General features: G+C 62.5%; 53 protein-coding genes and 4 tRNA genes (1 of these 57 cut by a window edge). 33 read left to right on the plus strand and 24 right to left on the minus strand.

Going from position 1 to position 55294, the window contains the following annotated elements; all coding sequences use genetic code 11:
• Positions 1-296: transposase (locus ACTJKL_RS26440; protein WP_440853088.1), on the plus strand; the 296-nt coding region annotated here is incomplete at its 5' end.
• Between the two features lie 366 nt (positions 297-662).
• Here ACTJKL_RS26440 and ACTJKL_RS26445 read toward each other — a convergent pair.
• Both ACTJKL_RS26445 and ACTJKL_RS26450 read right to left on the minus strand, forming a co-directional pair.
• On the minus strand, positions 663-1202 hold the full coding sequence (locus ACTJKL_RS26445; protein WP_100672160.1) for a GNAT family N-acetyltransferase: 540 nt from the start codon (positions 1200-1202) through the stop codon (positions 663-665).
• 40 nt (positions 1203-1242) lie between these two features.
• On the minus strand, positions 1243-1746 hold the full coding sequence (locus ACTJKL_RS26450) for a cupin domain-containing protein (protein WP_100672161.1): 504 nt from the start codon (positions 1744-1746) through the stop codon (positions 1243-1245).
• 250 nt (positions 1747-1996) lie between these two features.
• Here ACTJKL_RS26450 and ribH point away from each other — a divergent pair, with 250 nt between their 5' ends.
• From ribH to ACTJKL_RS26470, 4 genes are all read left to right on the plus strand, one after another.
• Positions 1997-2458, plus strand: a complete 462-nt coding sequence (gene ribH, locus ACTJKL_RS26455) for a 6,7-dimethyl-8-ribityllumazine synthase (RefSeq protein WP_018094729.1) — start codon at positions 1997-1999, stop codon at positions 2456-2458.
• Positions 2455-2937: a transcription antitermination factor NusB gene (gene nusB, locus ACTJKL_RS26460; RefSeq protein ID WP_003529296.1), complete on the plus strand. Its 483-nt coding sequence runs from the start codon at positions 2455-2457 to the stop codon at positions 2935-2937. Before ribH ends, nusB begins: the two co-directional genes overlap by 4 nt.
• A gap of 4 nt (positions 2938-2941) precedes the next feature.
• Positions 2942-4168 (plus strand): MFS transporter, encoded by a 1227-nt coding sequence (locus ACTJKL_RS26465; protein ID WP_440854203.1) that lies wholly within the window; start codon positions 2942-2944, stop codon positions 4166-4168.
• Between the two features lie 198 nt (positions 4169-4366).
• Complete coding sequence (locus ACTJKL_RS26470; RefSeq protein ID WP_018094731.1) at positions 4367-6502, plus strand: sodium-translocating pyrophosphatase; 2136 nt, start codon at positions 4367-4369, stop codon at positions 6500-6502.
• Positions 6503-6575: 73 nt separating this feature from the next.
• On the opposite strand, the gene ACTJKL_RS26475 is transcribed toward ACTJKL_RS26470, so the two are convergent.
• Positions 6576-7082 carry an outer membrane protein assembly factor BamE gene (locus ACTJKL_RS26475; RefSeq protein WP_018094732.1) on the minus strand — a complete coding sequence of 169 codons (507 nt, stop codon included), beginning with the start codon at positions 7080-7082 and terminating at the stop codon, positions 6576-6578.
• Between the two features lie 137 nt (positions 7083-7219).
• On the opposite strand from ACTJKL_RS26475, the gene ACTJKL_RS26480 reads away from it, so the two are divergent.
• The 6 genes from ACTJKL_RS26480 (at position 7220) to ACTJKL_RS26505 (ending at position 11916) form a co-directional block, all read left to right on the plus strand.
• A complete protein-coding gene (locus tag ACTJKL_RS26480; RefSeq protein WP_440854204.1) occupies positions 7220-7756 on the plus strand; it encodes a ubiquinol-cytochrome C chaperone family protein in 537 nt (178 codons plus the stop codon).
• Between the two features lie 83 nt (positions 7757-7839).
• On the plus strand, positions 7840-8391 hold the full coding sequence (locus tag ACTJKL_RS26485; RefSeq protein ID WP_440854205.1) for a YceD family protein: 552 nt from the start codon (positions 7840-7842) through the stop codon (positions 8389-8391).
• Between the two features lie 193 nt (positions 8392-8584).
• Positions 8585-9628, plus strand: a complete 1044-nt coding sequence (plsX, locus tag ACTJKL_RS26490; RefSeq protein ID WP_275596481.1) for a phosphate acyltransferase PlsX — start codon at positions 8585-8587, stop codon at positions 9626-9628.
• Between the two features lie 18 nt (positions 9629-9646).
• Positions 9647-10618 carry a beta-ketoacyl-ACP synthase III gene (locus ACTJKL_RS26495; protein ID WP_100672166.1) on the plus strand — a complete coding sequence of 324 codons (972 nt, stop codon included), beginning with the start codon at positions 9647-9649 and terminating at the stop codon, positions 10616-10618.
• Positions 10619-10711: 93 nt separating this feature from the next.
• Positions 10712-11050 carry an integration host factor subunit alpha gene (locus ACTJKL_RS26500; RefSeq protein WP_003529278.1) on the plus strand — a complete coding sequence of 113 codons (339 nt, stop codon included), beginning with the start codon at positions 10712-10714 and terminating at the stop codon, positions 11048-11050.
• Positions 11051-11385: 335 nt separating this feature from the next.
• Positions 11386-11916, plus strand: a complete 531-nt coding sequence (locus ACTJKL_RS26505; protein ID WP_324763211.1) for a MerR family transcriptional regulator — start codon at positions 11386-11388, stop codon at positions 11914-11916.
• Between the two features lie 63 nt (positions 11917-11979).
• Here ACTJKL_RS26505 and ACTJKL_RS26510 read toward each other — a convergent pair whose 3' ends face one another.
• Positions 11980-12195, minus strand: a complete 216-nt coding sequence (locus ACTJKL_RS26510) for a hypothetical protein (protein ID WP_100672168.1) — start codon at positions 12193-12195, stop codon at positions 11980-11982.
• 183 nt (positions 12196-12378) lie between these two features.
• Between ACTJKL_RS26510 and ACTJKL_RS26515 the strand changes: the two genes are divergently transcribed.
• Positions 12379-12455 (plus strand) — tRNA-Pro (locus ACTJKL_RS26515).
• Positions 12456-12808: 353 nt separating this feature from the next.
• On the opposite strand, the gene ACTJKL_RS26520 is transcribed toward ACTJKL_RS26515, so the two are convergent.
• The 8 genes from ACTJKL_RS26520 to ACTJKL_RS26555 form a co-directional block, all read right to left on the minus strand.
• Positions 12809-12994, minus strand: coding sequence for a hypothetical protein (locus ACTJKL_RS26520; RefSeq protein ID WP_100672169.1), 186 nt, complete (start codon positions 12992-12994; stop codon positions 12809-12811).
• 702 nt (positions 12995-13696) lie between these two features.
• The gene (locus tag ACTJKL_RS26525; protein ID WP_440854206.1) at positions 13697-14002 is read right to left on the minus strand and encodes a hypothetical protein; all 306 of its coding nucleotides are present in this window, start codon (positions 14000-14002) and stop codon (positions 13697-13699) included.
• Between the two features lie 193 nt (positions 14003-14195).
• On the minus strand, positions 14196-14405 hold the full coding sequence (locus ACTJKL_RS26530) for a hypothetical protein (RefSeq protein ID WP_324763213.1): 210 nt from the start codon (positions 14403-14405) through the stop codon (positions 14196-14198).
• 96 nt (positions 14406-14501) lie between these two features.
• Positions 14502-15677, minus strand: coding sequence for a glycosyltransferase family 4 protein (locus ACTJKL_RS26535; RefSeq protein WP_440854207.1), 1176 nt, complete (start codon positions 15675-15677; stop codon positions 14502-14504).
• Positions 15674-16918: an O-antigen ligase family protein gene (locus ACTJKL_RS26540; RefSeq protein WP_100672171.1), complete on the minus strand. Its 1245-nt coding sequence runs from the start codon at positions 16916-16918 to the stop codon at positions 15674-15676. Before ACTJKL_RS26540 ends, ACTJKL_RS26535 begins: the two co-directional genes overlap by 4 nt.
• Entirely contained in the window at positions 16915-18477 is a 1563-nt protein-coding gene (locus ACTJKL_RS26545) for an undecaprenyl-phosphate glucose phosphotransferase (protein WP_440854208.1), read from the minus strand. The genes ACTJKL_RS26540 and ACTJKL_RS26545 overlap by 4 nt, the downstream gene beginning before the upstream one ends.
• A 58-nt stretch (positions 18478-18535) precedes the next feature.
• Positions 18536-19705: a glycosyltransferase family 4 protein gene (locus ACTJKL_RS26550; RefSeq protein WP_440854209.1), complete on the minus strand. Its 1170-nt coding sequence runs from the start codon at positions 19703-19705 to the stop codon at positions 18536-18538.
• A 5-nt stretch (positions 19706-19710) separates the two neighbouring features.
• Positions 19711-20286, minus strand: coding sequence for a polysaccharide biosynthesis/export family protein (locus ACTJKL_RS26555; RefSeq protein ID WP_018094818.1), 576 nt, complete (start codon positions 20284-20286; stop codon positions 19711-19713).
• 208 nt (positions 20287-20494) lie between these two features.
• Here ACTJKL_RS26555 and ACTJKL_RS26560 point away from each other — a divergent pair, with 208 nt between their 5' ends.
• A complete protein-coding gene (locus ACTJKL_RS26560) occupies positions 20495-22633 on the plus strand; it encodes a GumC family protein (RefSeq protein WP_440854210.1) in 2139 nt (712 codons plus the stop codon).
• Between the two features lie 2 nt (positions 22634-22635).
• On the opposite strand, the gene ACTJKL_RS26565 is transcribed toward ACTJKL_RS26560, so the two are convergent.
• The 3 genes from ACTJKL_RS26565 to ACTJKL_RS26575 form a co-directional block, all read right to left on the minus strand.
• Positions 22636-23883, minus strand: coding sequence for a GNAT family N-acetyltransferase (locus ACTJKL_RS26565; protein ID WP_440854211.1), 1248 nt, complete (start codon positions 23881-23883; stop codon positions 22636-22638).
• 157 nt (positions 23884-24040) lie between these two features.
• A complete protein-coding gene (locus ACTJKL_RS26570) occupies positions 24041-24781 on the minus strand; it encodes a metallophosphoesterase family protein (protein ID WP_440854212.1) in 741 nt (246 codons plus the stop codon).
• An 11-nt stretch (positions 24782-24792) separates the two neighbouring features.
• Entirely contained in the window at positions 24793-25005 is a 213-nt protein-coding gene (locus ACTJKL_RS26575; protein WP_003529239.1) for a DUF2842 domain-containing protein, read from the minus strand.
• Positions 25006-25179: 174 nt separating this feature from the next.
• On the opposite strand from ACTJKL_RS26575, the gene ACTJKL_RS26580 reads away from it, so the two are divergent.
• Entirely contained in the window at positions 25180-26283 is a 1104-nt protein-coding gene (locus ACTJKL_RS26580; protein WP_440854213.1) for a COX15/CtaA family protein, read from the plus strand.
• 68 nt (positions 26284-26351) lie between these two features.
• Here the strand turns inward: ACTJKL_RS26580 and argC are convergent, their stop codons facing one another.
• From argC to ACTJKL_RS26605, 5 genes are all read right to left on the minus strand, one after another.
• Positions 26352-27284 carry an N-acetyl-gamma-glutamyl-phosphate reductase gene (gene argC / locus ACTJKL_RS26585; protein ID WP_440854214.1) on the minus strand — a complete coding sequence of 311 codons (933 nt, stop codon included), beginning with the start codon at positions 27282-27284 and terminating at the stop codon, positions 26352-26354.
• Positions 27285-27377: 93 nt separating this feature from the next.
• Entirely contained in the window at positions 27378-28334 is a 957-nt protein-coding gene (gene speB, locus ACTJKL_RS26590) for an agmatinase (RefSeq protein ID WP_440854215.1), read from the minus strand.
• 150 nt (positions 28335-28484) lie between these two features.
• On the minus strand, positions 28485-28952 hold the full coding sequence (rpsI, locus tag ACTJKL_RS26595; RefSeq protein WP_003529231.1) for a 30S ribosomal protein S9: 468 nt from the start codon (positions 28950-28952) through the stop codon (positions 28485-28487).
• 2 nt (positions 28953-28954) lie between these two features.
• On the minus strand, positions 28955-29419 hold the full coding sequence (gene rplM, locus ACTJKL_RS26600; protein ID WP_018094825.1) for a 50S ribosomal protein L13: 465 nt from the start codon (positions 29417-29419) through the stop codon (positions 28955-28957).
• A gap of 220 nt (positions 29420-29639) precedes the next feature.
• Positions 29640-30071: a PaaI family thioesterase gene (locus ACTJKL_RS26605; protein ID WP_018094826.1), complete on the minus strand. Its 432-nt coding sequence runs from the start codon at positions 30069-30071 to the stop codon at positions 29640-29642.
• A gap of 170 nt (positions 30072-30241) precedes the next feature.
• Between ACTJKL_RS26605 and ACTJKL_RS26610 the strand changes: the two genes are divergently transcribed.
• Positions 30242-31063, plus strand: a complete 822-nt coding sequence (locus ACTJKL_RS26610) for an enoyl-CoA hydratase (protein WP_275596468.1) — start codon at positions 30242-30244, stop codon at positions 31061-31063.
• An 80-nt stretch (positions 31064-31143) separates the two neighbouring features.
• Here ACTJKL_RS26610 and ACTJKL_RS26615 read toward each other — a convergent pair whose 3' ends face one another.
• On the minus strand, positions 31144-31980 hold the full coding sequence (locus ACTJKL_RS26615; protein WP_018094828.1) for an EamA family transporter: 837 nt from the start codon (positions 31978-31980) through the stop codon (positions 31144-31146).
• A gap of 190 nt (positions 31981-32170) precedes the next feature.
• Between ACTJKL_RS26615 and ACTJKL_RS26620 the strand changes: the two genes are divergently transcribed.
• The 3 genes from ACTJKL_RS26620 to ACTJKL_RS26630 are packed head-to-tail and all read left to right on the plus strand — an operon-like array spanning position 32171 to position 34277.
• Entirely contained in the window at positions 32171-32599 is a 429-nt protein-coding gene (locus ACTJKL_RS26620) for a CoA-binding protein (protein ID WP_100672182.1), read from the plus strand.
• Between the two features lie 27 nt (positions 32600-32626).
• Positions 32627-33907 carry an O-acetylhomoserine aminocarboxypropyltransferase gene (locus ACTJKL_RS26625; protein ID WP_411923107.1) on the plus strand — a complete coding sequence of 427 codons (1281 nt, stop codon included), beginning with the start codon at positions 32627-32629 and terminating at the stop codon, positions 33905-33907.
• Positions 33908-33935: 28 nt separating this feature from the next.
• Complete coding sequence (locus tag ACTJKL_RS26630) at positions 33936-34277, plus strand: cupin domain-containing protein (RefSeq protein ID WP_440854216.1); 342 nt, start codon at positions 33936-33938, stop codon at positions 34275-34277.
• Positions 34278-34283: 6 nt separating this feature from the next.
• Here ACTJKL_RS26630 and ACTJKL_RS26635 read toward each other — a convergent pair whose 3' ends face one another.
• On the minus strand, positions 34284-35531 hold the full coding sequence (locus tag ACTJKL_RS26635; RefSeq protein WP_440854217.1) for a cytochrome P450: 1248 nt from the start codon (positions 35529-35531) through the stop codon (positions 34284-34286).
• 172 nt (positions 35532-35703) lie between these two features.
• Here ACTJKL_RS26635 and ACTJKL_RS26640 point away from each other — a divergent pair, with 172 nt between their 5' ends.
• The 7 genes from ACTJKL_RS26640 to ACTJKL_RS26670 all read left to right on the plus strand — a co-directional run bounded on the left by ACTJKL_RS26640 (position 35704) and on the right by ACTJKL_RS26670 (position 46513).
• Positions 35704-36561 carry an endonuclease/exonuclease/phosphatase family protein gene (locus ACTJKL_RS26640; RefSeq protein WP_440854218.1) on the plus strand — a complete coding sequence of 286 codons (858 nt, stop codon included), beginning with the start codon at positions 35704-35706 and terminating at the stop codon, positions 36559-36561.
• Between the two features lie 111 nt (positions 36562-36672).
• Positions 36673-38229: a phospholipase D family protein gene (locus ACTJKL_RS26645; RefSeq protein ID WP_440854219.1), complete on the plus strand. Its 1557-nt coding sequence runs from the start codon at positions 36673-36675 to the stop codon at positions 38227-38229.
• A 276-nt stretch (positions 38230-38505) separates the two neighbouring features.
• Positions 38506-39132: an ATP-dependent Clp endopeptidase proteolytic subunit ClpP gene (clpP, locus tag ACTJKL_RS26650; RefSeq protein ID WP_003531805.1), complete on the plus strand. Its 627-nt coding sequence runs from the start codon at positions 38506-38508 to the stop codon at positions 39130-39132.
• 294 nt (positions 39133-39426) lie between these two features.
• The gene (gene clpX, locus ACTJKL_RS26655; RefSeq protein ID WP_003531807.1) at positions 39427-40704 is read left to right on the plus strand and encodes an ATP-dependent Clp protease ATP-binding subunit ClpX; all 1278 of its coding nucleotides are present in this window, start codon (positions 39427-39429) and stop codon (positions 40702-40704) included.
• Positions 40705-41174: 470 nt separating this feature from the next.
• Entirely contained in the window at positions 41175-43595 is a 2421-nt protein-coding gene (gene lon / locus ACTJKL_RS26660) for an endopeptidase La (protein WP_018094835.1), read from the plus strand.
• Positions 43596-43816: 221 nt separating this feature from the next.
• Positions 43817-44089 (plus strand): DNA-binding protein HupB, encoded by a 273-nt coding sequence (gene hupB, locus ACTJKL_RS26665; RefSeq protein WP_003531811.1) that lies wholly within the window; start codon positions 43817-43819, stop codon positions 44087-44089.
• A 231-nt stretch (positions 44090-44320) separates the two neighbouring features.
• Positions 44321-46513, plus strand: coding sequence for an esterase-like activity of phytase family protein (locus ACTJKL_RS26670; protein WP_440854220.1), 2193 nt, complete (start codon positions 44321-44323; stop codon positions 46511-46513).
• Between the two features lie 70 nt (positions 46514-46583).
• On the opposite strand, the gene ACTJKL_RS26675 is transcribed toward ACTJKL_RS26670, so the two are convergent.
• A complete protein-coding gene (locus ACTJKL_RS26675) occupies positions 46584-47057 on the minus strand; it encodes a MarR family winged helix-turn-helix transcriptional regulator (protein WP_440854221.1) in 474 nt (157 codons plus the stop codon).
• A 252-nt stretch (positions 47058-47309) separates the two neighbouring features.
• Between ACTJKL_RS26675 and ACTJKL_RS26680 the strand changes: the two genes are divergently transcribed.
• The 3 genes from ACTJKL_RS26680 (at position 47310) to ACTJKL_RS26690 (ending at position 52550) form a co-directional block, all read left to right on the plus strand.
• On the plus strand, positions 47310-48602 hold the full coding sequence (locus ACTJKL_RS26680) for a metallophosphoesterase family protein (protein WP_440854222.1): 1293 nt from the start codon (positions 47310-47312) through the stop codon (positions 48600-48602).
• Positions 48602-52063, plus strand: coding sequence for an ATP-binding protein (locus ACTJKL_RS26685; protein WP_440854223.1), 3462 nt, complete (start codon positions 48602-48604; stop codon positions 52061-52063). Before ACTJKL_RS26680 ends, ACTJKL_RS26685 begins: the two co-directional genes overlap by 1 nt.
• An 88-nt stretch (positions 52064-52151) precedes the next feature.
• Positions 52152-52550, plus strand: a complete 399-nt coding sequence (locus ACTJKL_RS26690; RefSeq protein WP_100672192.1) for a (R)-mandelonitrile lyase — start codon at positions 52152-52154, stop codon at positions 52548-52550.
• Positions 52551-52784: 234 nt separating this feature from the next.
• On the opposite strand, the gene ACTJKL_RS26695 is transcribed toward ACTJKL_RS26690, so the two are convergent.
• Positions 52785-52860: transfer RNA gene (locus ACTJKL_RS26695), tRNA-Val, on the minus strand.
• 442 nt (positions 52861-53302) lie between these two features.
• Between ACTJKL_RS26695 and ACTJKL_RS26700 the strand changes: the two genes are divergently transcribed.
• The 5 genes from ACTJKL_RS26700 to ACTJKL_RS26720 form a co-directional block, all read left to right on the plus strand.
• Positions 53303-53379 (plus strand) — tRNA-Asp (locus ACTJKL_RS26700).
• A gap of 69 nt (positions 53380-53448) precedes the next feature.
• Positions 53449-53525 (plus strand) — tRNA-Asp (locus ACTJKL_RS26705).
• Between the two features lie 302 nt (positions 53526-53827).
• Positions 53828-54193, plus strand: coding sequence for an NADH-quinone oxidoreductase subunit A (locus tag ACTJKL_RS26710; protein ID WP_440854224.1), 366 nt, complete (start codon positions 53828-53830; stop codon positions 54191-54193).
• Positions 54184-54762 carry a NuoB/complex I 20 kDa subunit family protein gene (locus tag ACTJKL_RS26715; RefSeq protein ID WP_440854225.1) on the plus strand — a complete coding sequence of 193 codons (579 nt, stop codon included), beginning with the start codon at positions 54184-54186 and terminating at the stop codon, positions 54760-54762. Before ACTJKL_RS26710 ends, ACTJKL_RS26715 begins: the two co-directional genes overlap by 10 nt.
• Before the next feature lie 17 nt (positions 54763-54779).
• A protein-coding gene (locus tag ACTJKL_RS26720) for an NADH-quinone oxidoreductase subunit C (protein WP_018094843.1) crosses the window boundary here: on the plus strand, positions 54780-55294 show its 5' portion. Its footprint extends 91 nt past the window's final position; only the first 515 of its 606 coding nucleotides appear in the window; the start codon lies at positions 54780-54782; its stop codon lies off the right edge, out of view.

The raw sequence follows: 55294 nt of genomic DNA on the forward strand, positions 1-55294 counted from the left end.
TGGGACTGACGCCCAAGGATCATTCGACCGCTGGCAAGACGAGGCTTGGGGTGATCACCCGTGCCGGCGACGAGATGCTGCGAAGCGTTCTGGTGGTTGGGGCGACCTCTCTTCTTCAACAGGTCAGAGCCGGCCGAAGCCGGCATGCCTCGCAATGGCTCACCGGACTGCTGCAACGCAAAAAGCCTAAGCTTGTTGCCGTGGCGCTCGCCAACAAGATCGCCCGGATCGCCTGGAAGCTGATGGTAAGCGGCCAAACCTATCGGAGGATGGAAGAGCAGCCGCAGGCCGCATAGAGATTGGCCGCCATGGGCGCGCAACACAAAGCCGCCCGTGTCCGGCTGATGCTGTGAACTTGCAAGAGAACAAGCAGATGGTGCGATCAATCGATTCCCAAGACGCTTGACACGCCGCTCATCCCAATGGCCTTCCAAGGCCGTTGCACTGTTTGGCACAGGCGTTGCGGAAACCATCTTGGCCAGTGGCCCTGTGCGGCCACACCGAAAGGCCGAACATATGGAAGCAAGCGATCCGATCAAAAAATCTGCAAAAAACACTTGCAAAGGGGAGCCGTCCACATAAGGGATGAGGAAGAGGAGAGGTTGCAGTCCTCCGAAAAGCTTCCTTCAGCGGGCGGAAAACCCCACATACTCTTTCCCGGTCTAAGCTTCCGATCCCTTCGGCCGCCTTTCGAACATGACCATCGGCCGGCCGTTATAGGTCGTGCGCCAGAATTCCTTGAAACCGTGTTTCAGGGCGACATTGATCGAAGCCTGGTTGCCCGGTTCGATGATGCAGGTCTTCCTCAGCACGGGAAACTGACGGTCGGCCCAGGCGAGGGCGGCGGTCACGGCTTCCGTCGCCAGTCCGCGGCCGTGGTTTTTCGGTGAAATCGCCCAGCCCGTCTCCATCGTTCCCTCCAGCGAGGGCGTGATCTGGCGATGCGCTTCGTGGAAGCCGGCCTCTCCGATAAAGGCGCCGCTTTGCTTGTCCTGGATCGCGAAGAAGCCGAAGCCGAAGTAGTGCCACATGCCGACCTGGCGCAGGAATCGCGTCCAGGACTGTTCGCGGGTGTAAGGCACGCCGCCGGTATAGCGGGTCACTTCCTCGTCGCCGAAGAGTGCGCAATAGGAAGGAAAGTCGTCGCGCCGGTAGGGGCGCAGGAATAGCCGCTCGGTCTCGATCGTGGGGACGCTGTGCATTGTCGCTCCGCTTGTTCTGACAGGGGAAGGAGTAGAGTTCTCAGAAGCCCGGTTCACCGTCCCAATAGTCGGCCGCCGAGGGCGCGCGGCCGATGAAGTCGAACGACGCCTGGCTTTCGCCCGGACGCCGGGTCCGGGCAAGGAACTTGCCGGAGTCCGGATATTCGCAGATTTCGGTCGCTGCGATGGTGGAAATGGACAGGTATTTGAGCGGGACGGTGCCGGTATTGATGAGGTGATGCGCGGTCTCCTGGCCGCCAGCGGGGGCTCCGAGTATGTCGCCTGGTCCGACCGCATGGCGTTCGCTGCCGAAACGATAGGTACCTTGCCCCTCGAGGATGATGAACAGCTCTTCTTCGACATGGTGGTTATGGAATGGACACCCGGATTTTCCGGGCGGAACCTCGCCGTAGCCTATGCCAATATCCTTGAGGCCGAGAAGCGACCCGAAAGAGACGTCGCTGGATTCGAAGAACGAGCCACGGCGCCAGTGGTCGAGCTTCAGGTTCTTCGGATTGACGATGGGCTTTTGCGCGTCCGTCATCGCAGTCGTCCTCCTGGTCGCGTCGCATGCCCGGCTCGACCTTGCGGAATCGGTCTGGGCGCGCTTAAGGATTAGAGACAGTTGGCGCCGTTACAAGCGGGTTTGCTGTTCGGCTCCACCAATATCGAAGATTGCGGTACGGCAAATGCCCTTCGGTTAACGGAATTTACTTGCCATTCCGTGCCGGGCATGGTTTGACCGCCGCCTGCACCGGCCAAGTCCGGTCCGAATTTTTCAAGACAGGTGATCCATGGCGAAGATCAAGCCCGTCCACATCCTGATTGTGGAAGCGCGTTTCTATGACGATATGGCCGACGCGCTCCTCGATGGAGCGAAACATGCGCTGGATGCGGCCGGCGCCACTTATGATATTGTGACGGTTCCGGGGGCGCTGGAAATTCCCGCGGCGATCGCCATGGCGCTCGACGGCGCCGACGAAGGCGGGGCGGAATATGACGGCTTCGTTGCGCTCGGCATGGTGATCCGCGGCGAAACCTACCATTTCGACATCGTCGCCAACGAGTCCGCGCGCGCGCTGATGGATCTCGCCGTCAGCGAGAGCCTGGCGCTCGGCAACGGCATTCTGACGGTCGAAAACGACGATCAGGCCTGGGCACGGGCCCGCCGTACGGAAGGCGACAAGGGCGGATTCGCCGCGCGCGCCGCCCTGACCATGATTGAACTGAAGCAAAGATTGGGCGCAGAGAAGTGACGAACACCCCTTCGGATCAGCCGCTGAAACAGGTCAACCAGCGTGGCGCCGCGCGCCTTGCAGCCGTTCAGGCGCTTTATCAGATGGATGTCGGCGGGACCGGCGTCCTGGAGATCGTCGCCGAATACGAGGAACATCGCCTCGGCAAGGAACTGGACGGTGACACCTATCTCAGGGCAGACGCGTCCTGGTTTCGCTCGATCGTTGCGGGCGTCGTGCGCGACCAGCGCAAGCTCGATCCGTTGATCGGCTCGGCGCTTCAGGATGATTGGGCGCTTTCCCGGCTCGATTCCACCGTTCGCGCAATCCTGCGCGCCGGCACCTTCGAGATACTGGAGCGAAAGGACGTGCCGGTTCCGGTGATCGTGACCGAATATGTCGAGATCGCCAAGGCCTTCTTCCAGGACGAAGAGCCGAAGCTCGTCAACGCCGTCCTCGACCGGATCGCCAAACAAGTTCGCGGCGACCAGAGAAAGTAAGCGGATGGCCACCGAGCCGGCAGAAATCCGAACGGTCCTCCGCGAGGCTCGTCGCAACGTGCAGTTGCTTACCGTGGCGCAGGCACTCCTCGGCGTTGTCGGGCCGATCAGTTTTGCCGTCGGCGGGGTTGCCGGCCACCAGTTGCTCGGCGAAGACAAGTCGCTCGCGACGGCGCCGCTCACCGCCTACAATCTCGGCATGGCGCTCGGCGTCGTGCTCGTTGCGGTGTTGTCGCGACTCCTTGGCCGGCGCTTCGCCTTCATCGCCGGTGCGTCGATCGCTGCGCTCGGCGGCGTGCTCGCCACGGCTGCACTGTTCCGGGAGAGTTTCTGGTTCTTCGCCTGCGGCCTCGCCGTGCTCGGCGCTTCCAACGGCTTTACGCAGAAGCTCCGCTTTGCCGCAGCCGACGCTTCGCCCTCCTTCTACAAGGCCAAGGCGATTTCCTGGATTCTGGGAGGCGGCATCGTCTCGGCGATCCTCGGACCGCAGATCGTCATCTTCGCGGGCGATTACTTTGCGCCCGTGTGGTTCGCGGGCGCTTTCGTCGCTCTCGTACCGGTCTGCCTCGTCGCGCTCTTCTTCTTCGTGCCGCTACGGCTGCCGGACCACACATCGGCATCGACCCATCATGAGCAGCCTCCCGCGCGTCCGCTGCCCGAGATTGCGGGCAGCCAGCGTTTCATGACGGGAATGATCTGTGGGATTTCCAGCTATGTCCTGATGACCTTCATGATGACGGGCGCGCCCGTCGCCATGGTTGTCGGCTGCGGCTTTTCGAGCGATCTCGCGACGCTCGGAATCCAATGGCACGTGCTTGCGATGTTCGCTCCGAGTTTCGTCACGGGTTGGCTGATCAGCCGCTTCGGCGCCGAACGCATCGTCGCATGCGGTCTCCTCCTGCTGATGGCCTGCGCTGCCGTGGCTCACCTCGGCGTCGCACTCTGGAATTTCTGGGGCGCGTTGTCGCTGCTCGGCCTCGGCTGGAATTTCGGTTTCATCGGCTCCACGGCGATCGTCGCGCAGAGTTACCGGCCGCATGAGGCAGACAAGGTCCAGGGCTTTCACGACATCGTTCTCTTCTCAGCCGTCGCTTGTTCTTCCTTCGCGTCCGGCAAGGTGCTTTCCGCCTATGGTTGGGACATGCTGAGCGCGGTTGTCTGGCCAGTGGCCGGTTTTTGCCTTCTTCTCCTTCTCCCGCTCCTGCGGGCGGGCAAGCAAGCCACCGCCTGAAAGCCGGTTTATCCGAACGCTTCCCGGACCCTGAAAAAGGCCGGCATGCGGGCAATTTCAGGGGCTTGACGATCCACATCGGCAACAGCACTCTGGCCGCGCCGCGAAAACGCGTCGCTTGAGGAGGCGGCGTGTGATTCGCGGAGAGGGGCCTGCGGCAGGGATGAGCCCGCAGGTTGTAACGGAGGAAAGTGCGAAATGACCATATTGTTGGGCGTTATCGCATGCGGGTTGCTTTCGGTGGTCTACGCCATCTGGGCGACAAGGTCGGTGCTTGCCGCCGACCAGGGGAATGCCCGCATGCAAGAAATCGCAGGTTTTATCAGAGAGGGGGCGCAGGCCTACCTCACGCGTCAGTACACAACCATCGCCATCGTCGGTGTCGTCGTTTTCATCGCCGCATGGGTCCTGTTGTCGGGTGCAGCAGCCATCGGCTTCCTTATCGGTGCGGTGCTCTCGGGTGCCGCAGGCTTCATCGGCATGCATGTTTCGGTCAGGGCCAACGTCCGTACGGCCCAGGCCGCCTCGGTCAGCCTCGCCTCCGGTCTCGACATCGCATTCAAATCCGGTGCAATCACCGGCATGCTGGTGGCCGGCCTCGCCCTCCTGGGCGTCTCGGTCTACTATCTCATACTCACCGCAGGCCTGGGGCATGAGCCGGCCGCGCGCGAGGTCATCGATGCGCTTGTCGCGCTCGGCTTCGGGGCGTCGCTGATTTCGATCTTCGCCCGTCTCGGCGGCGGCATCTTCACGAAAGGCGCCGATGTCGGCGGCGACCTCGTCGGCAAGGTAGAAGCGGGTATCCCCGAGGACGATCCGCGCAATCCGGCGACGATCGCCGACAACGTCGGCGACAATGTCGGAGACTGCGCCGGCATGGCCGCCGACCTGTTCGAGACCTATGCGGTTTCCGTCGTGGCGACGATGGTGCTTGCATCGATCTTCTTCGCCGGGACCCCGATGCTCGCAACCGTCATGACTTATCCGCTGGCGATCTGCGCGGCCTGCATCATCACCTCGATCATCGGCACCTTCTTCGTCAAGCTCGGCGCAAACGCCTCGATCATGGGTGCGCTTTATCGCGGGCTGATCGTTACGGGCGCTCTGTCGATCCTCGGCCTTGGCGCGGCGACATCGCTGACGATCGGATGGGGTTCGATCGGAACGGTCGCGGGCATGGACATCACCGGCTGGAATCTGTTTCTCTGCGGCATCATCGGCCTTATCGTCACCGCGCTGATCGTCGTGATCACCGAATATTATACGGGGACGAACAAGCGGCCTGTGAACTCGATCGCACAGGCCTCGGTCACCGGCCACGGCACCAACGTGATCCAGGGTCTCGCCGTGTCCCTCGAATCGACGGCCTTGCCGGCAATCGTCATCGTCGGCGGCATCATCGCGACCTACCAGTTCGCCGGCCTCTTCGGGACGGCCATCGCCGTGACCGCGATGCTCGGTCTTGCCGGCATGATCGTAGCGCTCGACGCCTTCGGTCCCGTGACCGACAATGCTGGCGGGATTGCCGAGATGTCGCATCTGCCGCCCGAGGTGCGCAAGTCGACCGACGCGTTAGACGCCGTCGGCAACACCACCAAGGCCGTGACGAAAGGTTATGCGATCGGTTCGGCGGGGCTTGGTGCCCTGGTACTCTTCGCGGCCTATTCCAACGACCTCGCCTATTTCGCCGCCAATGGCGACAAGCATCCCTATTTCGCCGACGTCGGGACGATCTCCTTCGATCTGTCCAATCCTTACGTCGTCGCCGGGCTGATCTTCGGCGGTCTCATCCCCTATCTCTTCGGCGGTATCGCAATGACCGCCGTCGGCCGTGCCGGGAGCGCCGTCGTCGAGGAGGTTCGTCGTCAGTTCAAGGAAAAGCCCGGCATCATGGAAGGCAAGGATCGGCCGGACTATGGCCGGGCCGTCGACATGCTGACGAAGGCGGCGATCCGCGAAATGATCATCCCGTCGCTGCTGCCGGTGCTGGCGCCGATCGTCGTTTATTTCGGCGTGCTGCTGATCTCCGGCTCGAAGGCGTCTGCCTTCGCGGCGCTCGGTGCCTCGCTCCTCGGCGTGATCGTCAACGGCCTTTTCGTGGCCATCTCGATGACGTCCGGCGGCGGTGCCTGGGACAATGCCAAGAAGAGCTTCGAAGACGGCTTCGTCGACCGCAACGGCACCCGCCACATGAAGGGATCCGAAGCGCACAAGGCCTCGGTGACGGGTGACACCGTCGGCGATCCCTACAAGGATACAGCCGGTCCGGCGGTCAACCCCGCGATCAAGATCACCAACATCGTGGCCCTTCTCCTGCTCGCCGTCCTGGCCTGACGCAGGCGTCTTGAAAAACAGAAGGCCCGCGGGACCTGGTCTCGCGGGCCTTTTTTGATCCGTTGCGGCTCGGTTACTTGCCGAAGTCCTTGAACAGGTTGCGCGCGGCGGCCTGTCCGGCGCCGGGGCCGCTCAGGAGCTGGCCGAGGAAGCTCGATTCCTTGCCGCCGGTCGGCGTCGTTCGCGACAGCATGTCGAAGACCTTCCCGTCCTTCAACGTGTAGTGCGCGAGCTGGCTGACGGTGCCTTCCTTGTCGAAATAGACGGCGAGGATGGACTGATCGATGATCTTCGGCTTCATGAAGGCGACCGGCCGTTTGCGGGTCTGGGAGATGTAGTAGAACACCTCATTGTCGAATGTCGCGGTGGTCGAAGGCGTGCCGAGCGAAAGCAGCACCTGCTCGCGGCTCGATCCGACCGGCACGAGTGCCAGCGTTTCCTGGTCGACGACATAGCCCTGATGCAGGACTTCACCCACATTCGCGGACATGCAGGCGGAAAGGGCGGTAGTACACAGGGAAGCCACGAGCACGGCACGGCCCAGGACTTTGAGGTTTGTCGTCAAATACCGCTTCGTCAAGGACTGCTCCCCTGGAGTAACGATTGGCAGATCGGCCATTGCAATTCGTGCCCGCTTCGGTAAACCAGCTTCGGCTATCATGCAACATGATCATGGGCGCTTGCCCCTGATTTCGAGAAAGCCAGCCGGCCTCTGTGATGATTTTTGGACTGTTCAAGAAAAAAAGCGGCAATATTGCGATTGTGAAGCGCCAATATGCGGCACTGACCGCGGCGGCGCGCCAACCGTTTCTCTATACCGACCTCGATGTGCCCGACACGGTCATGGGGCGCTTCGAGATGTTGTCGGCGATTCTGATCCTTTATTTCCGCCGCACGCGCAGCTCGGCGCGAGCCGGCCAGGAGATCGCGCAGGAGATTGTCGACGCCTTCTTCGAGGATGTCGATCATTCCATCCGCGAGCTCGGCGTCGGCGATATGAGCGTGCCGAAGAAGATGAAGAAACTTGCCGGCATGTTCTATGGCCGCCTCGAATCCTACGCGGCGGCCCTTGAAGGACGCGACGCCGGCGCACTGGCGGCCGCATTGCGGCGCAATTTCCACGCCGACGTAGAGGACGCGCCGTCCATGCAGGGCCTCGCCTCCTACCTCCTTGCGGTCGAGTCCGTACTCACGGATACCACGGAAGAGGCCGTCGAGACGGGTCAGTTGCGCATCCCCCCGGCCGGAACGTAAAAGCGCCGCGATCGTTCGTCGATCAAATGGCAGCGCGCCGACCGCCGCCCTGCAGCGGTGCCGGCGCGAGGAAGGATCTGAACATGAAGCAAGAGAGCAAACCGGCATTCTCCTACCCGGTGAAGGTGGGGCATATTTCGGCAAATCCTGTGACCGTGCATATGTCGGCGAACGATGCCGAACTGCGGGCTCTTGCCGAGCTTTGGCGCGTGGAAGGCGTCTCTTACCTTGCCGCCGACCTGCAGATTGCGCGCTGGAAAAAGGACGGTGTGAAGATCAAGGGCGAGGTTCGTGCGCATATCGTCCAGTCCTGCGTCGTGACGCTCGAGCCGGTCGAGTCTGATATCCGGGAACCGGTGGATGCGATCCTCGTACCCGAGGGATCACGTCTCGCGCGGCAGGCCGACGCCGACGGCGGCGAGATGATCGTCGATCCGGACGGACCCGACCTGCCAGATACCTTCACAGGCGATACGATCGATGCCGGCGTGGTCGTCAGCGAGCACGTCGCGCTCGCCATCGATCCCTATCCGCGCAAGCCGGGCGCCGCTTTCGGCGAACGCATCGAAAGCTCCGCCGCGGACGACGAACGGCCGAACCCGTTCGCGGTGCTGAAGGACTGGAAAAAGGATTGAAACGGCTGAGCCCCGGCTTACAATTCGGTTGTCACGCCGACGAAAAGCAGTATTTTGGCCCGACTCCAGCCAAGGGGGCCGCTACGCCGAGACATTGCATGCCGGCCCCACTTCAGAAGGAACATGGATCGCCGCCGCTTGATGCTTGAGGGGCGAAACATGTTGCGTGGCGGGAAAAAAGGATAAGACACGCGTGGTCAGAATTTCACTTGACGTGATGGGAGGCGACTATGGTCCTGAAGTCGTCATCCCGGGCGCAGCGAGAGCGCTCGAACGTCACCCGGACATAAAGTTCGTTCTTTTTGGCCAGGAAGCGCGGTGCGTGGAACTGCTTGCCAAGCACCCGAAGCTCAAGGCGAGCAGCACGTTCCATGATTGCGAGATTGCCGTCGGCATGGACGAAAAGCCGAGCCAGGCGCTTCGGCGCGGACGCGGCAAATCGAGCATGTGGAAGGCTATCGACGCGATCAACGCCGGCGAAGCGGATGTGGTCGTCTCGGCCGGAAACACCGGCGCCCTGATGGCGATGTCGGTGTTCTGTCTGAGGACGATGCAGGGCATTCAGCGGCCGGCGATCGCCGCCATCTGGCCGACGCTGAAGGGCGAAAGCATCGTTCTCGACGTCGGCGCTACGATCGGCGCGGACGCGCAGCAACTCATGGATTTCGCCCTGATGGGCGGCGCAATGGCCCGGGCGCTCTTCGAAGTTGAGCGTCCTTCCGTCGGCCTTCTAAATGTCGGCGTGGAGGAGATCAAGGGCCAGGAAGAGGTAAAGGAGGCCGGGCGCCTGATCCGTGAGGCCGACGTCGAGGGGATCGAATATTACGGCTTCGTCGAAGGCGACGATATCGGCCGCGGCACCGTCGATGTCGTGGTCACCGAGGGCTTTTCCGGTAATATCGCGCTGAAGGCAGCAGAGGGGACGGCGCGTCAGATCGCCGAATATCTGCGCGCCGCGATGTCGCGCACGCTTCTTGCAAGGGTCGGCTATGTCTTCGCCAAGGGAGCCTTCGACCGGCTCCGCGAGAAGATGGATCCGCGAAAGGTCAATGGCGGGGTTTTCCTCGGTCTCAACGGCATCGTTATCAAGAGCCATGGTGGCGCGGATGCCGAGGGCTTCGCCGCGGCCATCGACGTCGGATACGATATGGTGAAGAACGGCCTGAAGGCGAAGATCGAGACCGATCTGGCACGGTATCATGGCGCCCAGCCGTCCGAAGCCCTTCCGCGGGCATGAATGATGAGGTTTGAGTAGATGATCCGTTCTGTCGTGCGCGGCTTCGGGGCAGCACTGCCGAAGCGAGTGATGACCAATAAGGAAATCGAATCCAAGGTCGACACGTCCGACGAATGGATCGTGCAGCGGACCGGCATCCGCCAGCGCTATATCGCAGGCGAGGAGGAGACGAGCGCCTCTCTCGGCGAGGCGGCGGCGCGTGCGGCGCTCGCGAGAGCCGAGCTGACGCCCGACGACATCGACCTGATCATCGTCGCGACCTCCACTCCGGACAACACCTTTCCTGCAACCGCGGTGAACATCCAGAACCGTCTCGGCATGCGGCACGGTGCGGCGTTCGATATGCAGGCGGTCTGTTCCGGCTTCGTCTACGCGGTCGCGACGGCTGACGCCTATATTCGCGGCGGTCTCTCCAAACGCGCGCTGGTCATTGGCGCTGAGACCTTCTCGCGACTTCTGGACTGGACCGACCGGACGACCTGTGTGCTCTTCGGCGACGGGGCCGGTGCGATCGTTCTGGAGGCGCAGGAGGGGGCCGGCACGAAGGCTGATCGAGGCGTTCTGACGGCGCAATTGCGCTCTGACGGCGCCCACCGTGACAAGCTCTATGTCGACGGCGGGCCGTCCACGACGGGCACCGTCGGCCATCTCCGGATGGAAGGGCGCGAGGTCTTCAAGCATGCGGTCGGCATGATCACCGACGTGATCGAGGCGGCTTTCGAGGCAACCGGGACCACCGCCGACGACATCGATTGGCTGGTTCCGCACCAGGCCAACCGCCGCATTATCGACGGCTCGGCCAAGAAGCTCGGCATCCCTCTCGAAAAGGTTGTGGTTACCGTCGATCTGCATGGCAACACCTCCGCGGCGTCGATTCCGCTTGCCCTTGATGCCGCCGCCTCCGACGGCCGGATCAAGAAGGGTGATCTCGTAATGCTCGAAGCGATGGGCGGGGGCTTCACCTGGGGCTCCGTTCTTCTACGCTGGTAAGAAAATAATGAATTACGGCAGGTGCTTGACCGGAAAAGACAAGGGCAATAGTCTTCAATCGCTGATCGGCATGCCAGACATCGGTGGGGGAAGATGAGCGGAAAAACAGTAACGCGGGCAGACTTGGCTGAATCGGTTTTTCGCAAGGTGGGTCTGTCTCGCACGGAGTCCGCCGAACTCGTGGAAACTGTCATCGACGAGATCTGCAACGCAATCGTGCGTGGCGAGAGCGTGAAGCTGTCTTCTTTCGCAACGTTCCAGGTGCGCGACAAGAACGAGCGCATCGGCCGGAACCCGAAAACCGGCGAGGAAGTGCCGATTTCTCCGCGGCGGGTGATGACCTTCAAGGCTTCGAATGTCCTGAAGCAGCGGGTCCTGAAGGCGCATCTGAGCCGCAAGTCCAAGTTGAAACCGTCCAACCCGGCCGGCTGAAGCGCCGTCGACCACCACAAATGTGGTTGAAAACCCATCCATAAGCCATTGAAATAGGCATGATTCGTGTAATCATCGCCTGACGATCCGTGCGTCGCGTAGCCGATCTTGCGCGGCGAGCAAGCGCCACCCGAAGCATTGCCGGGAAAGTGCTTAGCGGTTTTCCGTACGGAAGTGCGGAGCTTCAAGGACTTAGAGGGTTTCAGTCTTTCCATGAAACACTGAAAGCGCTGGTCCTAGCGGCGATTTGGATGGCGGATACGCCGACAGAGGACGTAAAACACGTCGCAGGAATCGGTTCAGATCCCGACGCGCCTTATGGAGATGGGGACCACATGGAGAAAAGCCCGGATGCTTTCCGCACCATCAGCGAGGTTGCGGACGAACTCGATCTGCCCCAACACGTGCTTCGTTTCTGGGAAACCCGGTTCCAGCAGATCAAGCCGATGAAGCGCGGTGGCGGGCGCCGCTATTATCGCCCCGAGGATGTCGACCTGCTCAAGGGCATCCGCCACCTCCTCTACGATCACGGCTATACGATCAAGGGTGTGCAGAAGCTTTTGAAAGCCAACGGCAACAAATTCGTCGCCGCCATCGCGAGCGGGGATCTTGCGACCGTCGAGGCGCTTGCCGCTTCCAGCAACGAAGAGCCGGCGCCGCCCAAGGCGGGCGTGGCGGAGGAGGACCAGATCGTCGGCCGTCCGAAGGCACCGGCGAGCCGGCGTTTCTTCTCTTTCGGCACCGGAGGCGACGATGCCGAAATAACGGTCGGCAAGACGTCGGTCGGCAAGGAAGACAGGGCGCTGCTGCAGGAAGCGCTCTACGACCTCCTAGAATGCAAGCGTCTGCTCGATCAGGTTCGGTAATAGGGAAGGCACGGGAAGGGGGCCTCGAAAGCAGTGCCGAGGCCCAACTCGGTCGTGATCAACTTATTCGGCCGCTTCTTCCGTCGACTGCTGTGCATTCTTTTGTTTCAGGAGGAGATCGTCAGAGGTCGACTGCTCGGCCTTTGCCACGCTCGCGGTCGTGATCTCCTTGTCGACTTTGTCGATCGATGCCGTGGTATTGGAATGGCCCAGGCAATCGGCTGACGCTGCCGTCGCCGATAAAGCGAAGGCGGCTGCAAGTACGAGGATGCTCTTCATCGGGCTTCTCCTGTGGTTTGCAGGCGCAGTTTATCCAGCACGGGACATCGATCCAAATCACAAAACTGTTGTCGTGCCGCTTCCGATACAGTCGGCGGCCTCCTGTGATGGGCGAGCTCCATTTTCCCCCTTGCGCCGGGCGTGTGTTCCGACTAATGAGAGCGGGCTTGTAACCAAGCGGGTCGGAGCGTAGCGCAGCCCGGTAGCGCACTTGACTGGGGGTCAAGGGGTCGTGGGTTCGAATCCCGCCGCTCCGACCATTTCCGCTTTGGTTTCAACGCGATACGATGGGCGCCCTTGCGCAATCCTGGATCTTGGCTTTCGCCCTGATTCGTTTCCACTGCATCTTGAGCCCGCTATAGGTGATCGGATACCGGTTGCCCTTCTTCCTCCCCATCTCCTTCGAGACGGCGCTCGGTTGCGGCGTTGATCGAGCTGTGCCAGCGTGTGCTCAAAGTTGCCCGGAAGTGGCAGCATCCTCGGGGCGAGGGAGGAGATGAGGACGCTGCCGCTCCGTCCGGAGACGGGCTTTAACGGTCAGCCGCAAAGATGGTTCCGACTGGCGCTTTGTGTTTTTGCTTCGGGGAGAGTAAGCCCCCTTGTTCTCACTCTGTCATCGATGTGACAACCACCTTCTGCCGAGATACTCCAAGGCCTTCAGGCGACTGTGATCGGCTCCGCGGGTCACTCCAACTGACTTCCGCCGCTGTGCCATCGTTTTCTTTGGAGTGTCAGAATCCTTGTTCTCGTCGCGTGAGGCACTTTGCTCCGGCAACGCGTAGTCGTCTCTGTCTTGCATCAATCAATTCCTAATGCGCTGGGGAGTGGGAGCCTCAGAGCTGCGGAGAAGGGACAATCTTTACAGCTCTGAGGTCATCACTCACCCAAGCGGCTGGGGGCCGCTCGACGGTGACAACTCCAATTCGGTCTGAAAGGTTTCGCTCGGCCGCCTGGCTAAGACCTTTGCCATCGATACACCCGACCAAGGTCCGATATGCCGTCGGCGGGAAGCGCTGGCACGGCTATCGGAACATCGCCCTCGGGCGATGGGGCGAGTGCCATTCGCGGCCTTGAAAAGCGTGAGCCCCGGCGCTGGCAAGCGCTTTCCCTTGATTCCTGTTCCGCTGAGAGTACAATATGTCCAAGCGACGTTCGAAGCGGTTCCCTTGAATGGAACAGGGCAAATGCGCCCCAGCTAGAAGATGACACGTCGCGACCGGAGCTGCAGCAAGTCCCCCGCTGCAGCTCTATTTGTGTCAGGCCATCTTTCGGTTTGGAGGAGCGGGTTGCCGCCGTCGCCTCGATCATCGTCCGGCCACCAACCCTGCCGATCGTCACCGAGTGCCTCTTTCGCCCGCTGATCGCCGAGCCGTGTCAACAGCCGTTGCAGCAGCTGGTGCTCGGTGATGCCGCTTACGTGGCTGGTACTCGGCGATTGGACGACCCATGCAGATCTGGGGCCTTCGAACGCTGTAGCAGGTGACGAGAGCCACCGTGGCGTTCATCTTTTAATGCTGGAGGGCTGCACATTATTTGCCGGTTTGGCTTTCCCTTTTGCGTTGTTTCCGCCCTTGCCGCCCTTTATGCCATTGGCGCCCTTACCGCCCTTTGCACTATTCCCGCCTCCGCCGCCCTTTCCCAGGTTCGAGCTGCCGCTGCCGGATGCAGCGATGGCATCCGAGGTGAGGCTGGCAGAAAGCAACATGGTCACAGCAGGTGGCGTGACTGCCGCGAATCGGCCGCAAGCTTTTAGAAACTCGCGTCTGTCTTCGTCGCTCTGAGGCAGTTCGGCCCGAATTTTCTCCATCTCTGTGCCCTCCTGTTGGCGAGGGCTATTTTAAAGACATCTCTAATGTGTTGCGATATAGCGATCAATATAGGCTCGCCGCGTTTGAGAATTCATCGAAATCTGCTCCCGCGTCGGCAACGGCTGATTTGGCCCCGATCCATTTTTTATTGTCGAGCATGCACCGCAGGTGCTCCGGTGCGTCGTAGGACGCCTAAGTGCTCCTGTTCGCCACTGAAAGCTCGCATCGCCATGTTTTGACACTAAGAGCTGGATGCTGTCCCGACCAGTGGCTGACATACATTACGGAGCGGAACATGCACTGCATCAACGTTTCCTGGATCTCCAGGTGCAGGCGCTCCTCACGGCATTTTTCGGGCGCCGAGATAAGGCACACCGTTAGTACCAGTGTTACCGGTCCCATGATTGCCCCCATACAATATAAATAGAATTATAAATACCTAATAAAGTGTAATGGAATGTACTGAACGTCTGTGGCCAAATCTGGGCTGATTCGATCCTATGGCTGCTGTCGGCGCCGCTGCGCTGCCATTCGCCGATAAACCTCTTCCGTCTCGTCGAGCATGCGTTTCAGTGTAAAACGGTCCCGGCGTGCCGAAGCCGCGCTGGCAAGGCGTCGAAACATATCCGGGTCGGCCGCCGCTATCATCGCTTTTGCAAGCGGTGAGGCGTCCTCGCTGTTCGGAACGACGTAGCCGTTCTCTCCGTGATCGACGGCCGTTCTGGCTCCGCCGACGTCGGAAATGATGATCGGCCGGCCGGCGGCGGCGGCTTCGAGCATCACATAGGACATTGCCTCGTAGCGGCTCGGCATGACGAGGAGATCGAATGCGGGCACCGCCTGAGGGCCCGTAAAGGCCGAGGTCAGATGGATGCGGTTCTGCAAACCGCTTGCGGCGATCGCGGCGCGGACCTCTTCCTCCAATTCTCCCGATCCGACCAGCACAAGGTGACCGTTCCTGATCGCCGTCGCGGCCTTGCCGAAGGCGTTGATGAGACGCTCGGGGGCCTTTTGCGCCGAGAGCCGGCCGATGAAGCCGAAAACGAAGGCGTCAGGTGGAATGCCGAAGCTGGCGCGCACCGTCTGCGCCATGCCGGTCGAGGGGGTCTCGACGCCGTTGACGATGACGGACATGCCCTGTCTCGAAATGCCGATCGACAGCGCATGGGCGAGTTCGTCACCGGAGACAGTGACGAGGTGATCGGTGTAGAAACGGGCGAGAAGCGCCTCGATGGCTCCGTATATCACCCGGCCGCTGCGGCCGAGCGTCGGATCCATCGTCCTGAAGGCATGCGGCGTGTAGACGCGCGGCACGTGCCTTCCCGGCAGGCGCAGGCGCGTCAGGGCCCCGGCCTTGGAACTGTGCGCGTGAACGACGTCGAAGGGCCCGGCAGTGCGGATGATGCGATTTATGGCGCGAAAGCAGGACCAGTCGGAGGGGGCGGGCGCCCGGCACATGCCGACGGCGTGAATGGCGGGAAGGCCGAGTGCCTGGAGTTCGCGCACGAAACCGTCTTCGGCCCGAACAGGAGAATAGATCGCTTCGACATGATGACCGCGCGCATGCATGCCGCGGCAGAGATCGAGAAAGTGGCGTCCGGACCCGCCGCCGCTGGGTTCCAGTACCTCGAGCAGGCGCAGAGGGGCGTCGAGCGGCTCGCTACCCGTAGTCATGCGGTCGTTCCGGAACGGATCTGCCTTCTATGGCGATATTCCAGCGCGGCGCACCCCCAGAGAATGCCGAGAAGCAGGTAGAAATGGCGCCAGTGGTCGGTGTCGATCACGTTGCCGATGCCGACATGGCCGATAAGCGTGATCCAGGCGATCATCAGATATGGTTGCCACGGCCTCTCGAGCAGCAGAAAGCGGAAGCCGAGCGACAGCGTCCAGAGGATGAGCGTGACATAGGCGACGAAGCCGAGCCATCCATAGGATGTCAGGCTCTTCAGAAGCACGTTGTGCTCGTCTTCAGGGAACATGGTGCTGAACACCATGGGGCCGATGCCGAGCGGCTTTTCCATGGCCATCAAAAAGCCGATCCGGTGCCGGTCGAAACGCCCGAGATGTCCGCCGTCATAATCCTGAACGAGCTGCGTGCGGCTCGAGAAGAGAGAGGCAACCTGGTCAGATTGCAGGGCGACCACGAGTGCTGCCACCACGAACAGGGCGCCGGAGAGGGTCAGCACGAGAATCCGGAGGCGGAAGAGACCGCTGCGCTGCTTAAGCAGCATGACGAAGACGAAAGCGACGACGCAGAAGAGGTCGAGAGCCCAGGCCGCCCGCGAGAAGGAGAGGAACACGCCGAGCGTGAGCACCAGCAGCCCGGCGATCTTCAAGGGCGCCCGGCTGATCGGCTGCGTCAGCAGGCCGTGAAGGAGGTAGAGGGTGGGGGCTACGAGGAACGGTCCGAAGACATTCGGGTCCTGAAACGCTCCCTTTGCCCGATCATACAGCGTGAAGTTCGCCGCACCCGGTATCGCGCCGAAATAGCCGAGGATGCCGAGGAGGGCGGTGATGACTGCGGCTGCCACCCAGGCATTGAGGATGAGCGGCAGGCGCTGAGAGCTCTCTTCGATGATGGCCGCAAAAAACACCGCCGTAAGGCAGAGGAAGCCGGTAACGGCCATATACATCGGACCGGTCCCAAGGTCGGCCATCACCGTCAGCGACAGGATGCCGCCGATCATGAACAGGGCGAGAAGGACCGTGAGCGGAGCCGTGGCACGGGAGATCCTGAGGCCGAAAAGCGCCCAGAGGCCGATGAGCCCCGCCATGAAGATCTCGTAGGGCGCGGGCTCGGCGATGACGAACCCGGACAGGAAGACGCCGATCGTCACCAGGCAGGAGCCGACGAGCGAAATCGCGGCAAGCTGCGGGCGAAGGATAGCCGGCCGCGATGCGGTGACGGCGGTCAATAGGCGTTTTCCGTGTTCAGCAGCCGAAACGGCGTGAGGATGAGAATCTTCAGGTCGAGCAGCAGCGACCAGTTCTCGATATAGTAGAGGTCGAATGCCGTTCGGAACCGTATCTTTTCGTCGTTGTCGATCTCACCGCGCCAGCCGTTGATCTGTGCCCAGCCGGTCACTCCCGGCTTGACGCGATGGCGGGCAAAATAGCCTTCGACGACATCGGAATAGGTTCGGTCCTTCGTCTGCGCGAGCACGGCGTGGGGACGTGGCCCGACGAGCGAGAGCTCGCCTTTCAGCACGTTGAAGAACTGGGGCAATTCGTCGATCGAAGATTTGCGCAGGAAGCGTCCGACGGGGGTTACGCGAGGATCGTTCTTGGTTACGGCGTTGCGCGCGGTCGGGTCGCTCATATGCGTGTACATCGAGCGGAACTTGTAGACCTCTATGGTCTCGTTGTTGAAGCCGTGGCGGTGCTGCTTGAAGATGATCGGACCGGGCGAGGTGACCTTCACCGCGACGGCGGCAGCGAGCATGACGGGCCAGAGCAAAGCGAGCGCCACGAGACTGAAAAAGATATCGAAGCAGCGCTTGGCGACGGAATCCCAGTCGGCGATCGGCTTGTCGAAGATGTCGAGCATCGGGACCTGCCCGACATGCGAATAGCTGCGTGGGCGGAAACGGAGATTGTTGGCGTGCGCCGCGAGCCGGATGTCGACCGGAAGCACCCACAGTTTTCTGAGGAGTGCGAGGATGCGCTTTTCCGCAGTCAGCGGCAGCGAGATGATCAGCATGTCGATGCGGGCGAGACGGGCGAATTCGACCAGTTCGTCCACCGTCCCGAGTTTCGGATAGCCGGCAATCACATTCGGGGACCGGCGCTCGTCTCGATCGTCGAAGATCCCGCAGATGCGGATGTCGTTGTCCGGTTGATGCTCGATCTCCCGGATCAGGTCCTTCGCGGGCTGCCCGCCACCGACGATGACGGCTCGCCGTTCCATGGTGCCGTTTCTCGACCAGTGACGGATCGAATAGGCGATGAATGCGCGCTCCGCGACGAGGAAAAACCCGCCGGCGAGGAACCATGCGCCGATCCAGAACCGCGAATAGAGGTGGCCCGATTTGAGAAAGAAAAGGCCAAGCGCAATCACGCCGAACGCAGCCGTCCAGGCACCGAGGACGCGCGGCGTCATCCTCAGCCAGGCGCGCAGTGCCGGCACCTGGTAGGCGTCGGCGACCTGCATGGCGGCAACGGCGAGCGCCGGCCCCCCGGCGAGGATGAGGAGATAGACCGGCAGTTGTTCCAGCGCCGGCGCGACATATTGTGCATTGATGCCGTAGCCGATGGCAAAAAGTGCGCAGAAGTCGAGAAGCCGGATAAGTCCGGTGATCATCGCCGGTGTGTAGGTGTCTGCACGGAACTGAAGGGCGATCTGCCTCGCCAGCGGGTTGAGCCCCGCATTTCCCCCTGTCCCGTTCTTTTGTTCGGTGGTGGTCTTGCGGATCTCCGAGACCTTCTTGCGAAGCGCTTCGGGGTCGAAGGTCTCTGGCCTGTCAAACTGGTTCATGGTCGCTTTCCGGCGCTGAAGTCCTCCGCCCGGATAGCAGAAAGCCACTAAGAAACGCTTACGTTGTACGCAGCCGCCCCTGCGGTACAAGCGATTCCTCGGTGAGGTCTCGATAAAGCTGCATCACGTGTCTGGTCATCACCGATGCGGCGAAGCGGGATTTGAACCGGTCCGCGTCGGGCACCGTCCGGGCAGCCCAGCCGGCGTCCAGGATGGCGTCTGCCATGAGGCGGGCAAGCGCCCCCGCATCGCCGGGTTGGGCGAGCGCCTCGCTATCGGACCCGAGAACCTCCGGGATGCCGCCGACGCGGGTCGCGATTACGGGCTTTCCGGCGGCGAGCGCTTCCAGAAGGATATAGGGCATGGATTCCGCGCGGGAGGGAATGACGACCATGCGGGCCAGAGCGAAAGCCTCGCGCGCCCTCATTGCCGGCAGCAGCCGGATGCGATCGGCGAGACCCATGCGCAGGGTCATTTCTTCGTATTGCCGCTGCTGCGGGCCATCTCCGACCATCAAGGCGGAAAGCCTGCGGCCGGCGATCTCTTCGGCTGCGGCAAATCCTTCGATAAAAAGATCGGGACCCTTCAGGTCCCGCATCATGCCGATATAGAGGAAATCGACAGCGCCCGGTCCCGTCTCGACCGGTTCGAATTCCGCATCGTCGATGCCGTTATAGATCAGCTCGCTGCGCGCCAGTGGATGGCCGACCCTGGCGCCGTAGGTGCGGCGTTCGTATTCGCAGACGAAGACGAGGGCGTCGGTCAGGCGTTCCTGCAGGCGCTCGACGCGCAGAATCAGCGAACCTGCCAGGGACCGGCGCTCGAAGTGAAGGCTGCCCCCATGGGGCGAATAGAGGCGGGCTACGCGATACTTGTTGACCCGCAGGGCTGAACCGACGATGCGCGCCAGCACGCCGCCCTTGGCGCCGTGGCCGTGCAATACATCCGGTTGCAAACTTCTGATTTCCTTGTAGCCGCGCCAGAGCGCCGCGGCGTCCGATGCCCCGATCGAACGATGGATCGGAACACGGATGATGCCGAGCGCCAGATGCGGGCGAACCTCTTCGAAGAGCGCGTCCTCGTGGGCCCCGCCGGTGGTGCTGTCGCAAAGGATTCCGACCTGATGTCCGGCATTCGCATGCGCTTCGGCAAGATCGCGCACGTGCCGGAATATGCCGCCGACCGGGGATCTGAAGCAATGAAGAATGCGCAAGGGGCGTTCGCTCATGGCGATCAGAACAGTCGTTCGCGTATATAGACGGTGTCGCCGGCGAGAACCGGGTCGGTTACCGGAACGCGTCCGGTGATGATGCGGCCGTTGATCTTGCGGGTGATGTCGGCGGTCGCCTGGTTGGCGCGTGGCGTGAAGCCGCCTGCGACGGCGATCGCATTCTGTACCGTCATCCCCGGAACATAGGCGTACTGGCCGGCCTGTCCCACTTCGCCCATGATGAACACGGAGCGGTAGCGGTCGACCTCGATCGTGACGTCCGGATCCTTGAGGAAGCCCTGGCGGAGCTTCGCCGCGATCATCCCCTCCAGTTCCGGAAGCGTATGCCCGCGCGACGGAACGGCCCCGATCAGCGGGAAGGCGACATAGCCGGCCTGATCGACCGTGTAGCTGCCGCTGAGGCTTGCCTGTTCGAAGACGTTGATGCGCAGGCGATCGCCGCTGTCCAGCCGATAGGGCTGCACCGTGGCCTGGCTGAAGCCCTTGGGGGCGGGCTGGTAGTTCGTGCAACCGCCGACGAGCGCCGACAGGATCGCCACGGCGAAGACGCTTGTTCTCTTGTTGGCTGCGGTCGACATGCGGTCAGGGGCTCCGGAAACGATCACCGTTGGCCGATGTTATCGATCCGTTAGGGTTAATGGCCGGTAAATCCGCCACGAGAATTTCCCGCATCGAATGCCCTTCCCGTCATGGCGCATGCCACCCTCTGGTTGCAGCGGAAATTAACCCTTGGGTTACCATGTTCGTTTACCTTCCCGCCAAACGAGAAAGCTTTGGAGTGCAGGCATGTCGGGCATCGGCGGACAGCAGGATGTGGATATCGATCTCGGCGGGCTTTTTCGCGCCATCTGGCAACGCCGCGTGCGGGTGCTGCTCGCCACGGTCGGGGCCGCTGCCGTCGCCTTCGCGGCTGCCAAGATGGTCGATCCCGATTACGAGGGCGAAACGCGCGTTCTGATAGAGTCGCGTGAGCCCGAGTTCAGCGGCACCAATCAAGTTTCGCAGAATGGCTCCGACCGGATGTTCGACGAGTCGGGCATCCTCAGCCAGGTGCAGGTCCTGCGCTCGGCGGACCTTATCAAGCAGGTCGCGCGCAACATGAAGCTTCACGAACTCGACGAGTTCGATCCCTCGGCACGGCCTTCCGCCGCGTCCGATCTCCTGGTGATGCTGGGTCTGAAGAAGAATCCTCTCGATTTGCCGCCGGAAGAACGGGTGCTGAAGGAGTTCGAAGAGAAGCTGCAGGTCTATCAGGTCGAAAAATCGCGTGTGATCGCCATCGCCTTCACCTCGAAGGACGCGAAGCTCGCAGCCGCCATTCCGAACGAAATGGCCAATGTCTATCTTTCGTTGCAGAGCGGAGCCAAGCTCGACTCGAACTCCGAGGCGAGCCGCTGGCTTGAGCCGGAGATCGCCAACCTGCGCGAGAAGGTGCGCGAGGCGGAGGCGAAGGTCGCAGGTTACCGCGCCGAGTCGGGCCTGCTTCCGACCGGCGAGACGCAGAATTTTGCCACGCGCCAGCTTACCGACATCTCGACGGAGCTTGCACGGGTGCGGTCGGAGCGGGCGAACACGGCTGCACGCGCCGAGGGAATGCGGACGGCGCTCGCCGACGGCCGTCCGGCGGACACGCTTGCCGACATCGTCGGTTCGCCGATGATTCAGCGTCTCAAGGAGAACCGCGCCAACGTCCAGGCGCAGATCGCCGACCTGTCGACGACACTGCTCGACGGCCATCCGCGGTTGAAGGGGCTCAAATCCCAGCTCGAAGGGATCGAAGGGCAGATCCGGTCGGAGACGCGGAAGATTCTTGCGAGCCTCGAAAATGAGGCGAAGGTCGGGCAACTGCGCGAGCAGCAGCTCGTTCAGCAAATGAACACGCTCAAGGCGCAATCGGCGCAGGCGGGCGAGGAGGAGGTCGGGCTCCGCGCGCTCGAGCGCGAGGCGACGGCGCAGCGCCAACTGCTCGAAACCTATCTCGCCCGATACCGCGAGGCGACGTCGCGTACCGTTGCGAACGCAACTCCGGCCGATGCACGCGTGATTTCGCGCGCCGTGGTCCCGACCGCCCAGAGCTTTCCGAAGGTGCTGCCGATCACGATCGTCGCTGCCTTTGCAAGCCTCCTGGTCAGTTGCGTCGTCGTCATGCTTGGCGAACTTTTCAGCGGCCGGGCGCTAAGGCCGGTCTCGCTCCCCGAAGCACCGGCCGCGGGTCAGCCCGCAGAAATGCCTTCAGTCGCTGGCGTGATCGAAGAAATTCCCGCACCTGTCCTCGTCGCGGCGGAACCTGCGCCTGAGGAAAACGGCGGCGATGGAAATGCGGCATCGAAGCACGATTTTTCGATCGAGTCGGTGGCCGAACATCTTCGTGCCAATGGCGTGCGGATTGCGGTCTCGGTATCCCCGGGCGGCGACGAGGGATCGACGGCCACCGTGATGCTGGCGCGCGTTCTGGCCGAGGACGAGCAGAAAGTCGTGCTGATCGACCTTTCCGGTTCGGCCTGTCCGACGCGGCTCATGGCACAATCGCAGGACCTTGCCGGGGTTACGAATCTGCTCATGGGCGAAGTCGCCTTCTCCGAGTCGATTCACTCGGACAGGTTGTCCCAAGCACATATCATACCCCATGGCGACGCCGATCCTCATGCGGCGATGCGCGGCATCGACCGGCTGCAGATCATCATCGACGCGCTCGCCAACGCCTACGATCTCGTCCTGATCGAATGCGGGTCGGCCGATGCGGAGGCCGTCGCCAAGGTGGCACGGCACGAGGGCACCGAGATCATTCTGTCGGCACCGTCGATCAGCGACGACCAGATCGTCGAGATGCTGTTGAGTTTCGGGGAAGCCGGATATCGCGACGTCGTGCTGATGACCGGGAAGGGGCAGGACGGCCCCGATTTTCCCGACCGCCGCGCTGCATAACGTCACGGTTCTTCCGCGCTTGCAGCCGATGCCTGCCGCCGCTGCCGCTGCCGCTGAACGAAGGCATAAAGCGTTTCGTTGGCCTTGACCAACCGTTTCGCCCCGGCGATCGCCCGGAAACCGCCGGCGGCCAGCCGACCGCGGAACGTGAGGGGCAGAACGATGTCGCGCAACGGGGTTTCCACCGTGCACCACGACCGCTTGTAAGGCTGGTCGCCGATGCCGAAGTCGAAGAGGGCCACGCCTTCCGCACAAAGGCGCTCGATCATTCTGTAGAACAGCAACTCGCCCGGGCTGGCGTCCGCGGCGATTTCCTCGTTGATCGAACCGAACTGGCAGATGACGTGGTCGCCTTTGCGTGAGAGACCGGCGACCGCGAGAATTCGGCCGGCATATTCGCCTCTCAGTCTTATCGCATTCAGTTCGAGGAGGGGCTCGGGCGCCCCGGCATCGATCAGCGCATGGAAAAAGGCGCGCGTCTCGGCATCACGAAAGGCATCCGGCAGGCCGAGTGTCTCGAAGCGGGCGGCTTTCTGGCGGAAGAAAGTCTCGAGCAGGGCGTGGGCCTCCTGCGTATCGCGAGCGATAACATAATCATAGCCGCCAATCTCGGCGAGGCGCCTTTCGGATATGCGCATCTTCTTGCGCCGCCGCTTGGCATTGATCTGGGCGAGTGTGTGCTCGATGGTGCCGAGAAGCGGCAATTGGAAGGAGGCGTTCGGGTTCTCGATGCCGGCCAGAGCGGCGAGGGGGTGCGGCGCGCCGCGCCAGATCTGCGGCGTCCGGTCGAATACGATCACGTCCGCGAAACGGCGGAGCTGGCGACCGATGCCGCCGGTGAGCGCTGCCGTGAGCTCCGCAGCGGGCGCATTGTCGATGCCGGAGCCGAACAGGCCGGTGTTGAGATTGCTGTGCTCCGAGCCGATCAGGCGCGCCGCGCGGAAAAGCCGGCCGCGTTCGATCTCGAACGGGAGGAGAAAAAGCGGCTCCCTGCCAGCCGCACCACGAACGATCAGCAGTTCGCTGCCATGCGTCTTTGTCCACGCCGCACACCAGTCGAAGCTCTGGTGCAGCGAATTGCCGCTGCTTCCGTCAAGCGCGCGCCACTCCGCTTCGATCTCGTCCATGTCCGCGTGGACGGAGATGGTGATCCGGCCGGCAGCGCTGCCTTCACGGGCGACGCTCCCGGCCGAAAGATACCGCCCGGCGCTGGCTTCCGGCGAAAGGGTGAAATCGGAACTTGCCATCATTGTCGATCCGCATGCGTGATGCAGCCATTGAAACGGGAATTCTGATAGATCTGATTAATCCGGCAGGCACGCGCGTGCCCGGCAGACAACAGGGTTAGGAGAATATGAAGCCGGAACAGGCGGCCGCTGGAAATGCTGGCAAAGCGGCCGGTAGAATTCAGTCGAGGAACCCGGTCGCGAGCGCCGTTGCCCATTCGGCGCGGCCGCGTTCGGCCGCGAGGAGCGACGCCGCCATGTGATCGTAGCCGACACAGCGGAAGGTGACGTTCCAGTCGCCGGATGCCATCTCGACGATGGCGTAGCGGGCATCCGGCGAACCGGTTTCGACCTTGTGCGCGACTGGCCGGTCGTCGCCATAGGCCGGGCATCCGACACTGCCCGGATTGACCAGGAGCCGCCCGCCCGAAAGCCGCAGGGCACGTTGAACATGCGTGTGGCCGCAGAGGATTACGGGGTGCTCGATGTCGTCGGCAAAGCGCTCGATCTCCGCGCGCCGCGCCATGTGAACGATCCCGTCGCCCGTCAGCGTTTCCATCCAGTAGGCCTCGTCGCTAGCCGGCGTGCCATGGCAGAGAAAGAGAGCGTCCCGGTAGACAAGGGTCGCCGGCAGAGCGGCCAGCCAGTCGAGGTGGCGCTCATCGAGCTCTTCATGGGCGGAGCGGTCGGACAATCCCATGCGGGCAGGGTCGAGCGTGAGAAGATAGCGGTCGTGATTGCCGCGTATCGCAGCGGTACGGCGGCGGATCAGGATCTCCGCTGTCCGCGCGGCATTCAGCGGGCCGCTCAGATGATCGCCAAGATTGACGATCTCGTCGATGCCCTGTGCATCGATGTCGGCAAGCACGGCCTCGAGCGCGAGATCGTTGCCGTGAACATCGGAAATCACCGCGATTCTCATGCCCGGAAACCTCAGTGATCGGCGGCGGGTTTTTCCATCCATTTGATGATCAGCATGGCGGGAAGGACCCACAGCAGGCCGGTGAAGAAGAAATAAAGCAGATGCACCCACCAGGGAGACGCGCCGAGCAGCAGGGAAGCGAAGGTAACGGCCGCAAGTGCGTAGACGACGACGAGGATGATGAGCAGGACGGTACCGATCAGTTTTCGGAGGCGTACGGGCATTTTTCGATCTTTCGGTGGCGGCAGCGTTGGCACTCGGGCGGCCCGCGACGGCATGCCGCAAAGGGTTCGGCCTTGTTTTGCACGGCACTCTGGTGCAAATCAACGGCTTTGAGACCGTCCTGACCGGCAATGCCGGCATAGCGGTACCGTTTCCGCGACAGATGAGGAAGTGCCATGGCCCACGCCGAATTGGCAACAGAACAGATGCTGCTCAAAGAGATCGGCAGAACCGAGCGCAACCGCCGGCAGATCCGCGGCTGGCTTGCCGCCGTTCTCTTCGCTCTGTTTGCGCTGGTGCTCGTCGGAGGGGCTACGCGACTGACCGAATCCGGCTTGTCGATCACCGAGTGGAAACCCGTCCACGGCGTCATACCGCCGCTCTCCGCGGAGGAATGGGAGGAGGAATTCCGCCTCTACCAGCGCATTCCGCAATATGAGCAGATCAACAAAGGCATGACGGTCGACGAGTTCAAGACCATCTTCTGGTGGGAGTGGGCGCACCGGCTGCTCGCGCGCGGCATCGGCGTGATCTTCGCTCTGCCGCTCTTCTTCTTCTGGATCACGGGGCGGATAGAGCGGCGTCTGCGGCTGCCGCTTCTCGGAATCCTGGCGCTCGGCGGTTTTCAGGGATTCATCGGCTGGTGGATGGTATCCTCCGGTCTGGCGGAGCGGACCGCAGTCAGCCAGTACCGGCTTGCCACGCATCTGACCATCGCCTGTCTGATCTTTGCCGCCTGCATGTGGATTTACCGGGGGCTGTGTCCGCATTCCGACGACGCGCATCCGACGAAAAGGTCGCAAGGCATGGCGGCGGCCATCGCGATCATGAGCCTCTTCCAGATCTATCTGGGCGCGATCGTTGCGGGTCTCGATGCGGGTCTGAGCTACAACACCTGGCCGCTGATGGACGGGGCGATCGTGCCGGGCGGTCTGTTCGTGCAGCAGCCCGCCTGGATCAATCTCTTCGAAAATCCGAAGACGGTGCAGTTCGTCCACCGTCTCGGCGCCTATCTGCTGTTCGCATTGGCGCTTTGGCACATGATCGCGTCCCTCCGCGCCGCGCCGGAGACGACACATGCCCGGCGCTCGGTGCTCCTGTTCGCGTTGGTGACGGTGCAGGCGGCAATCGGCATCACGACGTTGCTACTGCAGGTACCGATCGGCTGGGGCGTGCTGCATCAGGGCGGCGCCCTCGTCGTGCTCGGCTTCGCGATCGCCCATTGGCGCGGTTTCGTCGGCACCTATCCGACAGACACGGCGATAGAAATGCGCGACTGATTTGTCTGCGATCGAACGAACGAAAACTCCGGCAGGAACGCTGCCGGGTTTCGTCTTGACGCGCCGTGTCAGGCGGACAGCATCAGGTCCATGTTCTGGACGGCGGCGCCTGAGGCGCCCTTGCCGAGATTGTCGAGCAGCGCGACCAGATTGACATGCGCTCCACCCTGGGTGCCGAAGACGAAAAGCTTCATGGCGTCGCTGCCGGCGAGCTCCGTCGCATCGATCCGGGCGAGCTTTGCGCTCTCCTCAAGCGGCACGACTTCGACGATCGACTGTCCCGCATAATGGTCGACGAGGGCCCGATGGATCGTTTCCAGCGTTGCACCGGCTGCCAGGTCCTCGAGATAAAGCGGCACCTGCACGATCATCCCCTGCGCGAACTTGCCGACGGAAGGGCTGAAGACCGGCGCGCGCTCGAGAAGCCCGTGCATCTTCATTTCCGGCACGTGCTTGTGCTTCAGCGTAAGCCCGTAGAGGAAATGCGGCGCGTCGATGTGGTCCGGATTCTTGTCGTCCTCCATCTGCGCGATCATCTGCTTGCCGCCGCCGGTATAGCCGGAAACCGCATTGACGGTGACGGGATAGCCGTCCGGCAGGATACCCGCCTGGCGCAGAGGGCGAATCAGGGCGATCGCTCCAGTCGGGTAGCAGCCGGGATTGGCGACATGGCGCGCGTCGCGGATCCGCTGGGGCTGCGCCTTGTCCATCTCGGCAAAGCCATAGGCCCAGTCGGGCGCGACGCGATGCGCCGTCGACGTATCAATGATGCGGACGCGATTGTTTCCGGCAACCATGGCAACGGCCTCCCGCGAGGCGTCGTCCGGCAGGCATAGGATGGCGATATCGGCGCTGTTCAGAAGATCCTCGCGCATCGCTGCATTGCGTCGCTCCGCTTCCGGAATGGACAGGAGTTCGAGATCCGTACGGCCGGCCATGCGCACACGGATCTGCAGGCCCGTCGTGCCGTGTTCGCCATCGATAAAGATCTTCGGTTTCATGATTTTCCTGCTCCTGCAGTCCGTTAGCGGCGTTTCCGGAATCAGTCTGGCATAGAATTGAATCAATTTCTTGGGCGCGCGCCGCCGCTTCGATCAGCCGCGCCTCTCCGCCAGCCACTCGGCACGCAGGCCCAGCATATACATGGCGATGGTCGAGCCAGCAATGGCGGTGAGGTCCGCGTGGTCGTAGGCAGGCGCCACCTCGACCACGTCGCTCCCGGCGATATGAAGCGCGCCGAGTTTGCGCAGGACCGACAGTATCTTTGCGCTTGACGGGCCGCCGGCCACGGGCGTGCCGGTGCCGGGCGCAAAGGCCGGGTCAAGGCAATCGATATCGAAGGTCAGATAGGCGGGGCGGCTGTCGACATGGCGGATAATGGTATCGGCGATCTCCTCGGCGCGCATCTCCTCGAGCTCGCCGCCGTAGACGATCCGAAGGCCGCAATCGTCCGGAGCATGCGTCCGGATGCCGATCTGGATCGAGCGTTCCACGTCGATCAGTCCCTCGCGTGCCGCGCGGCCGACGAAAGAGCCATGATCGATGCGGCCTTTCTCGTCCGGCCAGGTGTCCTGATGGGCGTCGAACTGGACGAGGGCGAGGGGCCCGTGCAGGGCTGCATGGGCCCTGAGGATCGGATAGGTGACGAAGTGGTCGCCGCCGAGCGTCAGCAGGTAGGCGCCGGACTTCAGGATTTTCGACGCCTCGCGCTCGATCGTCTGGGGAGTCTTCGAATGGTTGCCGTAGTCGAGCAGGCAATCGCCGTAATCGATCGTCGCCATGTCGGCAAATAGGTCGCGCTGGAACGGATATTGCGGATCGTTGTCGAAGATCGCCGATGCGCGTCGGATCGCCTGTGGCCCGAAGCGCGCGCCGGGGCGATTCGACGTCGCCGCATCGAACGGGATTCCCCAGACGACCGCCTCCACACCCTTGAGCTCTTTGGTGTATTTCCGCCGCATGAAGGAAAGGATGCCGGCATGCGTCGGATCGGAGGCCGCCGCCGTCAGTGATTTTGCAGTGATCGCGTGGTCGATCGACTTGTTGGCCATGCTGTTCTCCCGACAGATGGGCGGGACGTTGGCCAATCGGTCGGGGCAAGGCAAGAGCCCGGCGTCAAAAATCATGTGCACGGGGACGCTTGGATGCACATGAAAAAGGCCGGGACGAGCCCGGCCTTCGAAAGTGCAGTCTGCCAGCGATTAGCGCTTGGAGAACTGGAACGAACGACGTGCCTTGGCACGACCGTACTTCTTGCGCTCGACCACGCGGCTGTCGCGGGTGAGGAAGCCGCCGCGCTTCAGAACGGGGCGCAGGCCCGGTTCGAAATAGGTGAGGGCCTTGGAGATGCCGTGACGAACGGCACCGGCCTGGCCGGAAAGGCCGCCGCCGGCGACGGTCGCGTCGATGTCGAACTGGCCGTCACGGGCTGCTGCGACGACCGGCTGCTGCAGGATCATCTGCAGAACCGGACGGGCGAAGTAGTCCGAGAAAGGCTTGCCGTTGATGGTGATCTTGCCGGAACCGGCTTTGATCCAAACGCGGGCGACGGCGTCCTTGCGCTTGCCGGTCGCATAGGAGCGGCCCTGGGCGTCGACTTTCTTGACGTGAACCGGAGCAGCCGGTTCCGCGGTCGTGGCGATTTCCTTGAGAGCGGAAAGGTCAGCCATTATCAGGCGCTCCTTGTGTTCTTGCTGTTCAGCTTGGCGACGTCGAGGACGGCCGGCTGCTGTGCTTCATGCGGGTGGTTCGAGCCGGCGTAGACACGCAGGTTCTTCATCTGGCGACGGCCGAGCGGGCCGCGCGGAACCATGCGCTCGACGGCCTTCTCGATGACGCGCTCCGGGAAGCGACCTTCGATGATCTGGCGCGCGGTGCGCTCCTTGATGCCGCCGGGGTAACCGGTGTGCCAGTAGTACTTCTTGTCGGTGTACTTCTTGCCGGTGAGGACGGCCTTCTCTGCATTGATGACGATGACGTTGTCGCCGTCGTCGACATGCGGCGTGTAGGTGGCTTTATGCTTGCCGCGCAGGCGGTTTGCGATAAGGGAAGCGAGGCGACCGACAACGAGGCCTTCGGCGTCGATGATGATCCACTTCTTCTCCACCTCTGCAGGCTTCTGAACGAAGGTTGCCATATCTAAACTCTTTCGTTTGGACCCGGAAACGAAGCCGGGCGTTTCTTGTTGCTTGCTTTGACCTCGATGAGGGCAAAAAAGAAGGCGGCCCAGTCGGACCGCGATCTGGGGCAGCTTATAAGGAAGCTCGCCATCAAGGTCAAGGCCGACTTTCCGCACACCCTGAAAGAAGATGAAGCAAATTCAGATAGTTACAAGTGTGGTATTATTATACCACACTTCAACGGGGCGGAATCGAATAGGTCGCCGTCGCATGCGCGATCAAATCGGGACTTGCTACCGTCTTTATCGAGGCGTCGAGAACGGCCAGCCGTTTGCCGAGTTTGAGAATCCGGCAGGTACATTCGAGTGGTTCCGGTTCCGGCTTGCGCAGGAAGTTGATGTTGAGGCTGGTGGTGACGGCAAGCGCGACCGGACCGATATGTGCGATGAGCGCGATATAGGCCGACACGTCCGCCAGCGCGAAGAGCGTCGGGCCTGAGACAGTACCGCCCGGACGGATGTGGCGCTCGTTCGGGTCGAGCCGCATCGTGGCGAAGCCCGGTCCGGTCTCGGTCACCGCGAAGACCTTTCCGTCGGTGTGGACCTGCGGAAAATCGGTGTCGAGAAAGCGGTTGAGCTCCTCGACGGTCATGACCGGCTGCAGGGTCATCGCGTTCTCTCCCGTGTTACTTGCCTCGGTTGCACCCGTTACAAAACGTCCTGGAGCGCCGTGCAAGCGGGAAATTGGTCTTAGGCAGTCATAGGTCAGTCGGGAGCGCGGGGTTGAAAGAGCGGCGACGGCGGCGTACCACGACACGAACTTCGATATGGGAGAGAGCCATGGCGGACGTCGTTTCATTCAGGAAAGAAGAGTCGAACGGACCCTTGCTGCGCGAGTTCGATGGCCCGGTCCTTCGGCTTACCCTCAACAATCCCCCGGCAAATGTGCTTTCGATCGCCCTGATGGAAGCACTGCTGGCGGCGCTCGAAGAAGCGGCCGTCTCGAAGGAGATCAAGGTCGTCGTGATCGCGGCGACCGGGAAGCTCTTCTCCGCCGGCCACGATCTCAAGGAAATGACCTCGCACAGGGCCGACGCCGACGGTGGCCGGGCGTTCTTCGAGCGAACGATTCGCCTCGCAGCCGAAGTCATGCTGACGATCACCAGGCTGCCGCAGGCGGTCATCGCCGAAGTCGACGGCCTTGCGACCGCCGCCGGGTGCCAGTTGGTCGCCAGTTGCGACCTCGCGATCTGCACCGACACGTCGACCTTCTGCACCCCCGGCGTGAATATCGGTCTTTTCTGTTCTACACCGATGGTCGCCCTGACGCGCGCCGCCCATCGCAAACAGGCGATGGAGATGCTTTTGACCGGTGAGACGATCGATGCCGGGACAGCGAAGGAGTTCGGTCTCGTCAACCGCATCGTCCCACAACAATATCTGCGCCAGGTCATCGACAAATATGCGTCGATCATTGCCTCGAAGTCGCCGCAGGCGCTGAAGATCGGCAAGGAGGCTTTCTACCGTCAGACGGAAATGCCGCTTGCCGACGCCTACGACTTCGCTGTCGGCGTGATGGTCGAGAACATGCTCGCCCGCGATGCCGAGGAAGGTATCGGTGCCTTTCTCGGCAAGCGCATGCCGGAATGGAAAGAGGAATAGTGCATGTCGCCCAAAAGTGTGCAGCGGTTCTGGGATAACGACATGCAGTAGCGAGCGCGACGCGCTTTAGGTCCTGGGCCTCAGGCGAGCCTGAGGAGCAAGGCACCGAGCGCGATGATGCAGGCGGCGATGATGCGCCAGGCGCTGACGCGCTCTCCGAGGAACACGACGGAGATGACGACGGCGAACAGGATCGCCGTTTCGCGGAGGGCGGCGACGGTGGCGACCGGGGCTTTCGTCATCGCCCAGAGCGCAAGGCCATAGGAGCCGATCGATCCGGCGCCGCCGACAAGCCCGCGCCACCAGTGACGGCTCACATGCCGCGCGACCGGCTTGACGCCGCGCCGGGCGAAGGCCCAGCCGAAGAGCAGGACCGGCGGCAGCAATGCCATCCAGAGCGTGTAGGATATGGCATTGCCGGAAATGCGGGCGCCTATCCCGTCGACATAGGTATAGCTCGCGATCACGCAGGCATTGAGCAGTGCCAGAACGATGGCGTGCCTGCCGCCCTTGCGGGATTCGAAGGCGAGCGTGAGCACGCCCGCGGAGATCGTCATGATGCCGGCCATCGCGCCGCCGCTCAGTTTCTCGCCGATGACGAGGCTGCTCGTCGCCGCGACGAGAAGAGGAGCGACGCCGCGCATCAAGGGATAGACCAGCCCGATGTCGCCTGCGCGGTAAGCGGCTGCGACCAGCTGGAAATAGGCGAACTGGAAAAGTGCCGAAACCAGAATGTAGGGCACGGCCTCGGAACCGGGCATCGGGAGGAAGGGCAGGAAGGGGAGCGCCACGACCGCGCCGCCAAGCGACACCATGGCGGCGTCGAGCGATTTTTCCGTGCCGGCCTTGACGAGCGCGTTCCAGGTCGCGTGCAGCAGCGCTCCGAGAAGTACGAGCGCAATGACGTCCGGCGGCAAGATGAACCTCGGCGGGGTGATTGGGCGGGAAAGCCGGTTGTGGGCTCGCATTTGCCGAAATGCAACCGGAATTACAGATCGATCGCAACGAAACGGTGCAAATGCATGGCCGGGGAAGGTGCCTTGGTTGACTCGCGGCCGCTCCACGCCAACTATCGCTCCGCATGATAAACATGCGCGGACAACAAGCATGCACCACGATGCCTACCCGGATTATTATCTTGCCGACATCCTGCGCGAGACGAAGACCATCGCGCTCGTCGGCGCTTCGCCGAAGCCGGAGCGGCCGAGCTATCGCGTCATGGCCTTTCTTCTGCGCAAGGGATACCGCGTCATTCCGGTCAATCCCGGCCATGCGGGCGGTGCGATTCTCGACCAGCCGGTTGTAGCGCGCCTCGCGGATATAGGGGAGGCGATCGACATGGTCGACGTCTTCCGTGCGGCTTCGGCCTTGCCTGCGCTCGTCGACGAGATCCTGTCGCTGCCGGCCCTGCCCAAGGTTATCTGGGGACAACTGTCCGTCCGCGACGATGCAGCTGCGGCCAAGGCCGAGGCCGCAGGCATCAAGGTCGTCATGGACCGCTGCCCGGCAATCGAATATCCGCGACTGATCGGTTGATCGTTAATAAATGAGGGAGGAACGACGATGAAATCCGGACCCGGGTTCAGCACGCTTGCAATCCACGCCGGGGCCCAGCCGGACCCGACGACCGGCGCGCGGGCGACGCCGATCTACCAGACGACCAGCTTCGTCTTCAACGACACCGATCATGCGGCGGCACTTTTCGGCCTTCAGCAATTCGGCAATATCTATACCCGCATCATGAACCCGACCCAGGCGGTACTGGAGGAGCGGATCGCGGCGCTCGAAGGCGGGACCGCCGGCCTGGCCGTTTCCTCGGGGCATGCGGCCCAGCTGCTGGTTTTCCATACGATCATGAGGCCGGGTGACAATTTCGTTTCCGCCAGACAGCTTTACGGCGGGTCGGCAAATCAGTTCGGCCATGCCTTCAAGGCCTTCGACTGGCAGGTCCGTTGGGCCGATTCGGCGGAGCCCGAAAGCTTCGATGCGCAGATCGACGAACGCACCAAGGCGATCTTCATCGAAAGCCTCGCCAATCCGGGCGGCACCTTCGTCGATATAGCCGCGATCGCAGACGTCGCGCGGCGGCATGGACTGCCGCTCATTGTCGACAATACGATGGCGACGCCCTATCTGATGCGGCCGCTCGAACACGGCGCCGACATCGTCGTCCATTCGCTCACCAAGTTCATCGGCGGTCATGGCAATTCGATGGGCGGGATCATCGTCGACGGCGGTACGTTCGACTGGTCGAAATCCGGCAAGTATCCGCTGCTGTCGGAGCCCAGGCCGGAATATGGCGGCATCGTCCTGCACCAGGTCTTCGGCAACTTCGCCTTCGCCATCGCCGCGCGGGTACTGGGTCTGAGGGATTTCGGTCCGGCGATTTCGCCCTTCAACGCCTTCCTTATTCAGACTGGCGTCGAGACGCTGCCGCTGAGGATGCAGCGCCATTGCGACAACGCGCTGGAGGTCGCCAAATGGCTGAAGGGGCATGAGAAGGTGTCCTGGGTCCGCTATTCCGGGCTCGAAGGCGATCCGAACCACGCGCTGCAGCAGCGCTACTCGCCGAAGGGGGCGGGAGCCGTTTTCACGTTCGGGCTCGCGGGCGGATACGAGGCGGGAAAGCGCTTTGTCGAGGCACTGGAAATGTTCTCCCATCTTGCCAATATCGGCGACACGCGTTCGCTCGTGATCCACCCCGCCTCGACCACGCACCGGCAGCTCACGCCGGAGCAGCAGGTCGCCGCAGGCGCCGGACCCGACGTCATCCGGTTGTCGGTCGGCATCGAGGACGTGGCCGACATCATTGCCGATCTGGAACAGGCGCTGGGGAAGGCCTGAGAGGCACGGCAGGACGTGGAGGCTTCTTATGAGCCATATGCTGAAATTCGATCCGTCTTGCGTCGAGGCTGAGATCGGGGCGCCGGCGCCCGACAGGCTGATTTCTGGAAATCCGGAATTTCGCACCTGGAATTTCGAGGAGGCCGGCGGGCTCTATGCGGGCATATGGGAAGCCACGCCCGGCAAATGGCGGATCGTCTATGACGAGTGGGAATATTTCCACATCCTCTCCGGTCATTCGATCGTGACCGAAGAGGGCGGGGAGCCGCTTCATCTCGAAGCCGGCGACAGCCTGGTGTTGAGACCCGGCTTTAAGGGAACCTGGGAAGTCCTTGAAACGACTCGCAAGGACTACGTGATCCGCGTCTGACGCCGCTCACCAGACCACATCGAGCCGCTCCAGACCATGAAAGTGGAACGCGTCCTTGACCGGCGGCTCGTTCCTGAGCCGCATTCCGGGAAGCCGCCGGAACAGGATCGGCAGGGAAATCTGCAGCTCCAGCCGTGCCAGCGGTGCGCCGATGCAGAAATGCAGGCCGGCGCCGAACGAGACGTTGGCGCCTTCGTTGCGATCCGGCCTGAACGTATCGGGAGAGGAGAATTTGCGCGGATCGACGTTCGCCGCCCCCAGCATCAGGCCGATCTTGTCCCCCTTCCTGAGGGCGATGCCGTCCTCCAGCTCGATATCCATGAGCGCGTAGCGCTGAAAGATATGCAAGGGCGCGGCGAAGCGCAGACACTCTTCCACCGTGCGCTCCGTCGTCTTCTCGTCCGAAAAAAGCTCGGTGGGCGAGAGGCCGGACTGCAGGATCGTGTGCACGGCATTGCCGATCTGATGAACCGTCGCCTCGTGGCCCGCATTCAGAAGGAGGACCGTGGTCGAAATCAGCTCCGCATCCGACAGGCGCTCGCCGTCTTTTTCCGAGGTGATCATATGCGTGAGCAGGTCGGCGGCGGGGTTCGCCCGCTTCTCCGCTATGATTCCTTTCAGGTAGTCGGCGAACTCCGCCGATGCTTGGTTGGCGTCGAACTCCGTTTCCAGGCTGGGATTGAACACGTACATCTTCACCATGCGGTGCGACCAGTCGAGCAGACGCGGCGCCGCTTCGACCGGGATGCCGAGCATCCGCGCGATGATGGTGACCGGGATCGTCTCGGCATAGGTCTTCAACAGCTCGGTCTGACCATCCTTCTCGAAGCCGTCGATCACCGCATGCGAGAGCGTCTCGATTTCCGGCCTGAGCTGTTCGATCTGACGGGAGACGAAGGCGCGATTGACGAGCGTGCGCAGCCGCGTATGGGCCGGCGGCTCCAGTTCGAGCAGCGAGTGTTCCTCCAGCGCATCGAAAGCCTTCAGATGCGGTTTCGGTTCCGGCATGCCGAGTTCTTCCCGGGTGGCGACATGCAGGATCTGCCGGCCGAAGCGGCGGTCGCGCAATAGACTGTTCACCTGCTCGTAGCCCGCAAAGAACCACTGCTGTGGTTCCTCCCAGAAAAAGGCCGGACATTGCGCATGGAGTGCCGCGTAGGCCGGCAGCGGATTGCGGAAGAAGCGGGGGTTGCGGACGTCCAGGGAGACGCGCCGGGCGGGGCCGTCGATGGTGATACCGGGGGCGATGGACATGATATCGACTCTTCGAATGCTGCGATCGGATGGCGATCCGCATCTCTATTGCGCCATGAGGGCTGACTGCAAGTGCCTTCGGCACCGGAAGGAACAACATCGCCGCTAGCTACTTTTCCGGTAGCACCGCCCGACCTATTTGAGCATGATGCGGCAGCAAGCAGGGAGCGGCATGGCAAAGACGCAAGGCAATCTATCCGCGGGCATCATGGCAGCGATACGAAAGCGGCGGCCGACGGTCGTCAACCGTGATGCCGCCGTGAACCGCGGCGACATCGTGATCGCTTCCTATAATATCCACAAATGCGTGGGCACCGACGGGCGCTTCGACCCGTCGCGAATTGCGCAGGTCATCGCCGAGATCGGTGCGGATATCGTCGCGCTTCAGGAGGCCGACCAGAGATTCGGTGAGCGCGCGGGGCTCCTCGATCTCGAGCACCTGCGCCGTGAGGCGCATCTTGTCTCCGTTCCGATTTCGCCTTTCAGCGAGAAGGGCCACGGATGGCATGGCAACGTCCTGCTTATCCGTGAGGGTGCGGTTTCCGACGTAAGGCAGCTGAAATTGCCGGGCGTCGAGCCGCGCGGTGCCCTCGTCGTCGATCTCGACCTGAAGGCGGGTCCGTTGCGGGTGATCGCCGCCCACCTTGGCCTGCTGCGTCATTCCCGGGCGCGCCAGGCGGAATCGCTTTTGAAGGCGACGGCGGACGGCGCCGGCCGTCCGACGCTGCTGATCGGCGACCTCAACGAATGGCGCATGGGCAAACGCTCCTCGCTCAGCTTCCTCAGTCCTATATTCGACCCGTCGCATTCAGCCGTTGCCAGCTTCCCCTCGCGTTTTCCGCTGCTGCCGCTCGACCGGGTGCTCGGCAATCCGCATCATCTTGTCACCTCGGTGGCCGTGCACGACACGCCCCTGGCGCGAGTGGCTTCGGACCATCTGCCCGTCAAGGCCTCGATCGATCTCAAGGTCGTCCAGAAGGACGGCCCCGAGGGTGAGGAAGCCCGATTGGCCGATGCGGGGCAGGGATAGCGGTGTCGCACGCGCTCCACGGTGGGGGCGCGCTGGTCGCCGTCGTATATTGGTTTCCGCATGTTTCATCCTTGATCGGCTCCGGTGAAACTTGCGGCAGGGCAGCGTCTGATGTTGTCGTGGATTGCACTTTTTCTCGTAGCGCTCTGCGGGCTCTTCCTGGTCGCGGTCCTCTACGTTTACGGCTGGTTTGGTCGCAGGCCGCGGATCGAACCATCATTCGCGCTCCCCATCGGCGGAGACGAGACGGGCATCGATCGGCATCTCGGCCCGCTGCTGGGTGCCGCCCAACCCGGCGAGAGCGTGGTCGCGCTCATTTCCGATAACATCGAAGCCTTCGTTGCGCGGGCGCTTTCGGCCCGCCGGGCGGGGCGCAGCCTGGACCTGCAATACTACTACTGGAAGGACGACCTGACCGGGTTTCTGCTGACGCGCGAGATTATCCGGGCGGCCGACCGCGGCGTTCGCGTCCGCCTGCTGCTCGATGATATCAATGCGGGCATCCATGATCGTCTCTGCATTTCGCTCGACGCACATCCGAATGTCGACGTGCGGCTCTTCAATCCAAGCCGGGCACGAACGGACCGCTTCCGCCGCGGGTTCGAAATGGCGATACGGGCCTTCAGTGCGACGCGCCGGATGCACAACAAGCTGTGGGTTGCCGATGGCCGGCTGGCGATATCCGGTGGGCGCAATATCGGCGATGCCTATTTCGACGCGGCGGAACTGTCGAACTTCCGTGACCTCGACGTCTGGATGGCGGGGCCGGTCGTCGACCAGGCGACGGCCATGTTCGATCTCTACTGGAACAGCACGTCGGTGCTGCCGATCGCCGCGCTCAGGACGCCGCGCAAGCAGTACCTTCCGGCGCTGAGAGAGGCGCTGGACGCGCTGGCGTGCACGGCGGCCGCGCGCTTCTACCTCGAAAGGGTCGCAGACGCGGGTCCCGGCCCCTATTGGGGGAGCCGGACCCTCCATCGCAGCGCGGATATGCGCATGGCGTTCGACCCGCCGGAAAAGGCGCTGATGCAGAAGCGGCAGAACTGGCTGTTGCGCGAACTGTTCCCGCTGATCAAGGGCGCCAGGCGTGATCTGCGGATCATCTCGCCTTACTTCGTCCCCGGCGCAGCGGGGACGCGCGTGCTGGCGCTGCTCGCGGGAAAGGGCGCGAGGGTGGCGGTGCTGACGAATTCGCTCGCGGCAACCGACGTCGCGGCGGTGCATGGCGGCTACGTGAAGTATCGCAAAGGCCTGCTTGACGGCGGTGTCGAGCTTTACGAGCTCAAGGAGCGCGGCGATTTCTTCGATCGTCACCGTATGTCGCTGTTCGGAGCGCGAAACGCGAGCCTCCACACCAAGGCCTTCGTCGTCGATGGCCTCTGCGGTTATGTTGGCTCCATGAATTTCGATCCGCGTTCCGCGTCGCTCAACACCGAGATGGGCATCGTCTTCTCCGACGAGGCGCTCGCCGCCGAGCTTCAGTCCATATTCGAGGAGGAAACGGCGCCGGAGCGAAGCTATCGTCTGATGCTTAAGGACGGCCGGCCCGTGTGGCGGGACCGGACGAACGGCTCCCTGCGGCTGCTGCGGCGCGAGCCGGACGCAAGCATTCTCCGCCGGCTGATCGCCGGCGTGATCCGCTTTCTGCCGTTGGAGTCCCAGCTTTGAAAGGCGTCGGAATTTACCAGTCGTTTACCGCGCTCCTGCGAATGCCTGTGAGGAAGGCGCCCGGGGGCATGCGCGACGGCATCAAGAATTGGAAAATTGTTCTACCGCCAATCCGCCACGCCGATAAAAAGCTCTGGACCCCGGGCCCGCGACTATTCAGTTTATCGAATGTTCGCGTCTTGAAGTGAAGGGCATTGACACTCTATGTAAGGTCTGAGGCTTATCCGATGATTCCGGTCCGCGAAGGGATGCGGTCCCGATTGATGAAGGTTCGATATGAGAAATCCAGTTGATACGGCCATGGCGCTGGTGCCGATGGTTGTTGAGCAGACCAATCGCGGCGAGCGATCCTACGATATCTATTCGCGACTGCTCAAGGAGCGCATCATCTTCCTGACGGGGCCTGTCGAAGACCACATGGCGACGCTGGTCTGCGCACAGTTGCTGTTCCTCGAGGCGGAAAACCCGAAGAAGGAAGTCGCTCTCTACATCAACTCTCCGGGCGGTGTCGTGACAGCGGGCATGGCGATCTACGACACCATGCAGTTCATCAAGCCGGCGGTCTCGACGCTCTGCATCGGTCAGGCGGCGTCGATGGGCTCGCTGCTGCTTGCCGCCGGTCACAAGGACATGCGCTTCGCAACGCCCAATTCGCGGATAATGGTCCACCAGCCCTCCGGTGGGTTCCAGGGTCAGGCGTCCGACATCGAACGGCATGCACGCGACATTCTCAAGATGAAGCGCCGGTTGAACGAGGTTTACGTCAAGCATTGCGGCCGCACCTACGAAGAAGTCGAGCAGACGCTCGACCGCGATCATTTCATGAGTGCGGACGAGGCGCTCGACTGGGGTTTGATCGACAAGGTGATCACGTCGCGCGATGCGGTCGAGGGCATGGAATAGGTTCGAACACGGGCTTTTGTGTCGCCACAGATGTAATTGTGACACATTTGTAATGGCGAAGGGGCTTTATCCAAGGGGCAAAGCCGTTAATATGAATCCTTAATGCTATGTTGGAACAAGGAGCATAGCATTCGGATTTGATGGGGAGAGTCGTTGCAACCGGTGATCGGGCCTCCGCCCGGGACGGTGAGTACTCCCAAGAGCCTTGGGCGGCGCCTGGAGCCGACGTGCAAGGCGAACTGAGTGTCCGTGATATCTTTCCGAAGGTGTCCGGCGTGCTGGAAGGAAGTGGAAATGAGCAAGGTCAGCGGTAGCAACGGCGGTGACTCGAAGAATACTCTCTATTGTTCGTTTTGCGGCAAGAGCCAGCATGAAGTCCGCAAGCTGATTGCCGGACCGACCGTGTTCATCTGCGATGAATGCGTCGAACTCTGCATGGACATCATCCGCGAAGAGAACAAGACCTCGATGGTCAAGTCCCGCGACGGCGTTCCGACGCCGCAGGAGATCATCAAGGTCCTCGACGAATACGTCATCGGCCAGCAGCAGGCCAAGCGTATCCTGTCGGTCGCCGTGCATAACCACTACAAGCGCCTTGCCCATGCGGCAAAGAGCAGCGACGTGGAGCTGGCGAAGTCGAACATCATGCTGGTCGGGCCGACCGGCTGCGGCAAGACCTATCTGGCGCAGACGCTCGCTCGCATCATCGACGTTCCCTTCACGATGGCGGACGCGACGACGCTGACCGAGGCCGGCTATGTCGGTGAGGACGTCGAGAACATCATCCTCAAGCTCCTGCAGGCGGCCGATTACAACGTCGAGCGCGCCCAGCGCGGCATCGTCTACATCGATGAGGTCGACAAGATTTCCCGTAAGTCCGACAACCCGTCGATCACTCGCGACGTTTCGGGCGAGGGCGTGCAGCAGGCGCTTCTGAAGATCATGGAAGGTACCGTCGCATCGGTCCCGCCCCAGGGCGGCCGCAAGCATCCGCAGCAGGAGTTCCTGCAGGTGGATACGACGAATATCCTCTTCATCTGCGGCGGCGCTTTTGCGGGCCTCGACAAGATCATCTCCGCCCGCGGCGAGAAGACGTCGATCGGCTTCGGCGCGACGGTGCGCGCTCCGGAAGACCGGCGCGTCGGCGAGGTGCTGCGCGAGCTCGAACCGGAAGATCTGGTGAAGTTCGGCCTGATCCCGGAATTCATCGGGCGCTTGCCGGTTCTGGCGACGCTCGAGGATCTCGACGAGGATGCGCTGATCCAGATCCTGTCGGAGCCGAAGAACGCTCTGGTCAAGCAGTATCAGCGGCTTTTCGAAATGGAAGATGTCGAACTGAACTTCCACGAGGACGCGCTGCGTGAGATCGCCCGCCGTGCCATCGTCCGCAAGACCGGCGCACGCGGCCTGCGTTCGATCATGGAGAAGATCCTGCTCGACACCATGTTCGAACTGCCGACGCTGGAAGGCGTTCGCGAAGTCGTCATTTCGGACGAGGTCGTCAAGGGAACGGCGCGGCCGCTCTATATCTACTCGGAGCGTTCCGAGGAGAAGACCAACGTTTCGGCTTGAGCCTCAAGCGCAGCGCGTTCTATCGGGCGCGCTCGCCGCTCACGATTGTTTGAAGAGCCCCCGCGTGGGGGCTTTTTCATGTGACGCCGTTGCGATCGTGCCGGCGAAGCGGTCCGGAACCGGCATTTTCTAGGACGGCTCTGCAGCCGCCGTTCGGGCCCGTTCCCTCGAATGTTTCAGTTCAAAATCATGGTGATCGCACCAATCGATTGTTGCTAAAGTGCCGCAACAACGCGATGATGCGCAGATTCAATGGATGCGCATTTGCAGGTCGCGATATCCGGGCAGCTCGCAAGGTCTGCAACAGCATCCGAGCTTAAAGGTCGGGGATTATCCATGAAGGCGGGGATTGCGCCGTACCTTGAAAAGGCCTCTCTTGCACTCCACTTTCATGTACGAAATGTGACAGCCGGGAGTGCCGCAGAGGCTCCCGGAAACGGGCCCGAACATCGGGACGGAAAGGAAATGATATGACGAACAAAACGTCTCCGGCGACTGAAAGCGCGACCTATCCGGTTCTGCCGCTGCGTGACATCGTGGTCTTCCCCCACATGATCGTGCCGCTCTTCGTCGGCCGGGAGAAGTCGATTCGTGCACTCGAAGAGGTCATGGGTACCGACAAGCAGATCATGCTCGTGACCCAGATCAACGCTACGGATGACGATCCGGAACCCGCCGCCATTTACAAAGTCGGCACGATTGCAAACGTGCTGCAGCTTCTGAAGCTCCCCGACGGCACCGTGAAGGTTCTGGTCGAAGGACGGTCGCGTGCCGAGATCGAGCGCTATACGCCGCGTGACGATTTCTACGAGGCCGTCGCCCATGCGTTGCCTGAACCGGACGAGGATCCGGTCGAGATCGAGGCGCTGAGCCGTTCGGTCGTTTCCGAATTCGAAAGCTATGTGAAGCTCAACAAGAAGATTTCGCCGGAAGTCGTCGGCGTCGCGAGCCAGATCGAAGACTACTCGAAGCTCGCCGATACCGTCGCATCGCATCTGTCGATCAAGATCGTCGAAAAGCAGGAAATGCTGGAGACGACGAGCGTGAAGATGCGCCTCGAAAAGGCGCTCGGCTTCATGGAAGGCGAGATCTCGGTTCTTCAGGTCGAAAAGCGCATCCGTTCGCGCGTCAAGCGCCAGATGGAGAAGACGCAGCGCGAGTACTACCTGAATGAGCAGATGAAGGCGATTCAGAAGGAGCTCGGCGACAGCGAGGACGGCCGTGACGAAATGGCCGAACTCGAAGAGCGCATCTCCAAGACGAAGCTCTCCAAGGAAGCCCGTGAAAAGGCCGATGCGGAGCTGAAGAAGCTGCGCCAGATGAGCCCGATGTCGGCGGAAGCGACGGTCGTGCGCAACTATCTCGACTGGCTGCTGGGCCTGCCCTGGGGCAAGAAGTCGAAGATCAAGACCGATCTGAACCATGCCGAAAAGGTGCTGGATACCGATCACTTCGGTCTGGACAAGGTAAAGGAACGCATCGTCGAATATCTGGCGGTGCAGGCCCGTTCGTCCAAGATCAAGGGGCCGATCCTGTGCCTCGTCGGCCCTCCCGGCGTCGGCAAGACGTCGCTCGCCAAGTCGATCGCAAAGGCGACCGGCCGCGAATATATCCGCATGGCGCTGGGCGGCGTTCGGGACGAGGCCGAAATTCGCGGCCATCGGCGGACCTATATCGGCTCCATGCCGGGTAAGGTCGTCCAGTCGATGAAGAAGGCGAAGAAGTCCAACCCGCTCTTCCTGCTCGACGAGATCGACAAGATGGGCCAGGACTTCCGTGGCGATCCGTCTTCGGCGCTTCTGGAGGTGCTCGATCCGGAACAGAACTCGACGTTCATGGATCACTACCTGGAGGTGGAATACGACCTCTCCAACGTGATGTTCATCACCACGGCGAACACGCTCAACATTCCGCCGCCGCTGATGGACCGCATGGAAGTCATCCGCATTGCCGGCTATACCGAAGACGAAAAGCGGGAGATTGCTAAGCGGCACCTGCTGCCGAAGGCGATCCGCGACCATGCGCTCCAGACGAACGAGTTCTCCGTCACGGATGGCGCTCTTATGGCGGTCATCCAGAACTACACGCGAGAAGCGGGCGTCCGCAACTTCGAGCGCGAGCTGATGAAGCTGGCGCGCAAGGCGGTGACGGAGATCCTCAAGGGCAAGACCAAGAAGGTCGAAGTGACGGCCGAGAACATCCACGACTATCTCGGTGTGCCGCGCTTCCGCCACGGCGAAGCCGAGCGTGACGATCAGGTCGGGGTGGTCACCGGTCTTGCCTGGACTGAGGTCGGCGGCGAACTGCTGACGATCGAAGGCGTGATGATGCCCGGCAAGGGCCGCATGACGGTTACCGGCAACCTGCGTGACGTGATGAAGGAATCCATTTCGGCGGCGGCATCCTATGTCCGCTCGCGCGCGATCGATTTCGGCATCGAGCCGCCGCTGTTCGACAAGCGCGACATTCACGTCCACGTGCCGGAGGGCGCGACCCCGAAGGACGGCCCGTCGGCCGGTGTCGCCATGGCGACGGCGATCGTGTCGGTGATGACCGGTATCCCCATCTCCAAGGACGTGGCGATGACCGGTGAAATCACCCTGCGTGGACGCGTGCTGCCGATCGGCGGTTTGAAGGAGAAGTTGCTGGCGGCTCTGCGTGGCGGCATCAAGAAGGTGCTGATCCCCGAGGAGAACGCCAAGGACCTCGCCGACATCCCAGACAACGTCAAGAACAGCCTCGAAATCATCCCCGTTTCGCGGATGGGCGAGGTGATCGAGCACGCGTTGCTGCGGCTTCCGGAGCCCATCGAATGGGACCCGGCAAGCCAGCCGGCCGCCCTGCCGTCCGTTGATTCGCAGGACGAAGCGGGCACTTCGATTGCCCACTGAGGCAGTGCAGATAGGGTGACAAGTGTGTCCCGCTTGCGCCCTTCGGCCAGAAAAACAAGGAAGACCGGCGTTCTGCCGGTCTTTTTTGTTGTAAAAGCACGCTGCAACCCTTGCATTCCAAGGGATTAGGCGCAATTGGGAATGGCAAGACGTGGGCATTGCTTTCGCAGCCCCGCCTTAAGAAGACAGTCGTTTCGAACCAGCATGAAAGGGGTGGAAACATGAACAAAAATGAGCTCGTGGCTGCCGTAGCCGACAAGGCCGGACTCTCGAAGGCAGATGCGTCTTCTGCCGTTGATGCAGTTTTTGAGACCATTCAGGGCGAACTGAAGAACGGCGGCGACATCCGCCTCGTCGGATTCGGCAATTTCTCCGTATCGCGCCGCGAAGCCAGCAAGGGCCGCAACCCGTCGACGGGTGCGGAAGTTGACATCCCGGCACGCAACGTGCCGAAGTTCACGGCCGGCAAGGGCCTCAAGGACGCCGTCAACTAATTTACCGATGGAGCGGCGGGTGCCTCCGTCCGCTACTGGTTCATGTTCCATCTGTCGCGATACCGCCCAGGCGGCATTCGGCAGGTTGATTGGGGCCCGGGTCATCCGGGCCTCTTTTCATTCCGGCTTTCCCTGTCATCCGGCTGTTACAGGACAGTTGCAAAAGCCTCCCGTCCGACGTTTTCGGACGCACGCGGTAGCGCAACGGCGTGCCGCGACAAGGAGGGACAGATGAAAGCAATTTCCATCACCACGGCATTGGCCGCGGCACTTGCCGCATCGACGGCATCGGTCGTTCAGGCCGAACAGGTATTCAATCGCATCGCATCCTTTGCGGTGGCCACGAATTTGCCCGAGGGAGCCGAGCGGAACGCCCCGACATCGGCCGAAATCATCACCGCAAGCGAAGACGGCAATACGCTGATCTATTCCGACAGTCCCGGCAAACGCATTGGTTTCATCGACATCACCGACGCCAGGGCGCCTGAGGCAGGCGGTATCGTCTCGTTCGACGGGGAGCCGACTTCGGTTGCGGTAGCCGGTGCCAAAGCGCTCGTTGCCGTCAACACGAGCGAAAGCTTTACCAATCCGTCCGGCGTGCTCGCCGTGGTCGACATTGCCGGCAGGGAGGTGGATGCCACCTGCGATCTCGGTGGCCAGCCGGACTCGGTGGCCGTGAACAAGGATCGGACGCTTGCCGCAATCGCGATCGAGAACGAGCGCGACGAGGACGTCAATGACGGGCAGATCCCTCAGATGCCTGCAGGAGATCTCGTGATCCTGTCGCTGAAGGACGGGGCGGCCGATTGCGCGACCATCAGGCATGTGACGCTGACCGGTCTCGCCGAGGTCGCCGGCGACGATCCCGAGCCGGAATTCGTAGCCTTCAACGGCAGGGACGAGATTGCGCTCACCCTCCAGGAGAACAACCACATCGTCATCATCGACGGTAAGTCCGCAACCGTGAAGACGCATTTCCCTGCGGGCACGGTCGAGCTCCAAGGTATTGACACAAAGCGCGACGGCTCCATCGCCTTTACCGGCGAGCAGGCGGGCCGCAAGCGCGAGCCCGATGCGATCAAGTGGCTCGACGACGATCGCCTGGTCGTCGCCAATGAGGGCGATTATGAGGGCGGGAGCCGCGGCTTCACGATCTTCGACACGACCGGGAAGGTCCTCTACGAGTCGGGAGCAGGCTTCGAACACGCTATCGCGTCGATCGGCCACTATCCGGAAAAGCGTTCTTCGGCGAAGGGCGTCGAGCCGGAAGGGCTGGAAATGGAGCAATTCGGCGAAGACAAGCTTTTCTTCGTTCTTTCCGAACGGGCCTCGATCGTCGGCGTCTACAAGGATACGGGCGGCGAACCGGAGCTCGTGCAGCTTCTGCCCTCCGGCGTTTCCCCCGAGGGCGCTGTCGCCATCCCCGGGCGCAACCTGTTTGCGACCGCCAACGAGGTCGATCTCGTCGAAGACGGCGGGGCGCGGGCGCATGTCATGATCTACGAGCGCGGGGAAGGGGAGGCTGCCTATCCGCAGATCCGTTCCGTGGAGAAGGACGGGCTACCCATCGGCTTCGGGGCGCTTTCCGGCCTTGCCGCTGCCGACAAGCCCGGCTTCCTGCATGCGGTCAATGATTCAGTCTATTCGTCGCAGCCGACCATCTTCACGATCGACGCTACGCAGAAGCCCGCTTTGATCACGGAAGCCCTGCCGGTCACCCGTGACGGCGCTCCCGCCCAGAAGCTCGACGTCGAAGGCATCGCCAATGACGGCGAAGGCGGCTTCTGGCTCGCTTCGGAAGGCAACTCCGACAAGCTCTACAGCCATGCGCTGCTGCATGTGAACAGGAAGGGCGAGATCAAGCAGGAGATCGCACTACCGGAGGAGTTGCGCGCCAGCGAGATCCGCTACGGCTTCGAAGGCATAGCGGTCGTGGGCGAAGGGGACGATCAGGTTCTCTGGATGGCTGTGCAGCGCGAATGGAAGGATGACGAGAAGGGCTTCGTCAAGCTCGTCTCCTACAAGCCGTCGAGCAAGGAATGGGGCGCCGTGCGCTATCCGCTTGAAAAGGCGGAGGAAGGCTGGGTCGGCCTGTCGGAAATTTCCGTTCATGGAGCCTACGCCTATATTCTCGAGCGTGACAATCTGGTCGGCGAAGCCGCCAAGCTCAAGAAGCTCTACCGCGTCGCGCTCGCGGACCTGAAACCCGCGGCACTCGGCGGGGCACTGCCTGTGGTGAACAAGGAAGAGGTGCGCGACCTCATTCCGGACCTGCAGTCGCTGAACGGTTATGTCGTCGACAAGGTCGAAGGCTTTGCAATCGACGCGGCCGGCAACGGTTATGTCGTCACCGACAATGACGGCGTCGACGACTCCTCCGGCGAAACGCTGTTCTTCTCCATAGGCGCGATGGACGCCATGTAAGCGTCCGATACGGAGAAAACGAAAGAGGCCGGGACATGATGTCCCGGCCTCCTGATTCTTGACACGGCGCTCAGCGCCCGACGGCAATCTCCGTGGCTTCCGCTTCTTCCTTGCGCTTGCGGATATCATCGGTTTTCTCGACGAGTTTGCTGACGATATCGTACAACTGGTCCAGTTGCTCGTCATCGAGCGCCGAAAAGATCTCTTCGATGAGCTGTTTGCGCGGATGTTCTGCAGCCTGAAGAACGGCCCGGCCGGTCTCTGTTATGGAGACGATCTTTGCGCGGCGATCCTCGGGGTCGGGTTTTCTCATGACCAGACGGTCGCGTTCCAGTCCGTCGATCGCCTCGGTCACTGTTCGCGGAGCGAAATTCAGCGCACAGGCTATGTCGGTAGACCGACAGGGTCCGAGCTTGCTCAGGAAGAACAGGAACTTGCTCCTGGCAAGCGATACGCCTTCCTCCGTCATGGACTCGTTCACCAGACGATGAACGCGATGGTAGAGCTCGAACAGCTTATCGGAAACCTCGAATGTCTTCTTCATGACCTTATGAGTTATTATGAGGGGCCATGTGAAATGGCAGTGACATTATTGATAGTCACAATTGCCGCATTTGTCGACCAAAACCACCTAAAACTTGGGAATGACCGGCGGCGACAAGAAACGCGCCCTGGTCGCGATGCCGTTGTTTGCGAAGCGAAGAGTTGTCGCCGGCGCGTCGTAACGCTGCCCGCATTCAAGCATTCCGTGGATACCCGGTCCTGCTGCCATTGACGAAAGCGGCGGCGCCGGGTCATGGTCCGCCCGGCCATGCCCTTCAGATTTGTTCACACCGCAGACCTCCATCTCGATTCGCCCTTGCGCAGCCTGGCACTCCGGAATGCGGAGCTTGCCGGCCTCGTTCGAAGCGCGACGCGCGATGCGCTCGTCCGCATCGTCGATCTCTGCATTGCCGAAAGGGTCGATGCGCTTTTGATCGCCGGCGATCTCTATGACGGCAGCCAGACCTCCATGAACACGGCGCTCTTCCTGGCGGCCGAGCTTCGGCGGCTCGACGAGGCCGGCATCCGGACGTTCATCATTCGCGGCAATCACGATGCCCAGTCGCAGGTGACGCGCGAACTCACTTTGCCGTCTTCGGTGCATGTATTTGCCGGCCGGAGCAGGGCGGTACATGTCAAGACGCTTGCGAACGGCCGCACGGTGCACATCCACGGCGTGAGCTTTGCCGATCCGCACGCGCCGGAAAGCCTGCTGCCCCAGTTCCATCCGCCGGTCGCCGGCGGCATCAATATCGGCATGCTGCATACCAGTCTCTCCGGATCCACGGCCCACGACCCTTACGCGCCCTGTAGCGTCGCCGAGCTTCAGCGGCACGGTTTCGATTATTGGGCGCTCGGTCATGTCCATCAGCGGCAGGTGCACTGCGAAAAGCCCTGCATCGTCATGCCCGGCATGCCGCAGGGCCGAGACATCAACGAAGCGGGGACGAAGGGCGTCACGATCGTGACGGTCGACGATGAGGGGCTGGTTGCGCTGGATGACCGGCCGACCGGCACCGCCGCGTTCGAGCGACATGAGATCGACGTGAGCGGGATTGCGGACTGGCGCGACATGCTGGATGCGGTGGGCCGTGAATTGATCCACCTTCGAAAGAACATGGCGGCGGACAATCTGATCCTGCGCTTGACGCTGACCGGCGCGACGCCGCTTGCCTGGCGCCTCAGGCGCGACGCGGATCTCCTGGAAGCGGAGATCGTCAACATCGCGGCCGGGATCGGCGGATGCTGGATCGAGAAGACGGACCTGAGCTGCCACTCAATCGGCAATGCGGAGCAAAGTGCGGCCGACCCGGTCGGCGAACTGGCGGCACTCGTCGAAAACGACGTTCTGCCCTCCTTCGGCTTTCGCGGCGAGCTGAGCGGAGTTGCCAAGGAGCTCCTGCAGCAATTGCCGCCTGAACTCAGGCAGGTGCTGGCGAGCGACGAGGAGGCGCTGGAGCGGCTGGCGCTGGAGGCAGCACTTGCGGGGAGTGCGGATGTGCTGGCGCATCTTCACGGCCGTGCCGGTGCCGGAGGCATCGACTGATGCGGCTTCAGCGACTGGAGCTCGTCCGCTACGGAAAATTCACGGAGCGGCATCTCGATTTCGGCGAGGCGAGGCTGGGCGAGCCGGATTTTCACCTCATCTACGGCCCGAACGAAGCCGGCAAGTCGACCCTCTTTTCCGGCTTCCTCGACCTCGTCTTCGGCATCGAACGTTCGAGCCCCTACGGCTTCCTGCATCCCTATCAGACGATGCGGATCGGCGGCATCGTCGCGGCCGGTAACCGCCTGCATCACGCCTACCGCATCAAGCGCAACGCCAACAGCCTGATCGGCCCCGACGAGCAGCCGCTGCCCGATGGCCTGTTTTCCACAGCCCTCGGCTCGATCGACCGGGCAACCTACAGCACGATGTTCTCGCTCGACGACGACAGCATCGAAGAGGGCGGGGAAGCCATACTGAAGAGCGAGGGCGAGCTGGGGTCTCTCCTGTTTTCCGCGAGTTCCGGTTTGCCGGACAGCACCGCCGTGCTTGCCGGGCTTCGAGCCCAAGCGGATTCTTTCTTCCGCCCGCAGGCGCGCAAGCACCAGCTCGCCGAACTGAAGGCGGAGCTCGACGCGCTGAAGGCGGAGCGGAACGCGGTCGACGTGAATGCACGCGAATATGCAGCACTCCGCAAGGCCCTGGCGAGCATGCGCGCACGCCACGAGGCAGTGGCGAGACAGCGCAACGAGTTGCGTGCCGACCGGGACCGGATGCGGGCTCAGCGCGACGCCCTGCCGCTTCTCGCGCGGCTTCGCGGCGTGCGGCAGGAGCTTGCCGGGCGGGACCCGTTGCCGGTGCCGCCGGCCGAGTGGCAGGAGGAATTGCCGGTTCTTCGCCGCAGCGATGCGGAAATCGCCGCGCGGCTCCGACAATTGCACGAGGAACTCACCCGGCGGCGCGAAGAGCTTGCCGGGCTGCCTCGCGACGAGCAGGCGCTGGCGATCGCGGACCGGTTCGGGGCTCTGCGCGAAACCGCACTCGAAGCCCGCTATCTCACGGCTGACCGCGACATGCCGGCCCGTCTGGAGGAACTGGCGAAGACGGCCGCCGAGATCGATGCCTGTCTGATTCGCATCGGCGAGGCGGGCAATCCCGACCTGGCCTCGCTCCTGCTGCCGGCGGCGCGCGCCGTCCGTCTGCAGGATCTGGTGCGCCGGCACGCAAGCCTCTCGGAAAGGCTGGCAGCGGCGCGCGAGGAGATGGAAACCGCGGAAGGGAACCACGGCGACGCCGAGCGCGAAGTTGCCCGGCTGAAGGAGGGGACGGCCGATCCGGCGTTCCTCGCCGAACGCGTGCATCTCCTCCGGCAGAGCGACTGCCTGTTGCGCCAGCAGTCATCGGCACGAGAGATCGACCGGCTCGATGCCGCCATATGCGACCGACTCGATGAATTGCGGCCTTTCGCCGGCACGATCGACGATCTGGGCGCGCTTCCCGCTCCGGCACCGCCCGTCGTGGAAGCGTGGCGGGCCGAGGACCACGCCGAGGCGGAGCGGCGCTTGCGCCTCGGCGACAGGATCGCCGACGAAAGCGAGCGCCAGGCCGGAGACGAGGCGCGCCTTGCCGCCATTGCGGCCAATGGCGGCGTCGTGGACGACGCGACCGTTTGCGAACTGAGGCGCCGCCGCGATACCGCCTGGCAGCGGCATCGTGCCGGTCTGGACGAGCAGACGGCGATCGCATTCGAGGCGGCACTGCACGAGCATGATGCAACCACGGCGCTTCGGCTTGCCCAGGCGGAGCGCGTGGCCGAGATACGCAGCCTGACGCTGGCCGTGACCGAGCGGCGCGCCCGCCTGCAGTCGCTGGAGGTACAAAGGAAAGCCGCGGAGGAGCGGCGGCAGAGGCTGAACGCCGAGATCGGCGCCGCCGCACGCGCCTGTGGCTTGCCTTGCATAACGGGGCTGCCCCAGTTGGAGGCGTGGCTTGCCGCCCGCGCATCCGCGCTCGAATTGCGCATGGAACTTCGCACTGCGCTGAAGGAGCGCGACCGGGCGGTCGCCGAAGAGAAGGCGGCGGTCTGCAGTCTTCGGGCGGAGCTGGCGCGGCTCGGGATGAGCGATGCGCTGCCGGAGCGCCTCGACGCCTTGCTCGCGGTAGCGGAACTTGTCTCCTCCCGCGCCGAGGCCGCATCCACTGCTTGCCGGAATGCCGTGGCGCAGCTCCAACGCGCCTCGGAGGCGCTCGAAAAGCGGCGGACCGCTTTTGCGGCCGCGGAGGCTGCGATGGCATCCTGGTGCGGGGAATGGGACGAGGCGCTCGCCGGCACGTGGCTTTCCCGGCAGGTGGAGCGCCCGCTGCCGCAGGAAATCGGTCCCGTGCTCGCCGTGCTTCAGAACCTCGACAAGCTGATGCAGAAGAAAGCGGAGCTCGATCATCGCGTGGCGGGGATGCGCAGGGATCAGGCGGCCTTCACGGAAAACGTCGTCGGCGTGGCCGCCGCACTGGGCGAAGAACGGGCCGGCGATGTCCTCACGCTCTTTTCCGCGGTGCGCGACCGCGTTGCCGCCGCACTTCAGAAGGAGGAGCGCCGTCTGGCGCTTCAGGGCAATATCGAGCGCATGGAGGAGAGCCTCGACTCGCTGCGCGCCGAGGAGCGACTTCACGCCGCCAACAGGCAGAGGGTCCTCGACTTTTTCGGCTGCGGGACTCTCGACGAAGCGGCCGCCTGCCTGGAAGCCACCCGCGAAGAGCAGCGGCTGCGACAGCGATGCTCGGAAATGGAAAGCGATCTGGCCGCGCGGCTCGGCGTCGCGAGCGCCGCCGAGGCCGAAGCGCTGCTCGCCGAACTCGACGACCGGGAGCTCGGGCTGGAACTGGCGCGGCTGGAGGAGGCGATCGAGGCGGCCGACCGGGATGTCAGCGAGCTGCACTCCGATGTCAGGACCCGGGAGAGGGCGCTTGCCGCCGTCGAGGGCGGCGACCGGGTGGCGGAGCTCGAACAGCGGCGCCGCACGCTGCTTCTCGACATCGAGAGCAAGGCGATCGGCTATCTCCGCCTGCGCGCGGGCGTGATCGCCGCCGAACAGGCGCTCAGGCTGTTTCGCGAGCGCCACCGCAGCGCCATGATGCAACGCGCCTCGCGAACCTTCATGCATATCAGCGGCGGCGAATATTCCGGTCTCTCGACGCAAGCCGACAAGGGCCAGGAATTCCTCATAGCAAATACCGCCGCCGGCGGATCGAAGCTCGCCCGCGATCTTTCCAAGGGCACGCGCTTCCAGCTCTATCTCGCGCTCAGGATCGCCGGCTACCACGAAGTCGCGGCGACGCGGGAAACGCTGCCCTTCATCGCCGACGACATCATGGAAACCTTCGACGACGGCCGCGCCGGCCGCGCCTTCGAACTGATGGCGGAAATGGCCGATGTCGGACAGGTGATCTATCTGACCCACCACGAGCACCTTTGCGACATTGCGCGGAGCGCCTGCCCGGGCGTGACGATCCACCGGTTGTAGCCGCTTGCCGGAAAGAGGTAAGCTGCATGCGCCTTGCCCCTGCATCACCCGTCGGCTGGCCCGGCGAAGTCCCTCAAAGGAGGCTCCAATGGATATCTTCGAATGCGGATCGAGACCCTCGGCGCATGGCCCGGCCGAATATTTCACCGGCTCCGTTCGCGTGGACCCGGCCTTCGAGGCACCGTCACCCGCACGGGTACGCGGCGCGACGGTGACTTTCGAGCCCGGCGCGCGCACCGCCTGGCACACGCACCCGCTCGGCCAGACCCTGATCGTCACCGCAGGCCGCGGCCTCGCGCAGAGCTGGGGCGGGGAGCCGCGCGAGATCCGCGCCGGCGACGTCGTCTGGTTCCCGCCGGGAGAAAAGCATTGGCATGGCGCCGCGCCGGAAACGGGAATGACGCATATCGCAATTCAGGAGGCGCTCGACGGCAAGGCGGTGGACTGGCTCGAGCATGTGACGGATGAGCAGTATCGGGGCGGGTAGGGTGCGCGGCTCCAAATGACTGGAGCGTTCAGTGCTGCATTGATGACTGACGGCCCTGTCGGCTCCTCATGCCTGTGGTCGTTACAGCAATCCGGAAGCGCCGCGCCTTGGCGCGGAAGAGTTTTTCAGCCCAGGGAGTTGGGCTGGGGATTCTTGTGACAGGCACAGGAAGGACGGTCGGAGGCGGCTCGCAAGAGAAACCTGCGCAAAACACTGCCTGACATATGCAAGAAATGGTGGGCGATGAGAGACTCGAACTCCCGACATCCTCGGTGTAAACGAGGCGCTCTACCAACTGAGCTAATCGCCCTATCGCGTTGCCGGACGAGTGTCCGCCGCGTCGGTGGGCGTGATCTATGCGTAACCGGCGAAAACCGCAAGAGCGTTCGAGCGATTTTTTCGAATTTTTTATCGCGGACCGGGGCACCCGTCAGGAAGTCTGTGGACAAATTGGGCGGCGAAGGGAGGCGGCTGGCGAGGCAGGCGGCGCATTGTTGGTCGCTCCGCTGCGCCTGCATATAAAGGAAGGGCGAGCCCCCGAGGGGGTGAGGGGGTGCTCACCTTTGGTGCGCGGCTTTCACAGACGGCAAAATCCTTGCCTGAAGCCATGCTGTGGACCAAAAAACGTTCCGTCACCGATTTGTTTTCAATCGCGCTTGACACCCCAAAGCGAACCGCTTAGTTAGCCGCTCATCGAACGGCAAGGCCGCTTCGGGCAGGGGCGCGCGAGCGCGTCTGGAAGGTCAAGAGATGCGGGTGTAGCTCAGTCGGTTAGAGTGCCGGCCTGTCACGCCGGAGGTCGCGGGTTCGAGCCCCGTCACTCGCGCCACTCTTGAAAGAATGCGGCATTCTCAAAAAGTGCCGATGATGAGATAATGGCCAGCGATGGCCATAATGCGCGGGTGTAGCTCAGTCGGTTAGAGTGCCGGCCTGTCACGCCGGAGGTCGCGGGTTCGAGCCCCGTCACTCGCGCCATTCTCTTCTCACGTGGCCGTCTCCCCTTATCTGTGCTTCCTTTTTTTGCATTGCGGCAAAGTGTCTCGCCGCGGAATTCCTGGCGCCGGGAGGCCCGGCTTCCCGCGATTGCGCGCCTTGCCGCGCATCCTGCGGTGGGCGCATCCCCGCTATGCGCTGCGAACCGGTTTAAATGCCCCTTCGAGGCTTGCGCCCGGGCGCCGGCTGCGCTAACCACTCTGGCGTTGCAACATGCTTTTCGGCCTGCGGCATTCTTCGTTGAAGCGCTTTCATGGCGCCCTCCGCAGGCAGGGACGGATAAAATGACAGAACTTCTCGGTTCCTACGTACCGATCGCGATTTTCATTGGGATCGCGCTGGTGATCGGCCTCGCACTTCTGGTCGCTCCTTTCGCCGTCGCCTTCAAGGCGCCTGATTCGGAAAAACTGTCGGCTTACGAGTGCGGCTTCAATGCGTTCGACGATGCCCGCATGAAGTTCGACGTCCGCTTCTATCTCGTGTCGATCCTTTTCATCATCTTCGATCTCGAGGTCGCCTTCCTCTTCCCCTGGGCGGTTTCGTTCAAGGAGTTGGGCTGGTTCGGCTTCTGGTCGATGATGGTCTTCCTTCTGGTCCTGACGGTCGGCTTTGTCTATGAATGGAAGAAGGGAGCGCTGGAATGGAATTAGCATCCGGCACCACGCTCGTTGCGCCGCAGCCCAAGGGTATCCTCGATCCCGCGACCGGCAAGCCGACCGGCAGCAATGACGCGTTCTTCGGCGAGATCAACAACGAGCTCGCCGACAAGGGCTTTCTCGTCACCTCGACCGACGAGCTGATCAACTGGGCCCGCACCGGTTCGCTGATGTGGATGACTTTCGGTCTCGCCTGCTGCGCGGTCGAAATGATGCAGATGTCGATGCCGCGTTACGATGCCGAACGCTTCGGTTTTGCGCCGCGCGCCTCGCCGCGTCAGTCCGACGTCATGATCGTCGCCGGTACGCTGACCAACAAGATGGCGCCGGCCTTGCGCAAGGTCTATGACCAGATGCCCGAGCCGCGTTACGTGATCTCGATGGGATCCTGCGCCAATGGCGGCGGCTACTATCACTATTCCTATTCGGTTGTGCGCGGCTGCGACCGCGTCGTGCCCGTCGACATCTATGTGCCAGGCTGTCCTCCCACGGCAGAAGCGCTGCTTTACGGCGTGCTTCTGCTGCAGAAGAAGATCCGCCGGACCGGCACGATCGAGCGCTAAGGGCAGGGGAACTTAAGATGAGTGAAGCCCTGAACGAGCTTGCCTCCTATCTTCGCGAGGCGCGTGGCGCGCTGATCGCCGATGCGGAGGTCAAATACGGCGAACTGACGCTGACGGCGAAAGCCGAGAATCTCGTCGCGCTCCTGACTTTCCTGCGCGACGACGTCCAGTGTGGTTTCGTCAGCTTCATCGATGTCTGCGGGGTCGATTATCCGCAGCGCCCGGACCGCTTCGATGTCGTCTATCATCTTCTCTCGCCGCGCCAGAACCAGCGCGTCCGCGTGAAGGTTGCGACCGGCGAAAACGAACCTGTCCCCTCGGCAACGTCGGTCTATCCCGGCGCCGATTGGTTCGAGCGCGAAGCCTACGACATGTACGGCATCCTCTTCACCGGTCACCCGGATCTGAGGCGCATCCTGACGGACTACGGCTTCGAAGGCTATCCGCTGCGCAAGGACTTCCCGCTGACCGGTTTCGTCGAGGTGCGTTACGACAACGAGGCCAAGCGCGTCGTCTACGAACCCGTCGAGCT

Source organism: Sinorhizobium sp. 22678, assembly GCF_052044265.1.
Lineage (GTDB): Bacteria > Pseudomonadota > Alphaproteobacteria > Rhizobiales > Rhizobiaceae > Sinorhizobium > Sinorhizobium meliloti_A.

Bases quoted from the DNA above. Each gene is read 5' to 3' on its own strand.
- rpsI (WP_003529231.1), bottom strand. From the start codon at position 28,952: ATGGCTGACCTTTCCGCTCTCAAGGAAATCGCCACGACCGCGGAACCG.
- ACTJKL_RS26445 (WP_100672160.1), bottom strand. From the start codon at position 1,202: ATGCACAGCGTCCCCACGATCGAGACCGAGCGGCTATTCCTGCGCCCC.
- ACTJKL_RS26630 (WP_440854216.1), top strand. From the start codon at position 33,936: ATGAGCCATATGCTGAAATTCGATCCGTCTTGCGTCGAGGCTGAGATC.
- ACTJKL_RS26485 (WP_440854205.1), top strand. From the start codon at position 7,840: ATGAAGCAAGAGAGCAAACCGGCATTCTCCTACCCGGTGAAGGTGGGG.
- ACTJKL_RS26555 (WP_018094818.1), bottom strand. From the start codon at position 20,286: ATGTCGACCGCAGCCAACAAGAGAACAAGCGTCTTCGCCGTGGCGATC.
- ACTJKL_RS26525 (WP_440854206.1), bottom strand. From the start codon at position 14,002: ATGGAGAAAATTCGGGCCGAACTGCCTCAGAGCGACGAAGACAGACGC.
- ACTJKL_RS26505 (WP_324763211.1), top strand. From the start codon at position 11,386: ATGGAGAAAAGCCCGGATGCTTTCCGCACCATCAGCGAGGTTGCGGAC.
- ACTJKL_RS26575 (WP_003529239.1), bottom strand. From the start codon at position 25,005: ATGCCCGTACGCCTCCGAAAACTGATCGGTACCGTCCTGCTCATCATC.
- ACTJKL_RS26510 (WP_100672168.1), bottom strand. From the start codon at position 12,195: ATGAAGAGCATCCTCGTACTTGCAGCCGCCTTCGCTTTATCGGCGACG.
- clpX (WP_003531807.1), top strand. From the start codon at position 39,427: ATGAGCAAGGTCAGCGGTAGCAACGGCGGTGACTCGAAGAATACTCTC.
- ACTJKL_RS26480 (WP_440854204.1), top strand. From the start codon at position 7,220: ATGATTTTTGGACTGTTCAAGAAAAAAAGCGGCAATATTGCGATTGTG.
- ACTJKL_RS26535 (WP_440854207.1), bottom strand. From the start codon at position 15,677: ATGACTACGGGTAGCGAGCCGCTCGACGCCCCTCTGCGCCTGCTCGAG.
- ACTJKL_RS26465 (WP_440854203.1), top strand. From the start codon at position 2,942: ATGGCCACCGAGCCGGCAGAAATCCGAACGGTCCTCCGCGAGGCTCGT.
- clpP (WP_003531805.1), top strand. From the start codon at position 38,506: ATGAGAAATCCAGTTGATACGGCCATGGCGCTGGTGCCGATGGTTGTT.
- ACTJKL_RS26550 (WP_440854209.1), bottom strand. From the start codon at position 19,705: ATGAGCGAACGCCCCTTGCGCATTCTTCATTGCTTCAGATCCCCGGTC.
- ACTJKL_RS26635 (WP_440854217.1), bottom strand. From the start codon at position 35,531: ATGTCCATCGCCCCCGGTATCACCATCGACGGCCCCGCCCGGCGCGTC.
- ACTJKL_RS26605 (WP_018094826.1), bottom strand. From the start codon at position 30,071: ATGACCCTGCAGCCGGTCATGACCGTCGAGGAGCTCAACCGCTTTCTC.
- ACTJKL_RS26620 (WP_100672182.1), top strand. From the start codon at position 32,171: ATGCACCACGATGCCTACCCGGATTATTATCTTGCCGACATCCTGCGC.
- ACTJKL_RS26625 (WP_411923107.1), top strand. From the start codon at position 32,627: ATGAAATCCGGACCCGGGTTCAGCACGCTTGCAATCCACGCCGGGGCC.
- lon (WP_018094835.1), top strand. From the start codon at position 41,175: ATGACGAACAAAACGTCTCCGGCGACTGAAAGCGCGACCTATCCGGTT.
- ACTJKL_RS26690 (WP_100672192.1), top strand. From the start codon at position 52,152: ATGGATATCTTCGAATGCGGATCGAGACCCTCGGCGCATGGCCCGGCC.
- ACTJKL_RS26570 (WP_440854212.1), bottom strand. From the start codon at position 24,781: ATGAGAATCGCGGTGATTTCCGATGTTCACGGCAACGATCTCGCGCTC.
- ACTJKL_RS26680 (WP_440854222.1), top strand. From the start codon at position 47,310: ATGGTCCGCCCGGCCATGCCCTTCAGATTTGTTCACACCGCAGACCTC.
- ACTJKL_RS26530 (WP_324763213.1), bottom strand. From the start codon at position 14,405: ATGGGACCGGTAACACTGGTACTAACGGTGTGCCTTATCTCGGCGCCC.
- ACTJKL_RS26560 (WP_440854210.1), top strand. From the start codon at position 20,495: ATGTCGGGCATCGGCGGACAGCAGGATGTGGATATCGATCTCGGCGGG.
- ACTJKL_RS26565 (WP_440854211.1), bottom strand. From the start codon at position 23,883: ATGATGGCAAGTTCCGATTTCACCCTTTCGCCGGAAGCCAGCGCCGGG.
- hupB (WP_003531811.1), top strand. From the start codon at position 43,817: ATGAACAAAAATGAGCTCGTGGCTGCCGTAGCCGACAAGGCCGGACTC.
- ACTJKL_RS26685 (WP_440854223.1), top strand. From the start codon at position 48,602: ATGCGGCTTCAGCGACTGGAGCTCGTCCGCTACGGAAAATTCACGGAG.
- ACTJKL_RS26640 (WP_440854218.1), top strand. From the start codon at position 35,704: ATGGCAAAGACGCAAGGCAATCTATCCGCGGGCATCATGGCAGCGATA.
- ACTJKL_RS26450 (WP_100672161.1), bottom strand. From the start codon at position 1,746: ATGACGGACGCGCAAAAGCCCATCGTCAATCCGAAGAACCTGAAGCTC.
- speB (WP_440854215.1), bottom strand. From the start codon at position 28,334: ATGGCCAACAAGTCGATCGACCACGCGATCACTGCAAAATCACTGACG.
- ACTJKL_RS26495 (WP_100672166.1), top strand. From the start codon at position 9,647: ATGATCCGTTCTGTCGTGCGCGGCTTCGGGGCAGCACTGCCGAAGCGA.
- ACTJKL_RS26500 (WP_003529278.1), top strand. From the start codon at position 10,712: ATGAGCGGAAAAACAGTAACGCGGGCAGACTTGGCTGAATCGGTTTTT.
- ACTJKL_RS26545 (WP_440854208.1), bottom strand. From the start codon at position 18,477: ATGAACCAGTTTGACAGGCCAGAGACCTTCGACCCCGAAGCGCTTCGC.
- ACTJKL_RS26715 (WP_440854225.1), top strand. From the start codon at position 54,184: ATGGAATTAGCATCCGGCACCACGCTCGTTGCGCCGCAGCCCAAGGGT.
- ACTJKL_RS26675 (WP_440854221.1), bottom strand. From the start codon at position 47,057: ATGAAGAAGACATTCGAGGTTTCCGATAAGCTGTTCGAGCTCTACCAT.
- ACTJKL_RS26710 (WP_440854224.1), top strand. From the start codon at position 53,828: ATGACAGAACTTCTCGGTTCCTACGTACCGATCGCGATTTTCATTGGG.
- ACTJKL_RS26520 (WP_100672169.1), bottom strand. From the start codon at position 12,994: ATGCAAGACAGAGACGACTACGCGTTGCCGGAGCAAAGTGCCTCACGC.
- argC (WP_440854214.1), bottom strand. From the start codon at position 27,284: ATGAAACCGAAGATCTTTATCGATGGCGAACACGGCACGACGGGCCTG.
- ACTJKL_RS26470 (WP_018094731.1), top strand. From the start codon at position 4,367: ATGACCATATTGTTGGGCGTTATCGCATGCGGGTTGCTTTCGGTGGTC.
- ribH (WP_018094729.1), top strand. From the start codon at position 1,997: ATGGCGAAGATCAAGCCCGTCCACATCCTGATTGTGGAAGCGCGTTTC.
- ACTJKL_RS26580 (WP_440854213.1), top strand. From the start codon at position 25,180: ATGGCCCACGCCGAATTGGCAACAGAACAGATGCTGCTCAAAGAGATC.
- ACTJKL_RS26610 (WP_275596468.1), top strand. From the start codon at position 30,242: ATGGCGGACGTCGTTTCATTCAGGAAAGAAGAGTCGAACGGACCCTTG.
- ACTJKL_RS26645 (WP_440854219.1), top strand. From the start codon at position 36,673: ATGTTGTCGTGGATTGCACTTTTTCTCGTAGCGCTCTGCGGGCTCTTC.
- rplM (WP_018094825.1), bottom strand. From the start codon at position 29,419: ATGGCAACCTTCGTTCAGAAGCCTGCAGAGGTGGAGAAGAAGTGGATC.
- ACTJKL_RS26670 (WP_440854220.1), top strand. From the start codon at position 44,321: ATGAAAGCAATTTCCATCACCACGGCATTGGCCGCGGCACTTGCCGCA.